This is a genomic window from Legionella anisa (assembly GCF_001467525.1).
Lineage (GTDB): Bacteria > Pseudomonadota > Gammaproteobacteria > Legionellales > Legionellaceae > Legionella > Legionella anisa.
The window spans coordinates 1-57,546 of the sequence record NZ_LNXS01000005.1 but is presented as its reverse complement, the minus strand read 5'-3'; the positions used below and the strand labels follow the sequence as shown (position 1 = coordinate 57,546).

Below are 57,546 nucleotides of genomic sequence, written 5' to 3'. Positions count from 1 at the left end.
CTTTCGTAACTTTGAAAATTACAGAACTCGTGTTAGGGTGCTGTGCTGTTAAATGTGAGTGCCCCCGTAATTGGGAAAGAGCCCTTAATTGGAAGTGCCCCCCGTAATTGGGAAAGAGCCAAATTGCGCTCTCGGGAGTTCACCGTAAGTGCTTGATTCTCATGGTGGCCAGAGGCAGAATCGAACTGCCGACACGAGGATTTTCAGTCCTCTGCTCTACCGACTGAGCTATCTGGCCCCGAGGGTTGCTATTAGACTCCGAGAAGCGTTTTGAGTCAAGTGTTGAATGCAATTTTTTTAAAAAAAAATTGTTTTTCATTTCAATGTGATTTATTTCCTGAATACTTATTTTATGTACTTTTTAAAATCATAGTGTTTTTTCTGAATAAGTTATTCATTTTCATCATGATTTTAGTATTTAATAATCTCTTTTTGGCTTCATTAGGGCCAAAATGGAATATTATTTTTCTATTGTGCTAAGTTTGTTTCAGGCTATTAGGAATGGAGAGAAAAAATAGAAAATTTTTGCATTTTATACATTATTCAGGGGACTTTGATTTTCAGAACTTAGAAATACGTCAATCACTTTCTGGATGCCGCACATAAAGATTGAGAGATGCATACGCAGGGGCCATAAAATTCAATATTTAATAATAAAACCTTTTTAAATTTTATGACCTACCTTCAGCGTGTTTTACGCAGGATTATTGCGTGCAATTTATATTCTTTTTACAACGTATTTTTCGATTTATTCAGGAGTGTAGCCTGTTGGTTTTTCAGAGCCTTCACCAAAAAAATATTTTTGCATTTCTTCTTTTAAAAACTCGCGAGCTTTAGCTTCCATTAAATTCAGGCGGTATTCATTGATGAGCATGGTTTGATGACTGAGCCACATATTCCAGGCTTGTTTTGATACATCATTATAAATCCGTTCGCCTAATGCGCCGGGGAAGGGTGGTTTTAATAAACCTTCAGCATCTTGGTTTAATTTACAGCAATGTACTATTCGGGTCATGTTTTTGCCTCTTATTTCTAACATCATAAACGCATAGTTTACGTGTTATTCGGCAATTTTGTAGTCAAAATTACTTTTATTTTTAGTCTGAACGGTATTTTGCCTGGGCTAACAAAATATGTTGGGAAAGAATTTGCTCCTGTTCATTTGTTAATCCGTTAAACTGTACTGCCGTGCGGTAATTATGCTCCGTTTGATATTGGCTATAGACTACAGTTCCTTCTACGATTATGGGAATCATTTTGGGTTTAGTATAGATTACCAATTTTATCAGGCTTTTTTCTTTAATAAGGTCGGGCGTTTTAAATGCCATTCCACCCAGACTAATATTGACCTTACGTAACTGAATTGTGTTCGTCATCAGCATTTGTCGTGATAAATAATCTATTTTTGCATTTAAAAGGTTAAGGTAATGGGCTATTGTTGGTTCTTTAAGGGCAATAACTTGGGTAAGTTCAGCCAGTTCATAATCAATTTCTTGAAAATAATGTGCTGCCTCAAGATATCGTTGTCCATTTTTTCCTAAAAGTTGATCCACAACTGCGCGATCAGGACACAGCTCCCCAGGTTCCATAATTCGGTAGTTAAAATAGATATGATCTTCTACCCGAAAATGTTGACGTCTCTCATGTATAGGCATAGTAGCTCCATTAACTGCATTTAGTGAACAAGTCACTTAGACTTATTATTTACATGATATTCCTATTTGTTCCTCTTGTTGTATCATGTCCAATATCGATGAATTAGGTGATGATTTTATTACCCACTCATCTTCTTCCTTCTCTTGTATTGTTTTAGTGATAACTATTGGCTCGGTTTGATTCAATCCTTTTTTCTGTATGCTTGCTGCTAGAAATTGACTCCAGGATGTGGAGGGCGTTTCTAATTGATGTATTACCTTTTTTGCAATACCAGATAGTTCCTGGCTTCTTTCTTGTGCTAGCAAGTAATTTGTTGCAGCACTTGCCTTGAGTATGCACTCATCCAAAAAGCTGATGAATTGTTGATCGGTGATTTTATCGTGTTTTATTGCTTCCAATACGACAGCATTAAATTCAGATACTCTATCAAGCTTTAAAGCAGCGATAAACGCATCATTTATTCTCATTGGGAACTTCAAGGGAGAAATCATTTTTTGCAATTGTTGTTGTGCATCAAAAAAGAATTTTTTAATAACGTGCATGCCAAAACCTCTATCATGAGATGTGATAATAAGCTCTCTAAGTCGTTCTTCAGTTTCAATGATGCATTTCAATTTTTCATCAGTAGAGGTCGTATCGCACTTCATCTTTTTACAATAATTTGTAATCGTATTCATAATATAGGTTCTATTTCCCATAGTATAAGCATCCTTGATTGCTGCCAAATCAGCTGGATCCAAATAGTTCGTAGTGGGTTCGAGGACTAATTGATGTTCAGGATGAAGTGTATCTTCTCGCAATGCTGCGAAGTGTACTTTACTTAAGGTTATCGTTTTGGTTGAGGTATTGGCGATTGAATCAGCTCCACTGCGTCGTTTAATAAAATCAAGCATGACTGCAGAAACTTTGTCACTAAACGTCAGTTGTATCAAGCCATTCCCGAGATCCTCTACTGTTTTAATTTTATTTTGCTGTCTGTGAGTCCAAGGATATTTAAAGGCGCGGCCATCATTACTAAATAATATGGGATTATGCAGGAGTTTTTCAAAAATTAAGGCTTGTCTGATTCCGAAAGAGTCGATGTCACCTGCTGTTTGTGGAAGTATATTATCAATTGCTTCAAGACGCTCTAATACTCTTGCTTGCAGTGTTTCTGCATCTTTTTCAAGAACCATTAGATCGCTTAACTCAGAGGTTAATTGACTTTGTTTTTCTGTACTTAGCGGTTTTTTAAATTGTCGTTTAATTCGGGATGTTTGTTGGTGATGTTGCCATGCAACGTGATTGGTATATTGGATAATTTTATCACCAATAGAGCGCAATTGCATGATGCTTTCAAATTTAGAATACATGGATGAATCTTCAATAATCGTGCGATTGCGCCCCAAACCGTGACGAGTATGCTTTCTAAGAAAATCACCAGGTATGAGACACAATCGTGAATCAAGAATAAATCGATCAGTATCTGTGAGCGATTGGTCAAAGACAAAAAGTGATTTTGCATTTCTTAGTGCCTTATTTTGGCAATTGCCCCCAATTGCATCGCTATCACTACATAGATAAAGTAATCCCAGTGCCTTGCCAAAATCTTCGATAAAGTAATCCGCTTGTATTCCTTCGCCTAGAGTTTTAATTGTTGAATAGTGGGTATAGGTTTTTCCTGCAAGCCATGCATAAAATGTTTTTCCTAAAGAAAATTCATTCAATAAACGTATCTCTTCAAAAGGGATGAATAATGCTGGATGTCCATTATGAGAAATTGTAGTTGCGGCAGCCGTATCTAATCCCATTAATCGGGAAATATTGAGTGCCATGGCTTCATGTTGAACTTCTTTAATATTGCCGTGTTTGGGTAATTTAATAATAGCTTGTGTACTGAGTTTATATTGTTCTCTTTCAGCATGGTACTTTTCGATACTCAGACCTTCCGCTCGCTCACATAAACAATGCAACTGTTTTTTTACACTCTCTAGGCTAATTAATGAGATTTTTTCTGTCACACCGCCTACGTTTTCTTGTAAGATGCAATAGGCGAGGGTTGATCCATTGTCTTGTGGGATATTAATTCGTTTTAATTCATTGATTTTATTGAGATCCAATAAGATATTTAGTCTTTTTTCTACGCTCTCCCTTTCTGAATCACTATTAGCTGCTCGTGCTATTTCTTCTTGTAGACGTTGAATCTGCGCGGTGACGTGTAATGAATTGGATGCATCAAAAGGTATGGCTTCTGGAAAGGTTTGTGTCAGTGCATACAGTTTTGTTCTGCTGTTAACGATTAAGTCATCTAACTGAGTATCACTATCTTGGGGTATGGTGGTCAGGCGTTCATAATAATCATCTTTGGGTAAGCGAATAATCTCATGTGCATTTAAAGTATATCGTATGCCTTCTTCTGCTTTTTTAAGATCAACCTTCTTTAGCAGAGGAGGAGAGCCTCCTTTTTCAAAAGTAGAAGCGTATTTAATGATGCCACAAAATTCCCGCCACTGGTCTGGATCTGTTTCCAGAGTCCCCAGGTCAAATAAACCCTTTTTATGGAGGTCAATGTGATCTAATAACTTATCAAGATCAGAATAAATCACCAGATTTTCATCCTTTAGCTCCACTGCAACAGGATTTTCACTTTGTTCTTTTAAAAAACGTTTAATAATCCTGTTTTTTTGCTCCAACTCCATTGGTTATGTCCTTATAAAACCAATTTGACCTGTTTATAAATATAGACAATTTTTATGCTTTTGGTCAAAAAGTACATTAGGGATTTCCGTATAATAATCAATGCGAATACAGATGAAAACTCTATATGATTGCAATCTTTTCGTAATGAATAATGACTTGCCTAAGTATATAAGCAAGTTTCCGAGATGACTTAAGCCGCTTGTTTGTCTCAAATCTTTAACCCATTCGAGACCATTTATTTCCAAGCTTTGTGAAATTTACTAGGGTCTGTTTACAGACCCTAAACTTAGTTAAATTTTATAACAAGAGATGGTTTTTCATCGTTTGAATGCTTTCGCACCATAACAGGAGAGAAAACTGGAGATTTGCATACATCAGGGATTGATAATGCTATTCCATCATTCCTCATCATATTAGTATGTGACGTCTTTGTTGTTTCGGAATCCTTTTTAGATTGTTGACTCTCACTTTTAATTTTATCAAATAGACGCATTATTTCATTGCCTTTGTTAAAAAAGAGGCCAAATTGTACCTTAATCTTATTTATTAATCAATCCTAAGAAGTGGGTAAATACAACATGGGCGTTAATAACCTCGTTAAGAGGGATGCATATAGAGCAAAAGAGACTACTATTATTAGTAGACCCTAAATTCCATCGCTACACGATAAAGGTACAGCCTTCCTATTCAATCGAAAGGCTCTTATACAGTTAATCTCAATAAATAAAAGATAAAATTTGCTTTGAAGGTTCAGATAGCCCTTTAATTTATTGAAAAGAGGGAGCAGTTATATTGTTATCTTCTTCTGGCAACTTAGATACTTCACTCTGAAGTTTATTTTCGAATTTTTGAAAATCATGACAGTAGTTTCTGCAAAGCTTTATTAAATTTTCACTATCTTCTTTTGTCATGTCAAGACTCTTTCGGTCATTCTTAATCGCTTCCGGAATATCCTGATAGGGCAGTGCAAAATACTTCGTCCAACCTTTGGCATCTAATAGAGCGGTTATTTTCGCCTCACAAGCTTTCATGACTTCTTCTTCATTACCAAGATATCCGCTCTGTTTTACGCCGCCCTTCTCGAGTTTTATGCGATCTTTAGCACCATTATAAATTTGGAAATCTCTTGTAATCGTAGCTATGGCATCTGATGGGGTAGATTTAGGAGGCTTGACTGTTCCTTTCTGTTTCTCAGTATGAAAAGCTTCCATCTTAGCGTATGAACCCTCTGCAACTTTGGTATCTTCAGGGATGATTTGAGTTGGTCCTTCTCTTTCGCCTACTACCTTTTTGTATATTCGATTAGCTAAATTAGTTAATATTTTTTAATCTACTCATTTTAATCTCTTTTTTACGTTACTATTATATGTGTAGACCATAGCAAATACCGACGTGTCGATTAATTGTCTATATTGAATTATTTTTACAAAAAATTTACAAATTATCTTCATTAATAGAAGAATAAGTAACCTTACGTGGGCTGATAATGTATCGATTTAAGAAAGAATTAGGTAAATTTAGAGGAGAAACACACAAGCACTTAGGTTCTTGATTGCTTTTGCATTGAAGAAAAAATAATTTGTTTGGAGCTCTTCCTTGACTCCATTGTTCTATTGTATTAGCTCAGTGGCTAAATGCTCTTGATTACTGATTACTCCCTCTTCTTCATGGGCCACTGGTATTTGTTTAAAAATCTCCTGAGCTTTAGGGTAATGCGATCTTTTCTCGCCTCTAAAGAGCGTACTGCCAACTCGACGTATGGATCTTGGCTTAACCTGGGGTGCGTCATCTTTGCCTCCCTTGGCTAGTTCTGCGAAAAATCTATAGTTTTCTGCAAGGTCAACGGACGTTTTTTTCTTATGCTGTGTTTTTTTATCGGTTTGAGAAGCAGTTTTTTGCTGCTTAGTGGGTGGTTCCTCTTCAGCAGGGGTTTCTTCATCAGTAGCTGTTTTAGTAGGGGGGGAGGCTTCTCCTGATTTTTTAGTACTGATATTTTTAACTATCATCGTCCCAGCTGAAAGGGATTTTTCATTCTCTTCTTCTGCACCTTTTTGGGGGATAGGGGCATTGGCGGCCGTCTCTGTTGAACTTTTCTGTTTTTCTAATACGTTAACCTCTTCTTCTTTTTCGCTATTTGAGTCACTATCGTTTAAAGCTCTTATCTCATCCAAATGTGCTTGAAAATAATCTTTGAAGTTATTTGCTTCGCTAATACCAATACTATCCAGAATTGTTGCAGGCAAAAACTCCATTTGAATAAAATGAGTTCGAAATTCTTGATCATTATAATTTAATGAAATCTCTATATTATCTATGGTAGTTACTCTATCTACTCTGAAAAAACCAAACGATAGGATATGAACTATTTGTCTCAACCAACTGGCAGAATCCCAATCTTTTGTTAAAAGTGCGGCTTCAATATTTTGGGAAATTTGGAAAAAATAACTTTTTGAATAGTTTTGATAACACATTATCGCTAATTTTTCAGCCATTCGACTGAGACGAGGTTCTTTATGTTCTCGCGCTGAAATGGCAGCAAAAACTATGTTTGCTTGTTCCAAAAAGTTTATGCCTTTGCGCTTATTGTTATGTAAGAGTTGATCAATTTCATTTAATTCGCGTTCAATCCCTAACTCTTTTGCTGGTAATTCCTTTTCAAGTTGCTTATAGAAATCATCGATATTATGAGTGAAATAGGGCAGTAATCTCTTGAATTGTTCTATTGTAAGCCTTTTTGCTTCCTCGTAACGGGTTAGCTCTTCAACGAGTATGGACAAGTTGATAATGGCATGATTTGGTTTTTCAAAATGAGCGAGAATGGCTCTATTTTTCTCATCGGATTCTTGGGGTATTTCACCCAGTTGGGATATGATTAGGAATTCTTTGAGTGCTTTGCCCATTTGGTAGGACATCAGTTGCTCTACGTCGATTTGAGTAGTAGACGCTTCATCTAGGTAGTCCTCACACTCTTCATCAAGACAAGCGAGATATTGAGGTGGAGCATAGCGTGGACTACTTCGTAGTGTACTGGCAAGTGGTTTTGGAGAACGTACGAATGTTTTTCGGTCACTAACCAGTAATTTATAGTTATGCACCAAAAAATTACTGAGTTTAATATCAGGATGATAGGCACCTGCTTCTTTGAGTTTGAGGCAAAAATCATTAATCTGATTGAAGTAATATTTTGTTATTGCTGCGATTTTTTGTTGTGGCTGACCTTTCAGGTTTTTTGCAATATCTAATAAACTTCCTTGATTGGCAAATTGACTTAAAACTACAGGTTTAAATTCAATAACTTTATGGTTTTCACTTTTGAATTGCATCATAAATAGAGCAACATCATTAACGAAGTATTTGGATACTGGATAAGAGTGAAGATCTTGTTCAAAGCTCAAATTATTTCGGTCTTCTACACGAAAAACAAGAGGTTTCCTCCAACCCTTTATTCTGATTATAAAGTTAAAATTATTACCCTGTTTTTTGCCTAAAACTTCTGTCTTATAGTCAGAGCTGCTTAAATCACTTTCACCTTTAATTGCCCTGATTTTTTCTTTGGCTAAACTTAGAATTTGAGCATGAATACCCAGATTCTTTTTTAGAATACTATCTTGTTCAGCCAACACACTAAGATGAGTGCTTATGGCCAAAAATCGTTCTTTTATTTCATCAAAAGGACTTGCGCTTTTTAATAATGCATCTCGTTCTTGCATTAATTGATAGATAGTTTTCCCTGCTATTTCTTCTTTTAATCCAGGTGATATGAGGGATGCAGGGACTTGCGCTGCTATAGCTTTTGCAAACTGAACCCCTTTAAAAAGGAACGAAGCATCAGGATCTATTCCATAAGTTTCTTGGTGCGTTCGCCAACTTTCAGGATCTCTTGCCGCAAGCCATTTAAACTCTCCCTCAAATATAGGTATTGAATTAATATGATAATTGATTTTCTGTAAATAGAATAAACGTTGGGCTATATCATCAGTAGGTATTTTATTAAATTCATGGATTTGGCGTATTAGCCTCCGGTGCTTTGCATTAATCGGTTTTACTGTTAATCCCATGCGTACTACTCCAACGTCAAAAATCAGAAAATAGGTCCTTGATATAACTTTAAAAGTTGACAATTATTTCACTACTGAGATTTCATTTCCTTAAGTTTGGGAAGCAAAATCAGGAGTGAGATTTTAAACACCATTAGCATCAGTAATATTAAAGATTGCGTAAAATTAAAACATAGGCCCATGTATCTTTCAAGAAGTGTCTTTGAATAAAAAGTGAATCATTGCACTGTTCAAATTATTTGCTTTTTTTAGCAAAGCTCACGAAGCCGTTTTGATTTGAGAAGACCGCTTGTAGATGATGTAATTACTATGAAAACTACTATCTTAAGTGGTCTGTTTTATGATTTAATATTTACTATTTCCAGCGTAAGAAAGGTTTATCATGACTTTTGTAGTAACAGAAAGTTGTATTAAGTGTAAGTACACTGATTGTGTTGAAGTATGTCCTGTTGATTGTTTTTATGAAGGGCCGAATTTTCTGGTGATTCACCCTGAGGAATGCATCGATTGCGCATTGTGTGAGCCGGAGTGTCCCGTCAATGCAATTGTTTCTGAAGATGATTTGACTTCTGGGCAGCAGCAGTTTAAAGAGTTAAATGCTGAGCTTGCTAAAACATGGCCCAATATCACTGCAAAAAAAGATGCTCCGCCTGATGCCAAAGATTGGGAAGAGGTTAAGGATAAACTTCAATATTTAGAAAAAGAGTGGTAGAAATCACGTCACTCGCTGAATCATGTCAGCGAATCCTTGGTGAGAAAGGGCGGCTTTCCACTGCCATTCCTGGATTTGTAGCACGAAAGCCACAGTCCGATTTGGCCGTGGCGATTGGTGAAGCAATCGAGGAAAAATCAATTTTAATCGCCGAAGCAGGTACAGGGACAGGCAAGACTTTTGCCTATTTACTTCCTTGTTTGTTAAGTGGAAAAAAAACACTGATTTCTACAGCAACCAAAACGTTACAAGATCAACTGTATCAAAAAGACTTGCCTACTTTAGTCAGAGCTTTAGGATTATCTGCACGCATACAAAATCTTAAAGGAAGATCTAACTATATTTGTCAATATCGTGTTGCATTACATTCTGAAGAAGGGCAATTTCAAAGCCCACAATGTGCTCATGAAGTGGCCCATGTGCGCAGTAAATTATCACAAATGAAAAATGGCGATCGGTCGGAGTTGCCTGAACTTAATGAAGACTCTCCGGTTTGGCCTTATGTTACATCAACAATAGATAATTGCTTAGGTATTGAATGTCCTGATCATGAAACATGCTTTCTACTCAAGGCACGCAAACGTGCGTTAGATGCGGATGTAGTCGTCATTAATCATCATCTATTTTTCGCTGATTCACGGTTGAAAGAAGAGGGATTTGGAGAGTTATTACCTGGTGTTGACGTGGTTATTTTTGATGAGGCGCATCAACTTGCTGAAACTGCAACTCATTTTAATGGTGAGCGAATTGGAACGCGTCAATTTCGTGATTTATTGGATGATCTCATTAAAGAATGGCCTGCTGTAGACCTTGCAAATCAACCTTTAAAAGCTTTAAGCCATAAAGCAGACAAGTTAATGGATGAGCTATTAAGTAGTTTGCCTGAAGTGGATGACCGATTTAGCTGGGAAGAAATAAAGCATAACAAATCCTTTATGCGTGTTTGGGTTGATTGGTTGACATTAAAAGACGAAGTCATGGCGTGTTTCAGCGAATTATCGCTTGCTGAATTTCCTGGACTTGCGCGCTGCAAAGAACGATTGATGGAGTTTGCCAGAGTTTTATTGTTATTTACTCAGGAAAGTAATCATAAAATACGTTGGCTAGAACGCTTTAAACATACTTTAGTTTTTCATGTTACTCCGTATGATGTAGCTGAAACGTTCAGTGGTTTACTCAATCGCCAGGAGTGTACTTATGTTTTTACTTCTGCAACCTTAACTATTGCAGACTCTTTTGATTGTTTTTGTAAGCCATTAGGATTGTATGAGGCAAAAACTTTATTATTGCCCAGTCCTTTTGATTATCGACAACAAGCATTACTGTATCTCCCTAGAGGTTTACCTGATCCCAAAGATTCTACTTATTATGAGTTATTAGTATCTCGAGCTATTCCTTTAATTGAAGCTTTAGGTGGGCGTTGCTTTTTTCTATTTACTAGCCATAAAGCGCTAAAACAAGTTGCTCAAATGATGGGCAGTATTTTAAACTATCCTTTATTGATTCAGGGAACCGAGGCAAAACCTATTTTACTTGAGCGTTTTAGGCAATTAGGTAATGCTGTTTTATTGGGAACTGCAACTTTTTGGGAAGGGGTGGATGTTAAAGGGGAAGCTCTTTCTTGTGTTATTATTGATAAATTGCCTTTTTCCAGTCCTGTTGACCCCGTAATTCGCGGTAGAATGGCTTATTTAAAAGAAAAAGGTTTATCGGGTTTTGATGAGTTATCTTTACCTGGGGCAGTGATTTCTTTAAAGCAAGGAGTAGGGCGTTTAATTCGGGATAACACGGATAAAGGTGTTTTAATGATTGCCGATCCCCGTCTAACCAGCAGAGATTATGGTGGACGTATCTTAGCCAGCTTGCCTCAGTTACCGAAAACTCGTGATGAGCACAAAGTGCTTCAATTTATTAGAGAATTAGAGCTGGATTATGAACCTGTTAGCGATTGATACATCTACAGAAATAGCCAGTTTGGCTTTGCTTACTGGAGAAGAGTTACTTTGTGAGGAACAAAGTAATCAAAAAACACATGCACAATTTATTTTACCTATGATTGAAAAGCTGATGGCAAATGCTGATTTACAAATGAGTCAGCTGGATGCCATAGTATTTGGTCGCGGACCAGGTAGTTTTACTGGATTGCGAATTGCATGCAGTATTGCAAAAGGTCTTGCCTATGCCAATGATTTGGCTTTAATTCCGGTAAGTAGCCTTGTTGCTATTGCTTGGTCAGTTCGTCAGCAGATGCAGAGGAAAAACCCACCTGTATTAGCCGTATTGGATGCGCGGATGCATGAGATGTATTGGGCTTATTTTGCTGAGAATCAATGGACAGCAGAGGAACATGTTACTCCAGTACATAAACTCAGCCTTCCTGAAGAGCAATCAGTAATTCTTGCAGGAGTAGGGATAGACTCATATTGGAATGATTTTACTCCAGAAGTTAAATCACAAATAAGTGATAAATTAACAGCATATCCTTCTGCAGCGGCTATGATTGAGTTTGCTCAGTTTTCTGCGCAAAAGCCTATTGAAGCAGCTGAAGCACAACCTGTATATGTACGAAATAAAGTGACTTAGGATCATAGGAGAATTTTGTGGATAAAAAACTATTGGAAATATTGGTATGTCCTTTATGTAAAGGGAAGTTATTGATAAAAAAACAAGAACTGATTTGTAAATTTGACCGGTTGGCATTTCCTATTCAGGATGATATTCCTGTGATGTTGGAACATGAGGCTCGAGTGATTTCATTGGAGGAAAAGGATAAGTTGTAACATTGTAGCCTGGGTACAGCGTAGCGAAACCCGGGTTTGAACGTTTTATTCGCATCCAAAATCCCGGGCTCTGCTGTGCTGCACCCAGGCTACACGTTATGATTTTGTAATGTATTTTTTACGCCAATACAGTAAAAATGCAGGGATCATCATGATTACAATTCCTATAGAGAAAACCAGACGAAAATGCGCGGCGCTGCCAAAATTCATAAATTCAACAGGTGGGATGAAGCCTACAATTAAAGTCATAGTGCATCCGAATAGGCCTAAAATACAGGTTATATAGTAGCCGGTTTTTTTCCCTGGTATCGCAAAAGGTCTCTTAAGATGCGCATATTTTCCTTTTAATTTCCAGGCTGCAATAAACATCAAAACATACATCATGATATAGAGTTCTGTACTTAAAGCTGTAAATAACCAATATATGGCATTAACACTTGGAAACAAGAGAAAACCACTACACAAAAAAGTAACCAAAATTGCTTGGGTGATTAAAATTCGCGAAGCAACGCCACGCTTGTTCAACTGGCTCATGTACTTTGGTAAGAAGTTATGGTTGGCGGCCATGAGCAAGCCTTTTGCGGGTGAGATAATCCAATTAATCATGCTGCCTAAACTTCCTAACAGGAGTAATGCGATAAGTAAAGGTAAGAGCCATTCCAGGTTGTATGCGTGGAAAAAGTTATTAAAGGCTTGGAGTACTCCGTCAATTAGACTGATTTTTTCTTTTGGTAGAACAAAAGCAATAGCCAAAGAACCAAAAATCATTGTGGTTAAAATAAGCAGCACTGAAAAAAACATAGCCCGAGGAAAATTGACTTGCGGGTTATGTACATTACGGACATGTACTGCTGCGAGCTCCATGCCTAGAAACGAAGTCATAATGGCAGTGAGCGATACCCAGGATTGGCTGTCTTTCCAGTGTGGCAGTAAATGCGACATGCTCAAATCTATTGCTATAGGGTTTCCTTTAATGACCCAAATCAGTGCAAGAATAATAATAAATCCCATAGGAAGTATCATTCCTAATATGGCGCAAAGACCTGCAAAATGGGCAGAGGCACGTAAACCTGATAAAGCGATTAGGGTTAATGACCAAAAGATAACGAGAATTACTGTAATCAAATAATACTTATTTTGAGCAAGTTCTGGGTTAATTAAATAAGCTAATACTCCGGCAATAAAGGATAAAATAGTTGGATACCAGACCAAGGTATTGATCCATTGTAGCCAAATCGTAAAGAAGGCTAAATTTTCGCCATACGCATGTTTGACCCAACTATAAATTCCACCTTCCTCGTCAGACCAGGTGGACGATAATTCTGCCGATACTAAAGCTACAGGAATTAAAAAAACAATTGCGGAAAAGATAAAGAAAAAAACTAATGAAGAGCCGAATAGAGCGGTTCCCGGTAAATTCCTAATGCTGTCAATTGCACCTGTAATCAATAAAACTAAGGCAAGTACGGATATTTTTTCAGAAGACCAATTGTTCATTAATTAAATAGACTTATTAAAAATGCCAGGCATTATATAGGAAGTTGGCGATGGACGTTACTGTTTATTTTATCACAAAGTGTTAACTTTGTTGCGTTTATGTAAAAAAATTACTGAGAAACACGAATTATGTATTCAGCTTAAATGTGCTAACGCATTTTTTACTGCATTGGTTATGACTGATTTTGATGGGTTCAGGATTATCCCCAGTGCTATTTAATCGCTAAAAATCTGCTAATAATCGTTTACAATTATGGTGTTACTGAATTTTCCAAAAGAGGTATTGTGTCATGTAAATCATGATTGATTTATTTGTTTCGGATTCGTAAAGAAAAATTTCTATTCTTAATTGATAATCAGATTGATCCTACTTATACAAAGTTATGTCTCTCTTTTTTCTTTATTAAATCCCCCTTTACAAACAGGAGATTGCAAAACAGCTTTGCTTCGATTTTCCCACTCGTCTGGAGTAAATAAATGCATGCTTAAGGCATGTAATCCCAGTTCAAACTCTTCTTTAAGCAGCTGATTTAACAATCGATGTCGTGCAATTCGCGATAGACCAATAAATCGCGAAGAGACCAAAGTAATTTTAAAATGTGTTTGTGCACCTTCAGGTACATGATGATTAGATGATTCATCCTCAACATTTAAAAATGCAGGATCTAATTCCTGATTTATTAATTCTTCAATACGTGTTTTACGTGACATACTAAACTCTTATTAATTTAAAATTCATAATAAAAAAGCCGCCCTTGAAGCGGCTTTTAAGAGAGATATAATTATATTCTGCAGTTGGCAGGTACGTATCGGTTGTTACCAGCATTATTTACAGCACAAGCCCAGGTAATTGGCGCAGTTGGTGGTGTTCCAGCAACAAGGGCAGCCCCGTTAGCTTGTGGCGTTAAAGTAATAACTACGTTTTGTGCAAGTGCTGTATAAGTAATTGTGATTACACCCGTAGCGGCAGTAACAACAACACTTTGCACATTAGCAGTAGGGTTTGCAAAACTCCAGCCCTGACTTAAGTCTGCATTACCTGTTGTTGCATTTTCAGAGACAGTTGTCTTTGCAGAAGAAGCAACACTTAACCCTTCTGTAACGCGGGCTCTGACGACGTAATCCTGATATGCCGGGATAGCAATTGCGGCAAGAATACCAACTATTGCTACCACTATCATTAATTCAATTAAAGTAAAACCTTTTTGTTTCATTATCTGCTCCTAATAATTTGGTACCACGACATATAGACAAATAGAATATCCTTTATCAAAAAGTTAAAACTTAAATTCGGCTAAAACAACGATACAGCCTGCCATGGTAAAAAAAGGAAGTCCTGAGGTCCTCTCTCTCTTTCCCTTATATTATTGTAGCAGATGAATAGAAGGGTTGCCTAACGTATAAAACGGACTAACCTGATTATTTAATCAGACAAATTTTTTATTCTTTTCAAAAGGTATGATTTCTTTTATCACAATGGAACTGTTTGAAGAAACTCTAGATACAAGCCTGGGTGCAGCGCAGCGGAACCCGGGATTAAGAGGTTTTATTCATATCAAGAATCTCCGGTTTCCGCTGCGCTACACCCAGGCTACAAAGCTAAGTTTCACCCAGCCACAGTTATGACTATTTAAGCACTTTAGGTACAAGTTGATTTTTTAAACGAACATAATCAGGCAATCCATTCATGTAATCAGGGTAAGCTTCACCTTGAATCAGGGGTAATAAATACTGCTTACAGGCAGCAGTAATACCCATTCCATCCGCAGAAATGTATTCCGCAGGCATCGCCTTTTCCTGATTGGCAACATCGGCTAATGGGACATGTCCAATAGACCATTGATAAGGTTCATCTTGCTCGCGAATGATAATAGGCATGATGGCATTATGACCTTTTATGGCATATTCTACCGCTGCCTTACCCAAAGCATAAGCTTGATCCAAATCTACTCTTGATGCGATATGGCGAGCGGCACGTTGTAAATAATCTGCAACTGCCCAATGGTATTTATAATTCAATTCAGTTTTGATTAACTGCGCAATAATTGGTGCAACACCACCTAATTGGGCATGACCAAATGCATCACGAATTCCCGCTTCACTTAAAAATTTACCTTCTGTAGTGCGAATACCTTCTGAAACCACAACAACGCAATAACCATAAGTTTTAACGCATTCATCAACTTTGCTCAGAAACTTTGTTTGTTGAAAAGGAACTTCAGGGAATAAAATAATATGGGGTGGTTCATCCGGTTGTTGACTGGCTAGGCCGCTTGCAGCAGCAATCCACCCAGCATGGCGTCCCATTACTTCAAGGATAAAGACTTTTGTCGATGATGCAGCCATTGAAGCAACATCAAAACCTGCTTCTTTGGTGGAAATAGCGATATATTTAGCCACTGAACCGAATCCTGGGCAGGCATCCGTAAAGGGCAGATCATTATCTACTGTTTTGGGTATTCCAATACATGTAATTGGGTAACCCATTTTGGCACCTAATTGCGATACTTTATGTGCCGTATCTTGAGAGTCACCACCGCCATTATAGAAAAAATAACCTATATTATGTGCTTTAAACACCTCAATTAGACGCTCATATTCATCATCATCATTTTTGAGTTTGTACCGGCATGAACCAAAGGCTCCGGAAGGAGTTTGCAGTAATTTGGCAATATCTGCATCACTTTCAAGCGAAGTATCAATAAGTTCTTCATTTAAAGCGCCAATAATTCCATTCTTGGCGGCATATACTTTACCAATGTGTTGCGGATATAACTTGGCGGTTTGAATCACAGCACAAGCTGAAGCATTAATTACAGCGGTTACACCACCTGATTGAGCATATATTGCATTTTTTATAGTCATTCTTTCTCCTGGTTAGGTTACTGCTCTTCTTCATCATTTTTTGCAAAGAATAGGAGTAGAGACTGTTGCCATTTCTACTATCTTGGCCAAACCATCCTGCTTTTCTGCATTCCGATGCTCACATGGTGTATGTGCTGGGTTTTGGCACTCGAAAATCAGGCCATTTTGCTCAAGCTAGTGAAATATAAACAACCCCTAGTTAATTCTTATTTTCTGATTTTCGTACTCATTAATTACTGCATCAATACTTTGAATTAACTCTGCAAAAGGGGTGGCTAATTCTTCAATTGAAGCAGCATTTACAGCCAGTTTTTCTACATGGACTACTTTTTTCTGTAACGTGGGTACACCGGAAAAACAACATGCCCCATGAAGTTTATGTGCTGCTTCTCCTAATTTTTTAATGTTTTTGTCGTGCATTAATTGAATGAATTCTTCCCGATTTTTATGGAGCTCTTCGACAAATCGTGCAAGAAATTCTTCTGCAAGCGCTTGATTTCCCGATACTTTTTGTATGCATAATTGCCAATCGATTGCAGCATGTTTTGCTTTATCTGTAATACGAAGAATTTGTGTAAGTAATTGTTTTTCATCTATAGGCTTTTGTAAGCAATAGTCCACACCTGCTTTTTTCAGATCAATACTATTTACATCACTGCCATTCGCACTAATTAAAACTATGGGGGTATGACGGTTCAGTTGCGATTTTTGACGAATGAGTCGAGCTGCTTCTAAGCCATTTATTTTCGGCATTTGTAAGTCAAGTAAAATCAAGTCATATTTCTTGTCATTGCACGCAGATACAGCCATCTCCCCATCATCAACTGAGGTCATGTTTGCATGAGTACCTAATAAAGAGTTCAGAAGCATTTTATTAATGGGGTTGTCTTCGGCAATAAGCAAATCTGGATGCATAAAACGTAATTGCTCCCTTAAGCTATCCAATTCATGATTGACTGGTTTTTCAATATTTTCCAGACTAGTAAGTGATTCAATAACGTCTTGGAGTTTTTGAATACTAATGGGTTTATATAAAAAGCCTTGACCACCAATCGCGGTGTAATCATTAATAAGCCATTTGGAAATCAATACATAAGGAAAATAATTATGTTCTGAGATAATTTTAGCGATTTTTTGCTCGTAGCCCTTATTAATATTGAGAAAAGCAATTTTACAGTCTTTGTTGTTCTCTAGGGCTTTTTCAAGGTGATTCAACGAATTTACAGGGACGCATTGTATTCCCCAATAACCTAAACCATTACACAGAGCTTCCAGGTGCAGTGAATTATCGTCAAAGCACAGCATCTTGAAATGGGCGAAGGGGTGTATTTGGTTTTTTTCTATTTCATAAGCAACCAGCTTTTCGACTTTGACATGAGCAGTAAAGCTAGAGCCTTTATTGAGTTCACTTGTAAATGTAATCCGAACATGCATTTCTTCACAGAGTTTTTTGCAAATAACTAAACCGAGGCCTGAACCACCATAACGTCGCGTAATGCTTGTATCCGCTTGGTTAAATGCTGTAAACAATTTACTTTGATCTTCGGGAGAAATACCCAAACCGGTATCAGTAATTGTGATGCATAAAGTGTAATCTTTATCTGTTTCCTGTTCTACTTTGGTGCGAACCAACACATAACCATGATCTGTAAATTTAACGGCGTTGGTCACCAAGTTGGTGATAAATTGTTTTATTCTGAAGGGATCTCCCAAGATAATTTTGGGCACATTAATATCGGTTATGGGGATTAAATCAATTCCTTTTTTATGTGCATTCGGTGCGGCGAGTGTAAGAACTTCATCAATGCAATGACGAATATTTAATGGGATGCAATCTAGGTGAAGTTTTCCAGCATCGATTTTGGAAAAATCGAGAATGTCGTTAATTATTCCTAATAAATCTTGAGCTGATGTTTTTATCGTTTTTACATAATCCAATTGCAATGGATCAAGTTTGCTTTCCAGTAAAACATTAGTAAAGCCAATTACTCCGTTCATTGGTGTACGGATTTCATGGCTCATATTGGCAATAAATTCTGATTTTTGTCGACTTTTTTCTTCTATTTTTTTCTTCTCGAGTGAAAGCTCGATATTTTTTTCTTCTAACAGCTCAAGACTTTGCTGCAAATCCTCTGTGGCAACTTCAATATGCTGATTCAAATCACGAACTGTTTCGAGGTGTTTTTTTTGTAAATGGGCACAACCTTGTTCAATAATACCTAGTTCACCTGGGCTTGTTGTTTTTATTTCCGTTTCGAATTCATTTCGCAAAATTTGTTTCATACTTCTACGTAAACGAGAAATGGGTAAATAAATCCGCTTAGAGAGAAAATAGTGGATGGTTAATCCCATAAGCAAGCCAAATAGAGTAATAAAAATCGTTACTATGAGCATTTGATAGCGCTTTATGATCATAGATCGCGTATCAATATCTATGGATAACCAACCTAAAATATCATCTGCACGAGTAGCCATGGGACTTAGTAGGTTCTTAAAGGATGAATTGGAGTAAAGATTAAATTTAGGAATAGTAACTGGTGCGATGAAATTAATAGTGAACGGATTAATTTGCTTACTTTCAATGTAATCCCCTGTAAATTTAGGTGGATTAAATGGTTTATTCAGCGAGTGTTTCCCACCACGATATGCTAGTAATTGTCCATCACTACTGTAAAAGGCAAGAGCTATTACTTCTGGGTTAATTGTAGAAGCATTGATTAATCCTTGTAAAGTACGATCATCGCGTCGGAGCATGGCGTATTGAGCTGCAGGAAGCAATTGACGGATATAGGCTTCCCCCAAACGCGACATATGTTGTTTTAGGTCATTGCCGAATAGTCCATTATAAAAAATAGCGAGAAGCAGGGCGACTAAAAAGGCTGGGATTAGGGTAGTAATTCTCAGTTGATACTTAATACCAATGCTTTTCAAAATAACTCACCAAGTAGTTCGGGTAATATTTTTATTTTAGCCTGTGTGCAGCGCTGTGTAACCTGCTATGATTTGTACAATAGACGTCTCCGGAAACTCTATTCTAAAGGAGAATTAAATCGTCGCTCCGGTGCTCGAATCCTCATGTGACTGTGTGTGCACCTCAGTTCAGCGCTCCGCATCTCATCGCATTTCGCTTTCTGTAGCGAGTTTCTGAAGAAGTCTAAATATTCAAATGTCTTGCTTCACCCAGGCTGGAAAGTCAGTTATTATAGCCCGATTATTTTATTCCTTACAATGTGGAAGAGATTATGACAGTTAGAACCCGATTTGCACCAAGCCCAACTGGATTTTTACATGTAGGTGGAGTAAGAACGGCTTTATTTTCATGGCTTTATGCAAAGCGCCATCAGGGTGAATTTATTTTGCGCATAGAGGACACTGATCAGGAGCGCTCAACTCAAGAATCGGTACGAGCTATTCTGGATGGCATGGCTTGGCTAGGCATGGATTATGATGAAGGTCCATTTTATCAAACCGAGCGTTACGAGCGCTACAAGCAAGTGGCACAGCAATTTCTAGATGAGGGTAAGGCTTATCGTTGTGAATGCAGTAAAGAACGTCTGGAGGCTTTGCGCACAGAACAATTAGCTGCTAAAGAAAAACCTCGGTATGATGGTTACTGTCGCGATAAAAATCTGCCTTTATCCGATAAGCCTTTTGTAATTCGTTTTAAGAATCCTGAACAAGGAACTGTAACGTTTCACGATGAAGTATATGGGGAAATCCATGTGGCAAATAGCGAGTTGGATGATTTGATTCTGGTACGCTCTGATGGTCATCCAACCTATAATTTTGCTGTGGTTATCGATGACATGGATATGAAAATTACTCATGTAATTCGTGGTGATGATCACATTAATAATACACCAAGACAAATTAATCTGTTTCAGGCACTTAAAGCCCCTATTCCAATATTTGCTCATTTACCTATGATCTTAGGAGAAGACGGTAAACGCTTGTCAAAAAGACACGGTGCAGTGAGTGTGTTGCAATTTAAAGAGTTAGGTGTTTTGCCGCACGCTTTGCTAAATTATTTAGTACGCTTAGGCTGGTCTTATGGTGACCAAGAGATCTTTAGCATCAGTGAGATGATTGAATGCTTTGATTTAAAGAATGTAAGTCGAGGCGTTTCAAGTTTTAACTATGAAAAATTGTATTGGTTAAATCAACATTATCAAAAAAATGATCCAGTCGAGGCGGTGGCTGAGTCTTTGCGTTGGCACTTTGAAGAGGCTGGTATTGATATCTCTAAAGGACCAAAATTAACTGATTTAGTTGCCATTCAAGCTGAGCGATGTAAAACTTTGACTGAAATGTGTCAAATGAGTCTGTACTTTTTTACTGATTCGATTGAGTACGATGAAGCTGCAGTAAAAAAACATCTGCGCCCCGTTATTTTAGAGCCATTGACTGCGCTTTATGAATGTTTGCAAACGGTAAAATCCTGGGAAAAAGATCATTTACAAGAATGCATTAATGATGTCAGTGCACAATTTGATATTAATATGGGAAAAATAGCACAACCGTTACGAGTAGCTGTAACAGGTTCTAGTATGTCGCCGTCTATCGATATGACATTGACTTTATTGGGAAGAGAACGGGTGTTAACTCGCCTTCAAAATGCCTTGGAGCAATTGAAAATCAGGGCTCAAGCAAGTAATTGATAAGTACTACCCTCAAGGCTGCAGGTTGATGTATATGTGACCTGCAGACTCTGTATGTTAGAAAAGTATTGCGTCATCCGCCAGGTTCTAGACAAGGCGCGCAAGTAAAGTGAGGTGAAGGAGTGTGCTCAAATACATGACTGAGCCGAACGAGCTTGCAACGATGTATAGAACTTAGGGGGGCTATATCATGTACTGTTGAACCGACAAAATATTTTTTATGAAACAAAGGATGATACTTATGAAATTAAAATCACAATTCTTTGGATTAGCCTTAAGCGTTTTTTTGGCTTCACCAATACTTTATGCCGGTTCTGATATTTCTTCTGAACTCACGAATCAATTGCAAAAAGAGATCGATGCCTATTATAAAAAGTACAGTAAAAAAGAAAAATTTACTGCGATTGCTGCTTCCGTCCTGATTCCTCAGAATCAAGTGAATGATAAAAAAGAAGTCAAAACGGTTGTGCACGGCACTATGGGGTATCCTCCTTTATCCCAACCCATTACCCCAAATAATTTATTTGATATTGGCAGTATTACCAAATCCTTTACTGCCTTAATTCTTTTGCAATTGCAGACTGAAGATAAATTGACTTTAGACGATCCTTTGGGTAAATGGTTGCCACAATATCCTAATTGGAAAAATGTCACTTTAAGACAATTATTGAATATGACAAGTGGTATACCGAATTATTCTGAAGATGATGAGTTTTCCAAAGAGATGGAGTCACATTTAGATAAAGTTTGGACCGATGAGGAGCTGCTTAAATACGCTCATCCTGAAAAGCCGCTTAAAAAGAAAAAAGGAAATCTTTTTGAATATTCTAATTCCAATTATATTCTTGCTGCATTGGTAATAGAAAAAATTACCAATGATACTTTTGTTAACCAATTAAAATTGCGAATTATTAATTCAAAAAATGGATTGCATAATTCATTTTATCTTGCCGGACCCGATGGTCAATCTGTAGGAAAAGCGATTGAAGATCGGAGGGTACATGGATATTTATATGATGAGGAAAAAAATAAATTAATTGATACACTGACCAATGACTTATCTTGGGCCGCTGCTGCTGGTGCAATTGTTGCTACACCCGAAGATGTAGTCCATTGGGTGCAATTGCTCTATCGTGGAACTTTAATTAAGCCGGATTTTAGAGAGCGAATTTTAGCTGAATTAGAATCTGTTGTATCTATGAAAACAGGGCAGCCAATTCCTGAAGTGACTAAAGATGATCCTTATGGGTTTGGATTGGGTGTGGGTTATCTTTATGATACAGATCTCAAGCAAAGTTTTTGGATTTATAAAGGAAGCACTTTAGGGTTTCGTGTAATGTATTTTTGGCAACCTTGCAATAATGTTACTACAGTGGTTGCTTTAAATAGTAAAGGAGGGGAAGGAAATCCGGATTCTAAATTAGGCGATAAGATCATAGAAGCAAACCAAAATTTATACAAAGTAATTTTGAAAAATTATCCTGAATTGCAGTGTATTTCGTGATCCTATGTTTCGCTTCTTCCTTTTTGGAGGAAGAGGCTTCATCCAAGCTTTTCAAAAAAATTACAGTGAAATTAACATTATCACATTGTAGTATGCATATAATTCATGTGATACAATTCGACACTTTGAGTTATTGACAAGCATGTCAAATGAGAATCAATCACCTGAATCTGACTATCAACCACCGGAATCCCTGACAGTTAATAAAAAAACAGATCATTTTTTTATGTCAATTAATAAAAAAAAGGGACATTCTTTTATAATGTTGGGAGTATATGATCAAAATAAAGCCCGTCATGTACTTTGTCGCGTTGGCAAAGTTGCAGACAATGTTGAAGTGGATGAGAATGGGGAGCCAACTTATCCTGCCCAACTGAAGTTTCTTTGCAATGCTCTTTTTTTTGCTAGTAAAGCATTTTTAAGAGATGAGGGAGTTTCGCGAAAAAAAAGAGGTAATGCTCCAATTACATATCAGGCTTATGATATCTCCTATGAGCAATACATAGAATTTGTGAGAATATTAGAATCTTTGCAAGGTCATGATAGATATAAATGCTATAAACCAAATTCTGATTTAACCGATGAGGATTTTGCAATGAGCAGGGATGAAGTCACATTGACACTCACTGATGCAAAAAAATTATCCTCAGTAGATGTAAGTAAACTAAATACAGATCTTATTGAGTTGAATGTAGGTAATACATGCAGGCACTCAGCAATAGCTCTTATTGAAGAAGTCCAACACGCTCCAGCTTCTTCTTTGGTTTCATCGAGTTTTTTAATGAATTTACCCTATGAAACAGTATTGGAATATGGCCATCCCAGTGAAAATATACCGTTTTATGTCCTTCCACCTCCTCCAGCAGCTTTTCATGAATCAGATATGACAAAAGAAAAGATAATCATAAAGTTATACTCACGAATGGAAAATATGCTACTCCTCGAGACCAACTCTCAATATACTCAAGATAAGTTTTTGAAATTAAAAGAATTGTATTTGAATATTGTAGGGCCACAAAACGATTTAACTCTCGATGCATTATTAGCAAGCATCCATACCTGGAAAGAGAATAAGGATAATAAGAACGTATTAAACGTTTTAAGAAAAGAATATTTCTGGGACTCTCTCTTTTTCATCAAAAGACAATCGGCTACTATGAATTTACTTGCAGAAGTGGAAGATGATCTTGCTAGCGAAATCAAAAATAGGAACATTGGATAGTGGGTGCTAATTTTTAGCAGTGTTCAATCGCGTACAAAAAGCATATTATAAGTAGTTTTGAGTTTTTCTAAATATAGCTTAACTATGAATCAAAGGAGTGGATATGAAGCTTTATTACACTAAATCAGCGTGTTCATTAGCTGTACGTATTGTTCTTAATGAGTTAGGGCTTGATTTTCAAGATGAAGAAGTCGATTTGAAAGCAAAAAAAACACACTCAGATGAAAATTATTTAGCGATTAATCCTAAAGGGGCAGTTCCTGCGCTTCATCTTGATAATGGACATCTGCTGACTGAAAATCAGGTTATTTTGCAATATTTAGCAGATACCACTCCAGGGCAAAAGCTTTTGTCGCCAGTAGGTGATTTAAGAAGATATCATACTCTGGAATGGCTCAATTACGTTGCCACTGAATTACATAAAACTGTAGGCATATTTTTCCACCCTAATCTTAATGAGGAAACAAAAAGTATTTTTACGTCCGTAATTAGTGCTCGATTGAAATATGTTAATGAGCATCTTGCGAATGGGCCCTATCTGATGGGTAAGGATTTTACCCTGCCCGATGCTTATTTGTTTGTCATATTAAGATGGACCTATTATTTTAAAATGGATCTTTCAGCTTATAAACATTTAGAACGATTTATGAGCCTTGCTGCAGAGCGTCCGGCGATTGTGACTTCGTTGCAACAGGAAAAACTATAATAAGTCTTATTCCCACTATTAAGAACGTTCGTATTGAATCCATCCATATGCATTCGAATTCGAGCGTTCCCAGAATTTTTTGCTCCGGGATAAGGTAATTACACACTGTAATTATTTGGGGAGGAAAATTATGCCTATAAAAGCTACTTTTCAAGGTGGAATAGATCTTAATTTCTCTCCACAACGTCAATTTGAACCAATTGATGGCGTAGATCCGGAGAAGCAGGCACCAATTATTGCGCGCAATGCAGTACGACTTTTAATGATGGGATGGACGGAGCAATGGACTGAGTTTTTAACTACTACAGTAGCCCATGCTATTTTTGTACAACGTGATCATGAATTATTAAGAGAATTACGTTTTGCTTTCCAACAAGGTTTTTTAGAGCTTTTTGAGCAACTAAAAGGGAAAAAATTAACTGACGCGCAACAAGAGCAAGTTAATCTTTACTTGAGTAATTGTTTAACTTTACTTCCTTATAGCGATTTAACTCCTTATGAATCCATAAAAATCCCTCAATGCATTGATGGGCATTGGGAGTTAGTTGAATATCAGGTTAAGCCAATTGAATTAACAGAACGATCAGGATGGAAGAGCTATTTTATCCATGATAAAGATCGTGTTTTTGTTTATGGACTTGAGCCAATTTTTAATAAAAAAGCAGAGTCGCATTTAATTTTTATGGGAACAACCTATCCTGCAGGGCAGGGTTTTTTACCTCAAATTAATACTGATTCTAAGGGGTTTACAACAGTTGGTGAATCGCTTTATCAAATGGGCCGAAAAAGAATTCATGAATGGCTAAGCGCTCAGAAAAATAAAATACATGTATGTGGAGTAAGCCTGGGAGGATCGTTAAGCTTATTACTCGCTATTGATAAAGGAAGGTATACACTTTCACGCGTTGACGCATTAAATCCGGCAGGTCTTCATGATGCCTGGTTTAAAAGAAGATATGATTATTGGGACAAGTTGACTGAGAAACCCGAAGTTGTTGTGCAAAAACAAGGAAATGATCCCGTTTCGGCTTTTGGGATTTGGAAGGATGATTGGTATATTATTCAGGTAACCCCGCCAAAAGACAAACAAGGACCTAATAGTTTTTGTGACCATTTTTTAAATTATGCTGGTTTTGCAGATACGATCTTTACTTACATTGAGGCAGAACTGGATAATGCCAAACGAAAAGCACGTAATTTTTGGCTTTATACTCTGGGTAGAAGCTTAGTTTATAGTCTTTTTTTACTGCCGTATACTTATGCAGTCCGACCTTCGATGTATTTTCTTATAAAAAACTGGATGATTGCTATACCCGTATTGGAAATCTTTGTTGGTACATGCCTGGCCTTTGTCGGTATCTTACCGGCACTTGCCTTTCTGAGCATTGCTGGAGGTTTGTTTGCAAGTGCTCTTATATTCTTCTATGGTTTTTCCGATAAAAAAAGCTCAAAAGCTTCTTCTGTTCAAGAGGAACTTATAGAAAAAGAAAAGCTTGCGCAAATGCATAATCCTTTGCTTTCTCGAAATCCAACTATGGATATATATCATGATGATAATGCGGTACATATTGATTTGACTTATCAACAAATACATACCTATTATCATGTAATGCGTTGTCTTGTAAAAGAAAAGCAATTTCTACCGGATGCAGAAAAGAAATGCAAACACGTAAATGAGATTTCTAAAAAAATGTTACTCGAAGAGAGTTCAGATTCTCAAAAGGCTGATGTTGCAGTGCCTTTCAGAGTTACTCGAGCAAAAGCAGCTCATATTCGGCATACTTTGACTTTGGTAGAGCGATTAGGAATTGAAAACGCGAATCTAAAACCGAATTTGGAAAAATGCTATGCTGAATATTATATTGGCAAACACATGTAGTTAAATTGATTAACTGTTCACTCTTGCAATAATTTAGTAGGTTGGGTCATTTTTGACCCAACAATTTAAATATCTTTACCATTACATCAAAGACACCAATGATGTTGGACGTGTGAATGAAATTTTAAAATCATCAATATAATGAGTGCTTATGAGCTGAATTTGTTGGGTCGAACGACCCAACCTACTTGCTTGATACTTGCTATAGCATTTTGGTTTTTAAAAGCATTAAAAACGAAAAATCAGATGGGCAGCGACTGAGTAGAGAAAAGGATAATATGCGTCTGCTGGGTTAAGCTGCGATTCTCCATAGCCAGCAGTAAAAGCCCCAGCAATTTCACCCATTATTCTCTCTGTAAAATTATAATTTACTCCTACACTAAAAGTAGGTCCTGGGCGCCAATTATCAACAACGATATCTTTACGATGCACACCTGCCACTCCCGCACCAGAAAAAATTTTCATCTGGGAATGAGGAATAGGAACCATGAGTTTTCCCATCAACGTTAGGACTTCAGTTTGAGATGTTAAAGTCTCTAAGCCATCATGATCGAAACTGAATAAACTTATAGGATCGAAATTAACATTTGCTTCAGGAAAGTGCGTGTAATTCATTTCAATTGCGAAGAAGTTAGTAAATTCAAATCCTGCTAAAACACCCCATATACTTCCACCTTCTTCGACCTTTATTGGTGTCGAGAGCATCAGAGCAACATTCTGATTTTCTCGAGTGGGAACTAAACCTTTCCAGGTGGTTGAGCCGTAACCACCAATTGCGCCTACATAAAAAGGGTGCTGTGGTAGACTACTATTATCTGCCAAACAACACGTTGTAGAAAGAAATAAGAATGAGAATAAAAATAATTTTGATTTTTTATTATGCACAATAATTACTCTACCAAGATTGCTTTAATCATTAGAATTTTTGTTGGGCCGAAGCCCAGCTTAGTCAAATTTTTTGATTTTTTATAACTTAATAAAATTATTGACAGGATTTACGAGTGGAACTACATATTCTGCCGCGAGAATCCATTCCTCCAAGGCGATAACAATTCCAATTATCAAGACAATCTTGTTTTGTAGTATAGGGTTGAGCCGCACATGCTTTATCCAATGAACCATATACACTTACCATACGAGCATAAAGCATATTCATATCTTGGCACATACCAGCAGGTAAACCAGAGGAAGTACAATAACACGTTGCAACTACCTTAAATGAGGCACAAAAATTTAAATCATTAGTAGGAACAGCATTACCACAAGGGTTACCATATGAAAAAACAGAGAAACTCAGTAAACACATTAAACCTGCAAAAAATCCTCGTATCATTTTTAACATCCTCTATTTTATTTAGACCCGAAATTTTATTCAGGCTACTCTATCAGAAAATTAATCTGGCTGCAAAAGGCATTGACATGAATATGTGATTTTAAATTGAGTAAACAGACTTTAATTTTAAGTGAAGGATTACAGCTTGGGCAGGAGTCTATCCAACCATTTAGGGAGATACCAAACCCAAGATTTAAAGATAGCCATTGTTGCGGGAACTAAAAAGCTTCGTATTAAAAAGGCATCTACGAAAATAGCAACTGCGATGCCAAGGCCAAATGCTTTGACCATTAATACATCGGCGATCAAAAAAGCACAGCAAATCACGATGACAATCAGTGCAGCGCTCGTAATAATACGACTACTCTTTTCAATACCAAAAATAATACTCTTGTTGTTATCTTTGGTTAACTGATGTGCCTCTTTAATTCGGGTCAATAAAAATACTTCATAGTCCATTGAAAAACCAAAAAGAGCGCAAAATATGATGACTAATAAACTAATATCGAGCATTCCTTGGGGCTGGAAGTTAAGAATTTCAGAGAAATATCCTTCTTGGAATATAAAAACTAAGGCTCCATATGCAGCGCATAAGCTTAATAATGTCATTACAATTGCTTTTAATGGCAAAAATAGAGATCTCAATAAGAAGAGGAGTATCAGATAAGAAAATACCATTATCCATAGTATGGCATAAGGTAGATAATGATAAATGCTATAAAGCACGTCAATATTACTCGCAGCTACTCCAGTAACCTGTACTTTTAATCCCGAGCCTAATTTTATTTTATGTAACTCATTAACAAGTTTTTTGGTTTGTTCGGAATCAACAGGATATTTGCTAATTACATTAATGATGGCCATATGCTTGGTGGTCGTTGTTTTAAGCAATTGTTTCACGCTCGGATCGAGTAGTTTTTTATCTAAATGATAAAGAGTGTAATACTGTCCCTTTTTTAGATCCGACTTACTGCTGATGATGCCGTTGACCTCTTTGACCCGTGGATTGCGTTTTAGTTTTTGGACTAAATTATATATTTTAGAAAGATTATGACGTGACAAAATTGATGAAGACGGCGACTCAATAACCAGTATTATAGGATTTAATTGTTCAATCTGAAATTTCTTTGCATACGTATCGTAGAATGCTCGATTTTCTGATTTTTCTGGGAAAATGCGATAATCTGAAATACCATACTTTGATGAAAACAAAGGATAACCCAGTACTAATAAAAAAATAAGAATGGGGAAGAAAAAGAGATAGGGGTGACGAACTACTCGCTCTGCAAGCCAGCGCCAACAACTGGAATGATTTTTGTTCCTAAATAAGCGTACTGATAGCAAATTAATTTTTGATTTCAAGACGGCAAGAATTGCTGGTAAAAATATAGTTGATACGAGTACCGCAAAAAAAACGGCAGCTAAACCACCGACTGCAACTGAAAAAAGAATATTAACCGGAAATAAAAATAATGCGCTGAGACTCACAAAAACTGCTAAACCACTAAAAAAAATTGCTTTGCCTGCGGTTTCTTGTGTTGTTGCTATCGCTTCTTCAATATTTAATCCATTCTTTAATTCATCCCTAAATCGACTAATAAAAAATAATGAATAATCCAAGCAAAGACACAGGCCGAGTAATAAGGCAATGTTGATAGTAAAAATAGAAAGGGTAAACAGATGTCCTAAAAAGTAGAGTGTAGTTAGGATAATTATGGCGCATCCGCCTCCTAAAATAATGGGGAGTGTAGCTGCAATTACCGATCCAAATACAAGAATTAAGGTGATAATCGCTACTGGGGCTGCAATCATATCCGCTTTAAAAAGGTCTGTTTGTGTCTGTTTATTAACACTTTGTACAAAAAGCGGTTCCCCGCCAATTTTCATTGTCATGCGTGAGGGTTTTTTTATTGATTCTGTAAGTTGTTTTAATAAGTCATCACTAAGCTGTTTATTGGTTTTGATGATCAGCACTACATAAGCGGTATGTTTATCCTTGGAAATTTGATGTTTGTCGTCAGGGTAAATAATTTCGTGTTTAATTGGAAAATCTTCTAAATCGGATAATGATTTTTTAATTTTTTTCTTAAATTGATCCTGGGTCGCTAAAAGCTTATTGCTATGATACATAATAAGAAATTTATTCTTATCGTTATATCCCAATTTTTTATTCATATAATTTTCAGCGTAGGCACTTGATGAACTTTCATCAATAAATCCAGTTGTTTTAAATGGATCAATAATATGTGGTAAAAAGGGGATGCAGAGTAATATAGCAAGCAACCATAAGCCTATAATTGGCCAACGAAGCTTATTTATAAATCTTCCTAATCGATACGACAGTGCCTTTTTTTGCATTTTTATCGTCGGAACTCCAAATTCCAGGAACCCATAAAAATAATGACTCTTTAATTATATTAGTATAAATTAGTCAGTATGTGTAAATTAATGAGTGAAAAGCTGTTAGTGCATCAATATCAAGATTTAATAACCCTTTTTTATAATTGCTTCGGTGAAGAATTTAATACCAGGTTGGTTAAAGGCGATAATGAGCCTATCTACATACCTGCTGGTGAACAGCATCCTTACAACGCTTTATATTTTGCTCATGGCTTTTTTAGCAGCGCTTTACATGAATGTTCCCACTGGCTCATTGCTGGAGAAGAGCGTAGAAAGCAAGTCGACTTTGGGTATTGGTATATGCCTGATGGACGTACTGTAGAACAACAGGCATTGTTTCAACACGTTGAAGTAAAGCCGCAAGCAATAGAATGGATTCTTTCAAAGGCTGCTGGGCATAAATTTTATATCAGTATCGACAACTTAAATGGTATGGAATCAGATACTCTTGTTTTTAAACAAGCGGTATATAAGCAGGTAATGCATTATTGTAAACATGGATTATCACAACGTGCGCAAAAATTTCGTGATGCTTTATGCTCCTTTTATGGGCAACCAACTCTTTTAAGAATCGAGGATTTTTCTTTTGACGAGTTATGATTTCGGTATCGATCTTGTAGCCTGGGTGCAGCGCAGCGGAACCCGGGTTCCGCTGCGCTGCACCCAGGCTACAATGCATCCAAACAATGTGACAGATCCCGGTGGTCCGACTTTCACCCACGCGTTCATTAAATGTCTTTTGGCATCAATGATGCAATACCACACCTAAAGTCCAGTCTAGATTTTGTTGTGAAGGAATATAGCTCACCGGTTGATTTACTGTTAAACCATAGCCTTCTACCATCAACGCATAATAAAAAGCGGGTAAGAGGCAATAGGACTCGATGTATTCATTGTCTGGGAATTGAGAGCTGAGATTTTCCCATTGTTGATGACAAATTAGACCATTTGCTTGTTGCAGCAAGTCTTGAATGGTCAATTGGTTGTTTTGAAACTGGAACGGTTTGCTCTCTACAAGATTTGGAAAACCACCAATGGCGTACCACGAATTAATGTGACTGGCAGAAAGATCAGGCTGTACTTCATTACTGACTTTGTGCATTTTAATTAAAGGGGTTACCTCTTGTTCACAGGTTAATGCATCACCCTGTCCATAACTGCCATCAGAAAGAGGGTAACCATCTGAAAAGCAGGAGGCTGTATCCAGAAGTTGGTGAGCCATTTCATTTTGTCCAAGACCCAGGAAACTGTGAACAGATAAATTGATATGGCGCCCGTAGAGATCCAATTCAACTTGCGTCCCTTTATTATCCGTTTTGTTTCGTATTGGGAAAACAATTTGTACTGATGCACCACCAATATCCATGACACCTACTGCTTCATTGGAAGATGATTTGAGTGCCCCTATATGATAATTTACCGCAAGCCAGTCATATAAAGCTTCATCATGTCCCGTAATGGTTTTTGCGTCTACTAATTGCCATTCAGATTTCTGATGAAACCACTTTTGTACTTCCTGATAATAAATTTTTTGTTTGGTTTGCGGCACAAGACGCATACCTGCAGTTGCATAAAAATAAACAGGTATATGTTGAGTAGGGGCTCCTGAGAAAAGCGTTGTCAGGTATGCATAAACAGTATTTTGATTTGCTTCAATCATTGAGAATCCAGGCTTGACCTTTTTAGACCATATTTCTGTGATACGAGAAGCTGTGTTTGTTTCATCAAGATCGTAAGCAAAAACATGAAGTCGGGATCCCGTACTTCCTGCATCAACAACAGCGATACATTGATGTTCAGTACACGAAGTAGAGTCAGCATAAATATTAGTGGTTACTGCATAAAAACACGAAATAAAGAGAAAAAGACGAAGCATGGTTTACAGTCTCAATTGTTAGGCAATAAATAATACATCATGTATCTTTTATTTTCAATATGATATTATGCGTAAAAAATGATACACTATTTTTTCTTTTATGTAGGTTAACTTTACCTTCATGCTTCAAGCGGGGATTAAGAACCTAACCTGCTTTTTTATTTAAGTCAGTTTTTTCAGGCAGTATTATCATGATGATAAATCAAGAGTATCGCGGTTCTATCTATGCTATTTTATCTGGATTTCTTTACGGGTTTATTGGCTACTTTGGTTTAAGCGCAATGAATGACAATTTATCTGCGAGCTCTATGTTGTTTTGGCGCTTTTTAATTTCCAGCATGATTATTTTAATAATTATGTTGCCAAAAATTAAAAAAACCAACGATTCGTATAAAAATATGTTCCTCGCTTTTTTAACAGGCGCTTTCTTTTATGGTATATCAACCTGGCTTTACTTTTTAGCCTCTTATTACATAGGTTCTGGATTGGCGATGGTTATCTTTTTTACCTATCCGGTACTCATTATGTTGCTCAATTTTTTCTTTTACGAACACTCAATACCACCGGTTTATTATTTAGCTATTTTAGTGATTTTAATGGGAATGACGCTCATGGTGGACTTGGATGCATTGTCTTTTAACCTATGGGGTATTTTACTGGGCATTGCTTCTGCTTTTTTTTATGCGTGCTATGTAATAGGCAGTAAAAAGAATGAGCTCTCTCCAAATATGTCTACCTTTATGGTTTGTTTGGGGTGTATGGTAACCAGTTTATTAGTTTCTTTTTTTAGTCACTCTTTTGCCATCCCATCCACAATGGACGCTTGGTATCATTTATTTGGAATCTCTGTTATTGCAACTGTTGCTCCCATAGTTTTGTTGCTGTACAGCTTAAAATACATCAGTTCAGAAAAAGCCTCTATTTTATCCGTTTTAGAGCCAGTATTTGTGGTAATTTTTGGTGTATTGCTGTTAGGTGAAAAATTGAACTTCTGGGGCGCGGTAGGTATTGTATTGGTATTAACAGGCGCGCTTATTACTTTATTTAGCCATAAAATCAATCTGGGCCAATTGAAGTTTCAGCTCGTGCGTAGTGAAGATGCGGGGTAACTGTTCTCAGAATGTATCAGAACTGTAGCCTGGGTGCAGCGCAGCGAAACCCGGGTTTCGCTGCGCTGCACCCAGGCTACAATGCTTTTCAAACAATGTGAAAGATTTTCCCGTGACCTTGTTACTATTGTTAATACCAACTTCCGTTACAACCGCCACAGCCCCCACAATCAGTAGCACAAGTCCCACAACAGGGATTACCACCACAATTGCCCAGCAAGGCAGTTGAGCACACCAACATTACAGCCAGTATTATTTTTTTCATTACCTGTCCTTATTATGGTATGTATATTAACTATACTCTATGTTTTTGAATTTAACCAATTTATACGTAATTTTTTGTAACCGTTCACGGCCATTGATGAATGACCTCCCATAGAATGTAACCCACATTAGCTTAGCGTAATGCGGATAATTTGTTCCCTATTTCTCGTATTACGCTACTCTTGGTCACTAAACTTTAGTCTTCTGCAATGTATATCCATTGCAATTTCCATAAATTATAAATAAATATTTGATTTTGTGTAGTATTTAAATAAGCATCAAGGGATTGATGAGGTAGGTGACGATTATTAGCAACGTAGCTTAGCAAATCATGAGAAACGCCAGTTACATCCCATTCGCAGCCATTAATATAAAAATGATAGTCAAATTGTTCCTCTGAGTTTTGATAGGCAAAACGGCATGTTGCATCTCTGGTCAGATCTAATCCTGCTTTTATTTCTTTGATAAAATGTGATAAATCAATGAGCTCATTTTCTTCTAAGGGCAATGGTAACTGCATTTCTGCTTGTTGATCCAGCCGTGTTGCAAAGCATCCAAACCAGGATTTGATTATTTTATCGTCACTGATTAATTGTTGTAACAGTTTTTGTGCCATTTGCCAGGCAGGGCGAGTGATTTCAGAGGTATTGTGTAGATGAGACCAATCAGGGTCTTGATATAATGTTTTGAATGTTCCTTTTTCCGCTAAATAATCACCAAGACTCTCCAATAATTCTTGTCCTTGATAGCTACGATAGCCAAAAGAGTAGGTCATGCACTCTTCGGAAAGTGAAATACCGTAATGCCCTACATGCGGTGGAAGATATAACATATCTCCTTCTTCAAGAGTCAAATGTTCTTCGACATCAAATTGTTCCATGATACGAAGTTCAAGATCTTGGATGTAATTCTCATTAGTGCATCCCTTAGTAGTAAGTGACCATTGTCGTCGTCCCTGAGCCTGATATAAAAAAACATCATAATTATCATAATGAGGTCCGACGCTGCCGTGGAGCACGGCATAGCTAATCATAATGTCATCAATCCGCCACTGTGGAATGAAATCAAAATGATCGAGCAAATCATATACCTCAGGAATTAATCTATCCACGCCTTGTACGAGCACGGTCCAATGGGTTGGGGGTAGGTGATTAAAGTCATGTTCAGAAAAGGGTCCGCGCTTTAAATGCCAATAGGGTTTTTCATGGGGTGTTTCAAAGACAAGACGACTTTCAACCTCCTCTTCAAGTGCAAGCCCTGCCAATTCATCAGGAGATAATGGATTAGTGAAATCTGGAATGGCATTGCGAATCACTAGAGGTTTTTTTTGCCAATACTCACTGAGAAAGGTCTTTAAAGAAATGTGCTGAAAATTGATCATGTGTTATTAATACTCCCAAAAAACATCTGATTATTGCACCTAGGTTATTAATTTTTAACTCGATTGCAGAATGCGTTCCAACTCGCCTTTTGCTTGCCGTGAGAAATTGATTAGGTCGCTTTCTTTTTCAAAAAAATCAAACGATTGAATTAATGTCTCTTCGTCATGTTTTCGGAATGCTGTTGTCTTGTTCTGAATGTCCTCATGCTTATAACCCAGGAATTTCATAATTTCCTTGGTCATACTCAAAGAGGAGTCAAACAATTCTCTAATGAAATAATCAACGCCTACTCGATATAATTCATAAGCATGGCGACGGTTACGAGCCCGAACAAAAATTTTTAGGTGGGGGAAATGTTGTTTTGCTAGTTTGACGATCTTTAGATTTGCATCTGGATTTCCAACAGCAACGATGAGGAGTTTGGCATGTTCAGCACCAGCACTTTTTAACAAATCCAATCGACTGGCATCTCCAAAATAGCCAACATAACCAAATTTTCTGAGTAACTCAATTTGTTCTGCATTTTTTTCCAATACCGTAATTTTTATATTTTCACCATTAAGCAAACGTCCAATAATTTGCCCAAAACGTCCATAACCTGCAAGAATAATCCCATTTTTTTCATTGATGGAGTCATATTCACGTTCAGGTAAGAAGCTCATAAATTTGGGTATGATAAAACGTTTATAGAGAAGGATTAAAAAGGGAGTGGCAAGCATGGACAGTCCAACTACAAGAGTAAAAAAAGCTTCGTATTCTGGATTGATTACTTTAATTTTGCCAGCATATTCAAAGAGAACAAAGGCAAATTCACTCCCCTGGGATAAAGCAAAAGCAAAACCTACGGCTTGCAGTTTGCTTAAGTCAAACAAGAATCCTAGAAAATACAAAACAACTGCTTTAAGCGTAATTAAGGCAAATACCGTGATGAGAATCAGCATTGTTTTCTCAGAGAAAAGAGAGAAATTCATTGTCATTCCCACAGAAATAAAAAATAATCCAAGCAAGATCCCTTTAAAAGGTTGAATGTCTGCATCAACTGCATGCTTGTACTGAGAGTTGGCTAATACAACACCCGCAATAAATGCGCCTAAGGCGGGAGATACGCCTATAGATTCCATTAATAAAGTAACACCAACGACCAAAGCAAGAGAAAAAGCGGTAAATACTTCACGTAAATTGGTTTTGGCAATAATTAAAAAGAAATGTCTGGATAAATAATGACCAATTAAAATAACGGATCCAATAACGCCGGCAACAAAAATAGCATATAACCATCTTGGTAGTTGCATAAAGAATGTCGCCTCATGGAGATTAAGTTGTATGTTTCCATGTTGTGCGAGTAATGGGATAATAATTAATATTGGAATTACCGCAATATCTTGAAATAACAATACAGCAAACGAAGTTTCTCCTTCTGCTGTTTTGAGCAGGTTTTTTTCCTGGAGCATTTGCAATACAAGAGCTGTTGAGGAAAGCGACAGAGCCATACTTACTGTCAAAGTAGGACGCCAATCAAAACCGATCATAAGCCCAATTGCCATTAAGACACTTGTAGTGAAGAGGACTTGCGCACCACCTAAGCCTACAATGAGTTTGCGAAGCCTCCATAACATGGCTGGTTCCAGCTCCAAACCAATGAGAAATAACATCATAATCACGCCAAACTCACCAAAATCCATAATTTGTTGGGTGTTTCCTATCAGCTTTAATCCAAATGGACCAATAAGAATACCAACTAAGAGGTAGCCCAGCACAGATCCCAGTTTGAAACGGCTCGCAATAGGAACCATAATGCAGGCTGAAGCAAGAAAGATGAAAATATTAAGTAATACATGACCATTCATAATTTAACTCTAATTGTTATTTTGCATGACAATTTTTAAATTTTTTACCACTTCCACAAGGGCAGGGCGCGTTACGTGCGATTTTGGGTTTGCTGATTTTATTTAATTTTTCTTTGTGCACTCCATCAACATAGAACCAACGACCATTTTCTTTATGGAACTCACTTAATTCATGAATCTTTTTTATTTGGTTTTGCTCGGAAAAACGAGCCGTAAATTCAACAAAGCCTTTATCGGGACCAGATATACTTGTGTGCATTACTTCTAAATCAATCCAGGTCACACTTTTAGCCCATTGTTCCGCTTCTATTTCATTAAAGCCTGTTAACGCTTTGCCTTTCATTGTATTTTTGATGTAATCAATTTTGCCTCTACTGTACGCAGTATATCTTGATCGCATCAATTGCTCAGGAGTTTCTGGTAGTTGCTTGTTGTCGATGAATAACCCGCAACACAATTCATATGTATTTTGTGATCCACAAGGACAAGATGACATGATATGATCCGACTAAAAGTAAAAATTGGATTTTTGGATTATATGCGATATAGCCTTAAATTTTTACTGAATTACACATTATTTAGGGTAAAATAATGAATTCTTATCTATTTACACAAAACATAGAGCAAATTGATCATCAAAAAAGTATCAATCTACTGGAGTCTGGCAAGGTTTTATTTTTCCCGGAATATTCTTTCACTGAGGTAGACTCGCTTTTGCTGTCTGAAAATGTGTTGGATGGCAGTCGTAAAAATGTAAGTTATGATATTCGTAACAAAAAATTAAGTGCCTTTAAAAAAGATATTAACAGTTTGGATTCCAAGCTTAGACATATGATGCATGGTTATGCAGAATTTGCGCATCAATTAATTCAAACAGTTCTACCTGCTTATGTACCCCATTTACAATGGGGAAGAACGAGCTTCAGGCCAGCACAAATTAATGGGCGTATTTCCTCAAAACGCAAAGACGATACCCGACTGCATGTCGATTCTTTTTCGGCAAGCCCGGTACATGGATTAAGAATTTTACGTGTTTTTTGTAATATTAATCCACATAATGAACCGCGAGTTTGGAATCTTGGTGAGCCATTTACCGATGTTCTTAATCGCTTTGCACCTAAAATTGCTCCTTACAGTAAAATAAAAGCAAAAATGTTGAAATGGGTTAAAGCAACAAAAACGTTGCGTTCGCCTTATGATCATTACATGTTGCATTTACATGATATGATGAAGTTGGATGATGTTTACCAGGCAAATGTTGAAAAGATGCAAATGGATTTTCCTGCCAAGAGTACATGGATAGTTTTTACCGATCATGTATCGCATGCGGCGTTGAGCGGTCAACATTTACTTGAGCAAACGTTTTATCTTCCTGTCGATAAAATGGTAGCACCAGATTATTCACCCTTAAATCAGTGGAAAAAAATTAGACCTGAGTTGAGCTCTTGTCATTAGAGCTCTATTTATAATTTGAATAGAGGTTAACTATTAAATATCGTGAATAGGGGAGTTGCTTATTCTGTTTATAAGTAGGATAAAACGTAATCGATCAGGAGCATGGGTTTATCTGTACCTAAACAGGAATGAACTATTTATTTAAACACGGTGCCTTAAAAACTTTTCAAGCCCTTTAGATGTCAAAGGTTCACTGAAAAAATACCCTTGGACTTTGTCACAGTGCTGTTGTTTTAAAAAATCCAATTGTTTTTGATTTTCTACACCTTCAGCAAGAACTTTAAAATTAAAACTACGAGCCATAGAAATAATTGCTTTTATAATTACTTCATCACTACGTGAAGCAGATATATTTTGTATAAAAGACTGATCTATCTTTAAACAATCAATATGCAGTTGTTTCAGATAATTGATACTGGAATTTCCTGTTCCAAAATCATCTAAAGCGATCAGAATGCCAAGTTGTTTGAGTTGATTGAGTGCTTGTACAATATCTCTATGCGTTATCACCACATTTTCAGAAATTTCAAATTCTATATATTGGGGATCAACTGAATGTTCTTTTAAAATTTTTTCTATAGTATAAATAAAATTGGGTTGTTGTAATTGACGGTTGGTGATATTAATAGCCACCCGGATGTATGGCAGTCCTTTTTTATGCCAAGACTTTATTTGCTGGCACACTTCGCTGATAATCCATTCGCCTATAGGGATAATTAATCCACTTTCTTCTGCTAAAGGAATAAAATCCATAGGAAGTAATAATCCTCTTTCGGGATGATTCCAACGAATTAATGCTTCTACAGAGTGCAATTCTTTCTTATCAATATTAAATTGGGGCTGATACAGTAAAAAAAACTCTTTATTTTTAATGGCGTTGTGTAAATCAGATTCGAGTTTAAAACATTGATCCGAATATTCATGTAATTGAGAAGCATAAAAAGCATACTGATTTCCCCCACGTTCTTTAGCTTGATACATTGCTAAATCAGCGTTTTTCAATAAATCTCCGGGGATCTTTCCATCTTGAGGATAAATACTAATTCCTATGGCAGTAGTAATTATTATATCGCGATTTGCTATTTTGAATGACTCTCTCATTGAATCTAAAATTTTACTTGCAATACTCTCAATACACTCATTTTTTGATATATGACAAACCATGACAAATTCATCACCACCAATTCTGGCCAAGGTATCTTCTTTACGAATTAAAGTAGACCATCTGTGTCCAACTAAACTCAATAACTGATCACCAACCTCATGCGACAAACTGTCATTGATTAATTTAAATCGATCCAAATCGAAATATAGAAGGACAAATTGCTTTTTATGTTTTTTCGCATAATCAATACTGGCTTGTATTCTATCGATTAACAAAGCTCGATTGGGTAGTTGGGTCAATGGATCATGCAGGGCTTGGTACTTAAGTTGTTTCTCAAGATTTGCCTGTTCTGTAATATCACGAAAACTCCATACTCGACCAATAGTTTTCTCATTCAGCCGGTGTGGAAGAGTATAACATTCCAGTATTTTACCGTTCTTAAACGTTATAATCTCCCTGCTGATTTCATCAATATTTTTTTTAAGGCGATTAATATCAGCTAAATACTCCCTGGGTTCAATGATCTGACCAAGCATATAGCACAAAAGGATACTCCCATCATTAACCTCTAACATTGATTCCGGGATATTCCACATGGAAATAAACTTTGAATTACAATCAATGAGCTTGTTATTCAAATCAATTACTAAAATTCCATCAGCGGATGATTCAAATGTAGACCTTAAAAGTGATAATGATTGTTGCAAGGACTCCGTGCGTTCCTTTACAGTTTTCTGTAGTATCTTCTCATGATGCTTGGAATCATTAGCTAAAATCCATTTCCTTGTTAACGCACAGGCCAGTTGTCTTACTGCAACCACATCAAAAGGTTTTTTCAAGATAAGATAATTATCTCCCATTCCTAATTTTTTTACAGTGTACTCCCAACTGTAATCAGAATATGCAGTACAAATCACTACTTGAATATCCGGATCGATCTCCCACATGTGTTTGATTGTTTCAATACCATCCCAGCCTGGGGGCATTCTAATATCGACAAATGCCAAGGCATAATGTATGCCTTTTCTAAGGTCTTCTTGAATTTTTTGAATTGCTTCTTGGCCTTGACATGCAGTATTAAAAATAAATTTAGGTAAAAAACACTTAATCTCAGGACTACATGATTCCATAAAAGAAGACTCATCATCAAATAATTGTTTATCTAAGTAACTCAACTCTGACAGAGTATTTGAAGAGGTCAAAACTTTAATAAAATCCTGATGTATTGAAGGATTATCATCAATAATCATAATATTCAGTGGTATATCACTCATCAGGCGCTCTCCATATTCATTTAAAACTGTCAGTAATCGGCAAGGTTAAGGTAAATTGCGCTCCGTGTCCCTTACCCTCACTTTTGGCTAAAAGGGAACCTCCCATTTCGCGAGCGGATAAAGCCGAACTATGCAAACCAAAGCCATGGCCATTTTTTTTTGTAGTAAACCCGAAAGCAAAAATACGATGTAAATTATCCTTATTAATGCCAATGCCATTATCTTCGATAATGACTTGCACTGAATTTTTTGCTGTTTTTTGTACAATCAATTTGATCTCTTTTATAGAGGAAATTGTGTGTTCTAGAACTGATTCCTTGGCATTTTGAATTAGATTAATTAATATTTGCAGCAGCTTAGATTTATCGACGCTAACCAAAGGCGCAGGTTTAAACTCTTTTGTAATTTTAATACCTGTTTTTTTTGAAGAACTCAGCGAGATATTTAAGGCAGTATCGATCAATTCTGGAAGATAGATTTTTTCATTCACACTTGATAATCCGCTAATCGATTTTTGCGTATTTACGATTTGATTTATATGGTGCAAATCATTCTGCAGATTTTCAACTTCAATATTATTTTTTTCATTTTCTTCCAAGATTACTTTTGTCAGTGTGATCAGATATTCGGGAATAATTTTACCTTTGGGATCATGGGTTAAAAAATTAGCTAAATCCATTTGATGTTTTTCCATCATCTCCATTATTTTCAATAACTTATTATAATAATCTTGTTGGAAACTATTTTTTAATAAAGCAATTGAGACAGTGGAACTGTTTAATATATTTCCAATGTTGTGCAAAATGGTTGTTGCTACTTCAGCCATCCCGGCACGACGCGCAGCAGACGATATTTGTTGATTTAACTCTTTAATTTTTTCTTCAGTAATTTTACTTTTATGAATATCAATAACAATACCTGCAAGCTGTTTATCATTATTTTGACATTGACCAATTATTCGATACCAGTGATACTTTCCATCAGGGTCTCTTACACGTACCTCACATTCATAATCAATATGCTCGTTTAACGCGCGATCCACCTTCTGGGATAACTCAAACCTATCTTGTTCATGAACTAATTCCAGAAACTCTTTAAGTGAAGGCGGTCTATTAATCGCATTTAAGTGGAAGAGATTAAATAATTCATTAGACCAGATTGTATGCCCTGTGTTGCCATCAAAAGACCAATATCCTAATCCTGCGATGTGTTGCGCAAACTCAAGCTTTTCATTCAAACTCATCATTTCACGAGAAGAAATTCTCATGGATCGTTCATGTAAATAACGCTCTTGATCCGCTTCAAAATATGCATTATTAACACGCTGTATAAAATCTTTCCATTGCTCCTCGGTTTCTGGTTTTTTATTTTGAGCAATGTATGAATGTTCAAGTTGTCGTTTTAATAATTTGTGAATTTCCATGTTATCTTACTTTAAGCATTAAGTTTTCATGCCTCATAAATAGTTGTAATCGTCATAGTTTGGTTATGTAATTCGCAATTTCCTATAGAAAAAGGGGATAATTCCCCATATGAGTAAAAACCTACTTGAGTTGAACCAGCCGGCAAAGCGGACATAGTCGATTCGATTTCTTCTTCCGTTCGCTCACCCAAAAGCAGTCTTCTACCCACACAACTGATATCAATAGCCAAAACAGGTCCTAATTTTTCTAAGCTATCGCGTAGCATCAATTTATTTGCGAGTAAACCCGCCTCATTAGCACTATCAATTAATCGATCAAAATTCGCTCGCATCAATTGCGCATGCCATCCCATTGGAATATCTCCCGCAAACACCAGGGATTGCTCCTTCTCATCAATTGCTAGAATAGTACGAACCAATTGAACATTATCAGGAGCGCCAGGGTTATTAATAGCCAATGGATAAAGCAATCCAGAGGAAGGTAACTCAGAGGCTTTTTCACCTAAATATTCTTTATAAAGTTGTAATGCGGGTTGATAATCAAGCTCATATAACACATTCGATTCTGAGCGAGTAATTCGACGAACGGGACCAAAAATATCCCATCCTCCCTTAGAGGCATGACCAATATGAATATCAGAACCATAAAATCCTACCGCAACGACGTAGTGATCAAGGATTCTATTATTTAAAATAGTCCATGTTTTTTTGAAGTTACTACCATCACCAGCTAAACCACCAGTCATTATCAGTTGGGCGGTGTTATTGGTTGAGTTTAGGCCTTTTACTAATTCAGAACCATTTACATTAAGTCCGTCAGACAGAATAAAAATACTGTGTAGATTGTCTGCTTTTAACTGTTCAGAGATTAGCTTGCCTGTATTTTGGGATTCTTTGCTGTGGTTTACTTCAGCCTTTGCGATTTTTAGTGATGTTTTTGCGAATTTAACTACTGCAACTGAAATACTGTGGTCAAAAAGATGATTATCTAAAATTTCACCAGCAGTAGAGCAACCGATAATTTGGGATTGCGAGTAAAAGTTAGCCAATTGAATGATTGGTTCTTGAAAATCCAGAAATTCTGGGGCTGCAAAAATAAGAACCAAAGTACGCTCTGAATCAAGATCAGGAAATTCTTTCAAGCTCCATCCTTTATTCTTAAGGAATTGAAAAGTCTTGATTTCCATATATCTCTCCTGGGTCAAACTCGTTGAACAGTACGGTGAAAAACATTGTTTTATTAGTATAGTGTTATTTTTTGGTTTTTTCTTAGCCAGTTTGGCATTTGATTGTCCCATTGGCGAGCTAAAATTATTTTTTTAGCTCGAAGATAATCAGATTTCATTACGTCTTTTAAAGAATGTTGAAGATTAGTTTAGTAGATTAAATTAATTGACATCCACTTCCTCTCTCTTTAGTATGAGTAAAAATAAAACGAGATGAGAAATATATTGACTTATGATCGAGTTGTTCTCGCTCTGAAGTAACAGCATGCTTATAAAAGCTATTTTATTTTGACCAGCTTTTATAAGCGAAAATTGATGGAGTAAGTTTTATGCTGTATTTAATTGGCGAAGAAGAAGTAAATTACATTTTTGGTGGACGAACCTTCAATGAAATCACTCATAGAGCAATCAAAACTTATAAAAAGCGTCCGGGTTTTTTTACTCCGTATAAAAATGGCTATGAATTTGTAGGAGAATTAATCGCTCCTGGTGTATATCCTTTGGCGGGTATTGTTACCGCTGGATTTTCTGCATTTGCTTCAATTGTTTCGGCTGTTGTTTGTATTGGAGCTTTGCTTGTTGCTGCTGGGAGTGCATTATTTAGTGCTTCAGAACTTCGAGATGATGCGCTTTACTTTGCTGGTTCTGCATTGTACTTTTCCGGTATTGCTCTTTTAACCGCTGCAATGAGTGCTCTATTGGGGATTATTAGTTTTCCTCACAGCGTACTTTCTGTTGTTACCCGTTCTGTTGCCACGGTAATTGATGCAGGCACAGTTTCTGATGCTGAGACATTGCACAACGAGGCAGTCGTTGATATGGATGAGGATGAGTATGCTTTCCGATGCATTTAGTTATAACTATTTGAATTCCATTATTCATCGAACGTTGAATTTACTTTCTTGAATTAAGTGAGGGTAAAATCCAGAAATCTTTTTTTCTGATTGGTTTCTTCTCGTTCTAAATAATGCATTAACATGTTTAATTCAATTTTTACGCGTTTGATTTTTTCTTTTAATTTATTTTCTATATCCTGATAATTTTTAAGATCCAAAATAAGTGCTTCTTTTTTTTCTTGTTGCTGTGTTATGAAGTTCAGTCTATTAATCTCAATTGTTGGATTAATGGTAAGAGAACCGGGGGTAGTTTGATTGATTCGTTCTTCAATCTGTTGAATTTGCTGTTCGAATTCTTGCTTTTTACGCAGCACTGTATGTACATTCAAATTAAGCTCATTAAGCTGTTCATTTAATTTACTCATCAGAGTGGTTAGTGACTTATTCATTGTGAAAAAAACTTCTGTTTTCCATTTATTTCAAGTATTTATAAATTTAGCCTGGATGAATCAATAAGAGATTGTATTTTTGTCATGGTTGTCATTTAAAATACAACCTTGATTAAATCAAACTTATAAGACTAAAACAACTGGAGAATAAAAAAATGAAAGAAACAGACCCTTTTTGAGTTAAAAAAAGATATTAATGTTGTTAGAATACCCAACAATGCGTGCTGCTGTTTTATAAAAAGGTTTACTCAATGAAAGAGATCACTCTAACCGCTATCTTTGAAGGAACAATCTACAGTATTGAAGAGCGACAAACCCATTTGCATCGGGTGTTGCAGGAAGATTGTGATGGGGTACGTATCACTTCTGCTGAGGAGATTAACCAGCATCAAGATGTTACCCATTTTAAAATGGGTTTTAATGGATGTGGCGTTGATTATGGCGTAAAGGGACTTTTATTTGGGGCAGGTGTAGAAGAACAAAGTGATCAGGTTGTCGCGGTAGTCAAAAAGCTAATTCACGACGGGTATAAAGTAAAGTTAAATGGTATTGGTTTAAGTCGTGGTGGAATTGCGGCAATTTTAGCGGCGATTAAATTAGCTCATATTGACCCATTTCATTTGGAAACGAATTTACTTCTTTTGGATCCTGTGCCTGGTAATTTATTCTATATTCCCTTTTTGGATTTTTTCAAACATACATTAACGAATCGCACACTTGATTTGTCTCACTCTAAAAATTTAAATTACGTTGAGACACTCTATCCGTATCTCGAAGTCGGTGATGACACTGGCGACCGATTGGATCAGGTTCTTGCCAGTTTTCATATACCTATAAGGCCGACTTATCCAAAACATTGTCAAGTTAGAGAAGAGGTAGTTTTAGGAGCACATTTAAAAGCTTTTCAAGATCTTGATAAAGAGCAGGATACTGCCCAAATAAAGTACTATGGAGTTGATGTAATTCCCGTAATCAGGAAATTGAGTAGAGCAATTATGTATCAGTTTCTGAGTCGAGTAGGAAGCTTGGCAAAGGTGGGAGAGAACGTTGCGCAAACTGAGATTATCACGGAATTTGAGCGAGAACGAGAGAAATGGACGGGTATTCTCGCTGGAATTATTAGGAATATTATTCCAAAAAATAGAAAATTACATTCTCAGGATGATTCTAAGATTACGGTTACGAATTCAGCAAAATATCTTAATAAAACGCATCGTGAACTCATTGATATGGAGTCTCAGGATCCCGAAGAGTTATGCTTAAAAGTAGAGCCAGAACGAACTTATTTTAAAAAAGAAAAAACGCCTTTAACAAAAGAAGTTTTATTGAGTTTGGTTAAAGTTATCGAAAATAATATGACTGACACAAGCAAGCAAGGTAGGAAGGGAATATTATTAAGTAACATTCAAAAAGGTTTGGAAAAAGATGCGTCTTTTAGTGAAGAACAATTGAGTTTTATACTTAGGGACATTCTCACAATTGTGTTGCAGCGTGACCGATACAGCTATAGTTTTTATGGTACCACAACTTCTGGTTTAGCCTTAGTTAAGGCATTTAATCAATCTGAGTTTCGTGCAATTCAAGAGCTAATACAATTTGAAGGTAAACCCGTTGAATATTCTGATTTAAGCGCTTATGTTTTGGGTAGAAATGATTCGGCTCATTTTAATAGTCAAGCTAAAGAATCAAATCTTGATCACATAACGGAACATGAACTCGGAGAAGATGGATACAGGATGTTAATTTAGACCACTGATCTTTTTTGAAGCAGCTAATCGATTGCTTCGTTATGGCAACGGAATTAAAGGAATAGAGGAAATGGAACTTCGTTTCTATGAAGATAAAAGATACATTAATGTTTTTTCAAAAAATAGATTCATTCTTTTAGTTACAGTAAGGTCATAGTCATGTTTCACTGGTTAAAGGAGTGGCGGTACGAACGCATTGTACGTCATTCGCTGATAAGGGATGAAGAGTGGAATGAAGTATTTCAAAATTTACCTTTGCTGCAACGCCTGAATGAACAAGAAAAAATAAGGCTTAAGCGATTAGCTATTTTATTTCTTTATTATAAATCGCTAGAGGGAGTTGGCGAGCTGCAAATAACAACTTCCATGCAATTAAATATCGCTTTGCAGGCATGTCTTCCTATTCTGAATCTTGGATTCGATTGGTATGATGGTTGGGTTTCAGTCGTAATATATCCTGGAGCATACTCACATGAGAGTAAGGAAATCGATGAGTTTGGGGTAGAACATTTGGGACGATCACATTTAAGCGGAGAATCATGGCAACGCGGACCAGTCATTATCTCTTGGGACGATGCATTACATCATGGTGGTGTGAATGGGCGTAATGTGGTGATTCATGAGTTTGCCCATAAATTGGATATGAAAAACGGTGGAGCGAATGGATTTCCACCTCTCCATAAAGGAATGTCTGCTCAACATTGGACTGAGGTTTTTAACAAGGGCTATAATGACTTGCTAATCCGGATTCAACGAGATGATTCTATTCCAATCGATCCTTATGCTAGTACATCTCCAGCTGAATTTTTTGCTGTATTTTCTGAGTTATTTTTTGAAAAACCCGAAATAATCAGAACCTATTATCCTGAGATTTGTGATTTACTCGTTAAATTTTATCGTCAGGATCCACTGAAGATTTCGTAGCCTGGGTGCACCCAGGCTACGGTGTTTCTTACCAGCTAAAAGTATATCGTGTTTCTTTGGAGCTCCACCCATCTGTAATGTGTACTTCAAGCTGTTTTTCAGAGACTAGATTAAATTCAATTAACGAACCCCAATAAGGATTATGGAATTCAAAAACTTGCTTGGTCTGTCCAGTCGTTAACTTGCAAGAAACTTGTCGCGGTTCTGGAGCTCCAAGACCGTCACCATAACCCAAATCCAATTGGGTAGATCCTTGTGAGCGACCTAAAGAGGTTACTTCATTCAGCCAATTACACTCAATTTTAGCTGATTGAGGATATTGATTTTTGAGTTTTAAACAACTTCTATGTATACTGGTGCACGGTTTTGCAAAACTCGTTCCAGCAATTAAACCCATCAAAAGAAAAGTGTAAAATTTAGTCATTATTATGCCTAATCAGTTTGGGTGAGATTTTTTTAACATCATTATTAAATTGTTGTCAATGGTTTTAATCAAAATAGTCATTTATTGAAAAACCAAAAAATGAGCATAATGATGAGGCTAATTAGGATGCATGTAGTGATAGGGAAATAAAAAGTAAAGTTATTTTTCTGAATTATGATATCACCTGGCAATTTACCCAAGCCGATTTTTTTTATAAACGGCCAAAATATACCAGTTATTAGTAAAATAATGCCTGTGATAATTAGAATTTTCTGGATCATATTTTTTTATTCATGATTCGCAATAGATTGTATAATATTAACAAGGAAAAAGAATGAAACAACAAATTTCAATGTATGCTGCTTCAATACCCGTTTTTAAACAAATGCTTACCTCGCTCAATGCAATTTTAGAAAAAACGCAGGTTCATATTGATCATAATAAAATGAATCCTGAGACATTCTTACAAGCAAGCCTTTTTCCGAATATGTTTCATTTCACACGTCAGGTACAAATTGCAGCCGATTTTGCTAAAAGTGTGCCTGCTCGTTTGGCGGGTATGGAAGTCCCAGTTTTTGAAGATAATGAAACAACTTTTCTTGAGCTTCGTGGCCGCATTGAAAAAACACTACTCTTTCTTTCTAATATTCATCCAGAAGATGTTAACGGTAGCGAAGAAAATGAAATTATTCTTCGTCCAGGGACTCCGAAAGAGCGAAAACTTATTGGACAAACCTATCTTTTGCATTATGGGTTACCGCAATTTTTCTTTCATATCACTACAGCTTATGACATCTTAAGAAGTTTAGGAGTTGATATTGGTAAAGCAGATTACATGGGGACTTTTTAGCATTATGACCCGGGTTTCGCTTTGCTGAACCCGGGAAATTTATTATCGCACACATTTCACAGCGCTTACTAATAGACTAAAACTCCTGAATTTTGAACTTCATGTTCATCATGTACGGCTGAGGGAGTAACCACATCTCTTTTTGCTGGAATCCCCGCTTCTTCACTAACTAAACTTGCTTCATAATGTAACAGCTCACTTGTTTTGAAGAAGCGCCGTGTTTGATAACGGGTTTTTTGGACTTCTTCTTTTTCAATTTTCTCAATAACCGGATCAGTTTCCAAAAGCTCTTTCTCTATTCCAGCGACGTATTGTTCGGATGCTTCATCGAGATAAGATGCAAGATCCTGTTTAATTTGGATTAGCAATTCTTGTATAAGTTCAGTTCTCTTGCCATCCAACCCTACATTATGGTCACTTAATGCATCCATACGCTCCGTTTCTTCTTCTCGAATGGAAGATAAAGTTTCTCTAAGCTCTTCAAGTTGACTGTGAAAGGAGAGCACATCTCTTTGTCGAAGAAAAATTGTACCCCTTAACTTAAGGCCCTCTACATAGTTACAATCCTTTTCTTTCATCCGTTTCTCTGCTGCAGTAATGATTTCTTCAGTATCTGATATTTCTTTTTGTTTGAGGCGAATTCGTTCATTAGCATCCTGTATCCTTACTTTAATTTTATCAAGATCACTTTGGATGCTTGATTGCTCATTAATAGAAGCAGTAATACTTAGATCCGGGTCTTTACCCAAAATTGTATTGAGTCGACTTTGATCCACAGGGTTTAGTTTCCAATTCCAATGCTTCAGCTCATCGACATGTTCCAATTTTTGTCGAATTAAGTCGGGGAGTTCGCTGCGATCAATATCTAAATTCCAATCAAGAGTTAAAAGCCCTTTTAATCTAAATAATTTCTCAAATGCAGGACGTTTTCGTACAGGAAGGATTTCAATTACTTGTACATTAGCTAACTTGAGAAGAGCCTCTTTATTTTCCTCAAGAGTTGCGCGAAGTTTTCTGAGTTCACTTCGTTCTGCTTCTACTCGGGTCAGGAAGGAGGATTGATATCCAGTAAATCCTTCTTGCAATGGCGCATCTTCAACTTGTAGTTCGATATAGGATTGCATGCCATCACTACCACTTTGAATGCGTACCTGTTTTGGATTTACCTTCAACAAGGTGGCAAATTGGTTCTGCTTTTGTGCAAATAGGCTTTCTTGTACGTCTTGATTCAGTCCATCGGGTTTATCCAATTCCTCTATTGAGCGTAAAAGGTGCTTTTTAAGAGCATTAAGTTGGCTTAAATAGGGATGATATGCTTTATACGAGCTAAAACGTACGGTCGCTTCATATAATTCCTGCACAATATGACTTGGATTGTTTTTGCTTTGACGGCTTATTTCGAGTAGTGTTTTTTTCATATGCTCCCAAATAGGATCATAAGTATTGAAAAAATAAGGCGAGGCATTTGTTAACACCCTACGGAATGCGGTAAGTTGGTGCTCTGAAACGACTTTATCATGACATTTTTGCCTAAAGTCAAGATCACAAGAGGGTGCATTATTTAATGAATCAATGGCATCTAGCGCATCATTAATCACAGTTCGAGGCGATGAGTGACTGATTGAAAACAGATACTTATCTTTTAAAATGACCCTATGACGTTGTAGTGCGGTATAGAGCGCCTGTATTTTTTCTTTGTCCTCAGGTGAGTTGATTAAATCCTCAGCCAAGGAATAAATCTTCAAGGCAGCTTTTTTGGCTGCAGTTCGCTCAAAAAGTGCGTGGAGGGGAACTGGATTTTTATGTACCCAAGCAAATTCATTGAGTAAATGTTGGGCCAGTTTTTGCATAATTTCTTCGCTGTATGACTTTTGTAAGTCATTCAAGCTTGGATCTTCTGGTAAGCCTAAGTTTCGATATAGAGTAGAAAAAGTAAGAACTAAGCCTTGCATTTTAAATTGTTCAACGAGCGAAAACTTTGTTAAGTCAGCACAATGCTCTTGAATCCAGGGCTTCATCTGAGCTAATAATTCCGTAATTTCTTTGCTACCGGCTTTCATCAATTTTTCTTGATAAGATTGAATAATACCTTTAGCCACTTCTTTTTTTTCTTCGCCGCGCAAAACCTTATTTTTTTGTTCGATTAACTTTTTAATTACTTTGATAACTATTTCAGGTACATAGGCAGGGTTTTTGGATGTTCGTTCAGGGAAAAATTTTTCAATAGCATTGGGACAAATAGAACAAAAATCTCCAATCAAATGAGGTAAGATTTGCTTGCTTTGTGCTAATTCTAAATCACTTTTTTCTTGGCCCGAGGGCTTTGTATACTCTAAAACTGCCCCTGCTTTGTCAGCAATCACTGTTTCAAGGTTTTGGTGCATCAGTGCTTTTATTCCAGCGGTAAAGGGTTTGCCTTTTTGTTGTAACTTTACTTGAATATTTAATTCTTGAACAAACTCTAATTGCTTTAAGTACTTAAGTCTTAGGGATTGTTCAGTACTCATATGAGCCGCTTTTTCTGCCTTGGCTGCCCATTTTTCTTCTCGAGCAGACTCCCAAAGTTTGCATGCAGCCTTTTTAAACTGGGAAATACTTTCATTAAGTGAACTTTCAGTTACATTGGGATCTTGTGAGCGAGCCAGTTCATTCAAAAGTATTTCACGCCATTGATAGAGATCAAATTGTAATTGGGGATCATCAGGATAGATCTCAAGAAGTAAACCTTCCCAGGCTTCAATTTGCTGCATGAGGACTTGCTGTGCTTCATCGATGCTCTGGGTATATATTCTGTCAACTGTTGCCTGTAATTGGATTTTCTCTCTTACTACTTCGACGGTATGTTCATTAATACGTTGCCGAGTCCAAGGAAAAGCATAATAAAAAAACTTATTGAGTAAATCTTCAGGTGGTTTTACTTGATAAATTGGTAACCATTCACCGGGTTTTCCATTACGTGCAGTACGACCAGGAATTTGAGTGGTCATTCTCTCTGTATCAAGATAAGTTTGTACTACAAATAAGCCCTTGGGATGATCGGTCTTGATGTCTATTCCCTTTGCAAGCATTGCTGTGCCTACGGTTATGGTATTGACTTGACCTGCTTGCTTAATGAGCTTATCCAGTTGACTAGGGGTCTCCTTACCGGTAAGAATCTGAATTTTAAACCCTTGTTCCTCATAGATCTTTAAACTATTACCAATTGTTTGTGCTTCACTAAAATCTTCATTAATAATAAGGATAGGTTGAGTTTGAGTGGGGCTCCATTTTTCAATGGCATTTTTTCTTTCAGCAAGTAAATGTTCATATTCCTCATAGGTTTGAATCTCTTCATCAGGATCAATCTTCATCATAGTTGGTGTAATAGGGCGTTTGATTTTGTCAAATGTCTCATGTATTGCTTTGATGGTTTGTTCACGATTTAAGGTAAAAATCGGATCATGATCGATGCGTTTGTCTCCAGCATGAGGTGCAATGCTGAGCGCCTGGGTTCCCACTGAGGTAGCTAAACTTTCTAACTCGCGTTTGTCTCCAGGAGTTGCTGAAATTCCAAGCAGACGTCCTAAGGTCTTTTGAAAAAATTTAATTAACCCTTGTGCCGATTGACTGGCAAGTACGGAAGGGACTGGATCAATAAAAATATATTGAGCTTGATCTTTGTGTTCTGCTTGTAATCGGGCCTGTAACGCCTGTTGTACTGCTTCAGTAAAAATTGAACCTGATTTAGGTGTACTGCGAATTAAAGGAACACAAGCAATTTTTTTAATAATTTCCTGACCTGATTCATCCTTTTCTTTAATCGGTTGCATTATGAAATCTTTGTCTTCAACCTGCTTTTCGGCGATGCAGCTGGCATGAAGCCATTGTTTCAGTTGTGTATTACTTGATGCCATCAAATAATTTTGTTTTTCAACATCACCGTTAAATTGTTCATTGATTTGCTTATTGAGAAATAATCGGAATTGATCCAGATCTTCATCCTCATCCCAAATTTTACGAGATGAATCAACATTGCGATATGCTGGCAAATTGATGAATTGGTAGGCCAGCGGATAAATCCATTGGGCAGGATTATTCGCCTGGGTTGCTTCAGCTTCTGCAACTAATTTATAAAGTGTTAATTGATCTAAAAGTGCATCATCACATTCATCTAGAACAATATGGACTGGACCATCCGTTTTAATTATTTTTTCCATTCCGGATAGTTTGGCAGCTAAATGAAAACTAGCCATATCCTCAACTGTGGAGCAGTTGATTCCATTAGGTTTAAAGGCTTTAATTGGGGTATCACCTTGAATGAGTGCTGAAGGGATTTCCAAAAAATTAAAAAATGGTTCACAACTGTTCTCATAATCCCGAGCCAGAAGTGTTGGATTGGCTGTCCATTGAACAACTGTGCCCCCTTGTGCCCACTGCAGAACAGAAAGCATGGGCGTATTAATACTTTTTCCTTCTCCAGTTTTGATGCGCATTAATAAATTGGATGTTGGATCTTCTAGTGCGAGCAAAAGGATGAGCATTTGTGTGGTATTTGGAAATATACCCGTAGTTCGGAAATAGATTTCTCTTAAATAAGCTAAAAGCTTCAGATGGGTTACTTCTCTTTGTTCGGGACTTATAGATTTTGAGCGTAATTGTTGAAGCAATGTGCTCGCATTTTCTTTTAAATCTTGGCGTGAGGAGGCGGTTAATTTTTTTAGATCTGTAAAATCTCCAGGCTTTAGTGGGTCCGTGTAGCCTAATGTTTCAATAAAAGTTAATTGTCGTGCAAGTTTCATTTGCAATGCATGAGGAAAATCGGTTTCATGCAGCAAATCACGCAAATTTTCTAGGGCATATTTGATTCGATCGGTTGCAAAATGATTGGCTAAGTCTCTTTTTTCTCCATTTTTAGCAAAAGGATTGGTGTCGAAACTGGCGCAATATTCATGAAGCTTTTCAGAGCCATGCGCGAGTAAGGCTGAGTTAAGGCTTTGTGCATTAGGGTAGGGCGGTGTATTAAATAATTTATGTACTCGATTGATATCATCGATGGAGCGACGTCCCAAACCTTTAGTAACTTCCAGCAATGCAGCAAGTTTTACCGTGGAGTCTTTTTTATTCCTAGCTAAGCCAGTTAAAATCGCAGCAATTTTGAGCCTATGCTCAAGATCGACTTGATCCAATTGTTGAAGAATTTGAGCATAGTATTCCAGCTTGGAATTATCCTGAGATGCTTTATTAAGTAATGCAATGCAAAGCTCAGTTTGCTCTGGATTATGAGTTAAGAATAATTGAGTCTGTTGGACTAGTTCTTGAATGAGTTCCGATTTCGTGCCTTGTAACCCTAAGATTTGAATAATTTGCTTGATAATTAATGACTTGGTTTCTTCAGGGAGAGCTGATTTTTTAAATTCGTTTAATGCAGCAAGCGGGAAAGGAGTTGTACTTTTCAAATTATGAGCCATGCTCATTTTGAAGAACATAATTTGGGTATCTGGCTCAAGGTTTTCTATTTTAAACAGCTCAACTAAGCCATTGACTGCTCGCTCAATCGCAGCAGTATCTGCATTAGGGCACTCTTCTAAAGCTTGGGTTGTCAGCTTTAGATAAAAATCCAGGTTTTGCGAGCTTTTTTTGATTAGCTGATCAACGAGAGTTTGTTTTTGCTTATAATTCAGACGAGCTAGAGCTCCTGTGTTAAGTTGTTTGTAGATTTTATTGAATTGTTGAGGATGTTGGTCTCGAAGATCGATGAGCAGGTTGAGATAATCTGCGATTGACTTAATTTTGTCTTTATAGCTTTCTAACGCTTGGTCAGCAGCAGCACGTTCGTTAATTAAAGCAGCTTCTTCAAGAACACTTTTTTCAAATTCAAGATCCTGTGTATTCAGCTGTTGTAATGTTTTTTTCAATGCAGGCAATACTTTCTTCTGAATCAGCTCTTCTTTGAAAAAGAACGTTAAAGAGTGTGTTTCATTAAAAGCTGCCATCCACGAAAGACAGGTATTAAAATCTAAATCTTTGACAATGAGTTTATTCTCAGGATTATCAAAAAAGGCTTTCATTGGCGGTACAATGAGTTTGTTATGAACGGGAGCCAAAATAGTAGCTAAGGCTGATCCTGTAGTCTGATCCGTTTCTTTTCTTTTTCCAGTGAGCAAGAAACTTAAAATATATTCCCCTTTAGTTTCTCCGACGATGCGATACATTCCATCAAGTAAAAGGGGCTTTTGTTGTTCAAAAAATTTAAGTTTTGCAATAACTTCAGTGAATTTGGGATTGGGCTTCTGTAATAGCTGTACCAACTCTTCTACTGCATCAAAAAGTGGCATTAATTCTCGATCGAGTTGCTCACGTAATGCTTTAGGCACTAAGAAACTTTGTAGATTTTCTTGAAGTGTACTTTTTAATTTTTTTACATTAAATACAGCACTTCTTTTTTTAATTGCATCGACTAAAGCATCAACAATTAAATCATCGAGCTTGGAAATATCACCATTTCCAAGTACGCAGCCCGGGAAAGGGTTTATTTCAATGATGAGTGCCTTTAACCAGGTTTCTTGTTTTTCTAATGTTTTACATTCATCAGGAATAGTTTCTACTGAATTTGCAAGCCTATCCAGTAGCACTTGAATTTGTTCTATTTTAGGTAATGCTTGTGATTTTGAGAGATTGATTTGGCTTAAAGTACTTAATACGACGCGCTGAAAAACTTCGCCTTTTTTATTTTGTACGTTTTGAATTGCTAATAATAAATTATCAATATTCTCTTGAGTTAAATTGGGTTCATTAAGTTTTGCGAGTAATTTAATAACTTCTGGAGTTAAGGCTTGGCGATTTTTTTCTAGTATTGCTACAAAAGATGCACTAACTGACAAAGCGAACTGTGGAGCAGGATCTGTTTTTTGAATACGCTCTTGTAGTGTATTGAGTAGTTCAAATCCTTCATTTTCCATACATGAAACAAGCGGGCTAATAAAATCTTCTTTAAATTTTTTATCGGGAAATGCAGTTTTGAACTCAATACATTGATTGATTAATGCATTGATTTGTGCCAATGAAGGGCAGGGTTTGAATTTAAAACATCGTGAAAATGCGAGCAGTAAATCACTTCGATCATTTGGATCCAACTTTTGCAGTGAATGAATACAACTTTTTAAAGTTTCTTTCCATTGTTTGGGATTTAGGACAGCCTTATCTGCAAAAGCACATGTTAAAATAAAAGCGAGCTGATTTCTTTGAACTGCGGGCCAAGAAACGAGCTTCCCAATTTCAAGAAGCTGAGTCTGGATGTCCTCTAATCTGATTTCAGCCTTCCAATGCTGCCCCATATATCGGAACAACCAAGGTTGAAGTTCAAGATGTTCGTTATTGATTTGTTGATAAATGAGATTGGGATCCGTAATGGTGTCTTCAGGATTTTCAATTTTCATACACGCAGCAACGTGTTTAAATTGCTCCGAAGTAGGTTTTTGTAGCATGGCATAATGCACGCCTGTTGGTCCCCAATTGAGTTCTGCCAAAGAAAGACACTGCTCCTGTGGATTTTTAGCCTGTTCTATAACATCCAACACCCGATTTAAGGTAATAAGCAAATGCCCTTGGTGGTTAATCGGGCACGGATTGGATAAAGTCAGATTTTTTTCTGCAATTCGGGGAAGGAAAATTTGAGTATAGGCATCAAAAAAAGTATTAAAATCAAAGCTGTTTTTGTTATATTTAAGATGGTTAACAACCAGTTTGTCCCACCATTCTCTTTGTTCTGCTGGAAGCTGGATTAATTTTTGAAGATTTTTAATTCCGTGAACGCTCAATAATGAATTTTGAACTTCAGGGTTTTTGAGAAACTCAAGATTGATTTTTTTATTCAAACACGCATTAAGCAGTCTCACTAATAAAGCAGTATGTGATTCACCTCCAAGTAAATATTGCTTGCAAAGTAATGGAATGATGAATTCGTCATGCTGTTGCGTAGAGATTGCCGGCTCAGTTGATCTATATAATTGAAGTAATAACGTTTTGACTTCATTTTCATATTTGGGAAGCTGACCAAACAATATATTTTTTTGATCAGTTGAGTACTTAGTTTCCAAAAGGATGGAAAGTGCTCGTCGAGAAAGATTAGTAAATAGCGTTGTAGCTTCTTCAATCGATGGTAATGTTAAGGAGTCGAGTTTTTTGAGTACAGGGGCTAACGCAGAAGGGAGCCTTCTTGGGGCCTCAGTATAACAAAGCGTTTTTTTGTCTTTGCTAATATAAAATCCTTTGGGAAGATTCTTGGGAATAACCCCATCTCTAAATGCATAAGCATGTTCTTTTATAATGGGGATGACTGATGATTGTAGTTTTTCGATACCTAAGGCCCTGAGTTGCGCGACCAATTCAGGAAAATCAGGCAATTCAATAGGAACTTGATTAAGATCAGGACTTTCTATAAGTTCACTCTGTTCAATATGAATTTCTTTTTGAATGTTTGGTGGTTTAGGTAAATGAATACTTCTTTGAATTTGGATACGTGCACGAACAGCGGTCGACTTGGAATTCAGCGCATACTTCAATGGGTTAATTTTTGGTTCGTTGGATGTACTTTTAAGCAGCATTTCAGCTGTTTTATTTAAGACAGCCCGACGTGCAAGTAGCGCGAGTCGATTAGATGTCTGTTGGTTTTCTGGAATTTTAAAAATAAAGAGACGCTTACGATCGTCGTTAATAAAGTTGCATAGGCTATCGATATCTTTTTCAGTAAATTGCTGTGAATCAAGTTCAATTTCTAATGGAGTGTAGTTTATTTCAGTTTCGTATGAAGTAATTAGATTTTCTAGTAAGGATTGGAGGTACTTGTTTTGTGAATATTTGGGCACAGCAAAACTCCTAGAATCAAAAGAAATAAAAATAATACACCGCTATTATTAACAGGAAATTAAGCATTAAAAATACAATGAAAGAAATTTTATTTCGTTCATGGTGAAACGTATTATAATAGAAAAAAAAGAATATATACAATACGATATGTAAATAAATTATTCATTCAATTATTTTTTCAGAGGTTTGCAGCAACAATAATTCGCTTTTTTATTCTGTCTTTGTGCTAACCACCTGTATTGATTTTCTGTAAATCTAACGGTTGAAAAACTTATTTCTCACCATTTTCAGTTACAAAACAAACTTCTTAAGGAAAAGTGCAAAATTTACTTGACAGATCTTGGGTGGCTCATTAAACTGCGAACCTAAATTTTGGGGTTATAGCTCAGCTGGGAGAGCGCTTGCATGGCATGCAAGAGGTCGGCGGTTCGATCCCGCCTAGCTCCACCATCAACATCTTTGATGTTGATGGAAAAACGTTCAAGGTCCCCATCGTCTAGCGGCCTAGGACACTGCCCTTTCACGGCGGTAACAGGGGTTCGAACCCCCTTGGGGACGCCA

The 57,546-nt window shown here is 36.8% G+C and carries 41 protein-coding genes and 3 tRNA genes; 18 read left to right on the top strand and 26 right to left on the bottom strand.

Going from position 1 to position 57,546, the window contains the following annotated elements:
* Nucleotides 1-162: 162 nt before the first annotated feature.
* From Lani_RS02730 to legK7, 6 genes are all read right to left on the bottom strand, one after another.
* Nucleotides 163-238, bottom strand: a tRNA-Phe gene (locus Lani_RS02730).
* A 510-nt stretch (nucleotides 239-748) separates the two neighbouring features.
* Nucleotides 749-1,015, bottom strand: coding sequence for an oxidative damage protection protein (locus Lani_RS02720; RefSeq protein ID WP_019231970.1), 267 nt, complete (start codon nucleotides 1,013-1,015; stop codon nucleotides 749-751).
* A gap of 82 nt (nucleotides 1,016-1,097) precedes the next feature.
* Entirely contained in the window at nucleotides 1,098-1,655 is a 558-nt protein-coding gene (locus Lani_RS02715; RefSeq protein WP_019231971.1) for a PilZ domain-containing protein, read from the bottom strand.
* Nucleotides 1,656-1,700: 45 nt separating this feature from the next.
* Nucleotides 1,701-4,334 (bottom strand): hypothetical protein, encoded by a 2,634-nt coding sequence (locus tag Lani_RS02710; RefSeq protein ID WP_019231972.1) that lies wholly within the window; start codon nucleotides 4,332-4,334, stop codon nucleotides 1,701-1,703.
* Between the two features lie 768 nt (nucleotides 4,335-5,102).
* A complete protein-coding gene (locus Lani_RS02700) occupies nucleotides 5,103-5,546 on the bottom strand; it encodes a hypothetical protein (protein WP_019231974.1) in 444 nt (147 codons plus the stop codon).
* A gap of 399 nt (nucleotides 5,547-5,945) precedes the next feature.
* Complete coding sequence (legK7, locus tag Lani_RS02695) at nucleotides 5,946-8,393, bottom strand: LegK7 family Dot/Icm T4SS effector kinase (protein ID WP_019231975.1); 2,448 nt, start codon at nucleotides 8,391-8,393, stop codon at nucleotides 5,946-5,948.
* Nucleotides 8,394-8,775: 382 nt separating this feature from the next.
* On the opposite strand from legK7, the gene fdxA reads away from it, so the two are divergent.
* The 4 genes from fdxA to Lani_RS02675 are packed head-to-tail and all read left to right on the top strand — an operon-like array spanning nucleotide 8,776 to nucleotide 11,885.
* The gene (gene fdxA, locus Lani_RS02690) at nucleotides 8,776-9,105 is read left to right on the top strand and encodes a ferredoxin FdxA (protein ID WP_019231976.1); all 330 of its coding nucleotides are present in this window, start codon (nucleotides 8,776-8,778) and stop codon (nucleotides 9,103-9,105) included.
* On the top strand, nucleotides 9,099-11,057 hold the full coding sequence (locus Lani_RS02685) for a DNA repair helicase YoaA (protein ID WP_019231977.1): 1,959 nt from the start codon (nucleotides 9,099-9,101) through the stop codon (nucleotides 11,055-11,057). Before fdxA ends, Lani_RS02685 begins: the two co-directional genes overlap by 7 nt.
* Entirely contained in the window at nucleotides 11,038-11,688 is a 651-nt protein-coding gene (gene tsaB / locus Lani_RS02680) for a tRNA (adenosine(37)-N6)-threonylcarbamoyltransferase complex dimerization subunit type 1 TsaB (RefSeq protein ID WP_019231978.1), read from the top strand. Before Lani_RS02685 ends, tsaB begins: the two co-directional genes overlap by 20 nt.
* A 17-nt stretch (nucleotides 11,689-11,705) precedes the next feature.
* A complete protein-coding gene (locus Lani_RS02675) occupies nucleotides 11,706-11,885 on the top strand; it encodes a Trm112 family protein (protein WP_019231979.1) in 180 nt (59 codons plus the stop codon).
* Between the two features lie 96 nt (nucleotides 11,886-11,981).
* Here Lani_RS02675 and Lani_RS02670 read toward each other — a convergent pair whose 3' ends face one another.
* The 5 genes from Lani_RS02670 to letS form a co-directional block, all read right to left on the bottom strand.
* A complete protein-coding gene (locus Lani_RS02670) occupies nucleotides 11,982-13,382 on the bottom strand; it encodes an APC family permease (RefSeq protein ID WP_019231980.1) in 1,401 nt (466 codons plus the stop codon).
* A gap of 381 nt (nucleotides 13,383-13,763) precedes the next feature.
* Complete coding sequence (locus Lani_RS02665; RefSeq protein WP_019231981.1) at nucleotides 13,764-14,093, bottom strand: BolA family protein; 330 nt, start codon at nucleotides 14,091-14,093, stop codon at nucleotides 13,764-13,766.
* 71 nt (nucleotides 14,094-14,164) lie between these two features.
* Complete coding sequence (locus Lani_RS02660; protein WP_019231982.1) at nucleotides 14,165-14,596, bottom strand: pilin; 432 nt, start codon at nucleotides 14,594-14,596, stop codon at nucleotides 14,165-14,167.
* Nucleotides 14,597-15,008: 412 nt separating this feature from the next.
* Nucleotides 15,009-16,247 (bottom strand): 6-phosphofructokinase, encoded by a 1,239-nt coding sequence (locus Lani_RS02655; RefSeq protein WP_019231983.1) that lies wholly within the window; start codon nucleotides 16,245-16,247, stop codon nucleotides 15,009-15,011.
* A 195-nt stretch (nucleotides 16,248-16,442) separates the two neighbouring features.
* Nucleotides 16,443-19,181, bottom strand: a complete 2,739-nt coding sequence (gene letS, locus Lani_RS02650) for a two-component system sensor histidine kinase LetS (protein WP_156415157.1) — start codon at nucleotides 19,179-19,181, stop codon at nucleotides 16,443-16,445.
* Between the two features lie 308 nt (nucleotides 19,182-19,489).
* On the opposite strand from letS, the gene gltX reads away from it, so the two are divergent.
* The 5 genes from gltX (at nucleotide 19,490) to Lani_RS02625 (ending at nucleotide 26,216) form a co-directional block, all read left to right on the top strand.
* The gene (gene gltX, locus Lani_RS02645) at nucleotides 19,490-20,905 is read left to right on the top strand and encodes a glutamate--tRNA ligase (RefSeq protein ID WP_019231985.1); all 1,416 of its coding nucleotides are present in this window, start codon (nucleotides 19,490-19,492) and stop codon (nucleotides 20,903-20,905) included.
* Between the two features lie 241 nt (nucleotides 20,906-21,146).
* Nucleotides 21,147-22,409, top strand: a complete 1,263-nt coding sequence (locus Lani_RS02640; RefSeq protein WP_019231986.1) for a serine hydrolase domain-containing protein — start codon at nucleotides 21,147-21,149, stop codon at nucleotides 22,407-22,409.
* Nucleotides 22,410-22,551: 142 nt separating this feature from the next.
* Nucleotides 22,552-23,631, top strand: a complete 1,080-nt coding sequence (locus tag Lani_RS02635) for a hypothetical protein (protein WP_019231987.1) — start codon at nucleotides 22,552-22,554, stop codon at nucleotides 23,629-23,631.
* A 103-nt stretch (nucleotides 23,632-23,734) separates the two neighbouring features.
* Nucleotides 23,735-24,337: a glutathione transferase GstA gene (gstA, locus tag Lani_RS02630; RefSeq protein ID WP_019231988.1), complete on the top strand. Its 603-nt coding sequence runs from the start codon at nucleotides 23,735-23,737 to the stop codon at nucleotides 24,335-24,337.
* A gap of 130 nt (nucleotides 24,338-24,467) precedes the next feature.
* Complete coding sequence (locus Lani_RS02625) at nucleotides 24,468-26,216, top strand: hypothetical protein (RefSeq protein ID WP_019231989.1); 1,749 nt, start codon at nucleotides 24,468-24,470, stop codon at nucleotides 26,214-26,216.
* 228 nt (nucleotides 26,217-26,444) lie between these two features.
* Here Lani_RS02625 and Lani_RS02620 read toward each other — a convergent pair whose 3' ends face one another.
* The 3 genes from Lani_RS02620 to Lani_RS02610 all read right to left on the bottom strand — a co-directional run bounded on the left by Lani_RS02620 (nucleotide 26,445) and on the right by Lani_RS02610 (nucleotide 29,907).
* On the bottom strand, nucleotides 26,445-27,101 hold the full coding sequence (locus tag Lani_RS02620) for a hypothetical protein (protein WP_019231990.1): 657 nt from the start codon (nucleotides 27,099-27,101) through the stop codon (nucleotides 26,445-26,447).
* Between the two features lie 97 nt (nucleotides 27,102-27,198).
* Nucleotides 27,199-27,549, bottom strand: a complete 351-nt coding sequence (locus Lani_RS02615; RefSeq protein ID WP_019231991.1) for a hypothetical protein — start codon at nucleotides 27,547-27,549, stop codon at nucleotides 27,199-27,201.
* 138 nt (nucleotides 27,550-27,687) lie between these two features.
* Entirely contained in the window at nucleotides 27,688-29,907 is a 2,220-nt protein-coding gene (locus tag Lani_RS02610; RefSeq protein WP_019231992.1) for an MMPL family transporter, read from the bottom strand.
* Nucleotides 29,908-30,015: 108 nt separating this feature from the next.
* Between Lani_RS02610 and Lani_RS02605 the strand changes: the two genes are divergently transcribed.
* Nucleotides 30,016-30,549 carry an elongation factor P hydroxylase gene (locus Lani_RS02605; protein WP_040521869.1) on the top strand — a complete coding sequence of 178 codons (534 nt, stop codon included), beginning with the start codon at nucleotides 30,016-30,018 and terminating at the stop codon, nucleotides 30,547-30,549.
* Between the two features lie 145 nt (nucleotides 30,550-30,694).
* On the opposite strand, the gene Lani_RS02600 is transcribed toward Lani_RS02605, so the two are convergent.
* Entirely contained in the window at nucleotides 30,695-31,825 is a 1,131-nt protein-coding gene (locus Lani_RS02600) for an acetate and sugar kinases/Hsc70/actin family protein (RefSeq protein WP_019231994.1), read from the bottom strand.
* A gap of 194 nt (nucleotides 31,826-32,019) precedes the next feature.
* Between Lani_RS02600 and Lani_RS02595 the strand changes: the two genes are divergently transcribed.
* Nucleotides 32,020-32,934, top strand: a complete 915-nt coding sequence (locus Lani_RS02595) for a DMT family transporter (protein WP_192814474.1) — start codon at nucleotides 32,020-32,022, stop codon at nucleotides 32,932-32,934.
* Nucleotides 32,935-33,064: 130 nt separating this feature from the next.
* Here the strand turns inward: Lani_RS02595 and Lani_RS21020 are convergent, their stop codons facing one another.
* The 4 genes from Lani_RS21020 to Lani_RS02580 form a co-directional block, all read right to left on the bottom strand.
* Nucleotides 33,065-33,199: a hypothetical protein gene (locus Lani_RS21020; protein WP_263291233.1), complete on the bottom strand. Its 135-nt coding sequence runs from the start codon at nucleotides 33,197-33,199 to the stop codon at nucleotides 33,065-33,067.
* Between the two features lie 195 nt (nucleotides 33,200-33,394).
* On the bottom strand, nucleotides 33,395-34,579 hold the full coding sequence (locus tag Lani_RS02590) for a JmjC domain-containing protein (RefSeq protein ID WP_019231996.1): 1,185 nt from the start codon (nucleotides 34,577-34,579) through the stop codon (nucleotides 33,395-33,397).
* Nucleotides 34,580-34,633: 54 nt separating this feature from the next.
* The gene (locus tag Lani_RS02585; RefSeq protein ID WP_019231997.1) at nucleotides 34,634-36,427 is read right to left on the bottom strand and encodes a monovalent cation:proton antiporter-2 (CPA2) family protein; all 1,794 of its coding nucleotides are present in this window, start codon (nucleotides 36,425-36,427) and stop codon (nucleotides 34,634-34,636) included.
* Nucleotides 36,428-36,443: 16 nt separating this feature from the next.
* A complete protein-coding gene (locus Lani_RS02580; protein ID WP_019231998.1) occupies nucleotides 36,444-36,923 on the bottom strand; it encodes a YchJ family protein in 480 nt (159 codons plus the stop codon).
* A gap of 95 nt (nucleotides 36,924-37,018) precedes the next feature.
* On the opposite strand from Lani_RS02580, the gene Lani_RS02575 reads away from it, so the two are divergent.
* Complete coding sequence (locus tag Lani_RS02575; RefSeq protein ID WP_019231999.1) at nucleotides 37,019-37,882, top strand: Kdo hydroxylase KdoO; 864 nt, start codon at nucleotides 37,019-37,021, stop codon at nucleotides 37,880-37,882.
* Between the two features lie 141 nt (nucleotides 37,883-38,023).
* Here Lani_RS02575 and Lani_RS02570 read toward each other — a convergent pair whose 3' ends face one another.
* Genes Lani_RS02570 through Lani_RS02560 form a run of 3 tightly spaced genes read right to left on the bottom strand, consistent with a single transcriptional unit; the run spans nucleotide 38,024 to nucleotide 42,871 of the window.
* Entirely contained in the window at nucleotides 38,024-40,261 is a 2,238-nt protein-coding gene (locus tag Lani_RS02570; protein ID WP_019232000.1) for an EAL domain-containing protein, read from the bottom strand.
* 16 nt (nucleotides 40,262-40,277) lie between these two features.
* A complete protein-coding gene (locus Lani_RS02565) occupies nucleotides 40,278-41,684 on the bottom strand; it encodes an ATP-binding protein (protein ID WP_019232001.1) in 1,407 nt (468 codons plus the stop codon).
* Nucleotides 41,685-41,710: 26 nt separating this feature from the next.
* On the bottom strand, nucleotides 41,711-42,871 hold the full coding sequence (locus tag Lani_RS02560; RefSeq protein WP_019232002.1) for an FIST signal transduction protein: 1,161 nt from the start codon (nucleotides 42,869-42,871) through the stop codon (nucleotides 41,711-41,713).
* A gap of 368 nt (nucleotides 42,872-43,239) precedes the next feature.
* On the opposite strand from Lani_RS02560, the gene Lani_RS02555 reads away from it, so the two are divergent.
* On the top strand, nucleotides 43,240-43,764 hold the full coding sequence (locus tag Lani_RS02555; RefSeq protein ID WP_019232004.1) for a hypothetical protein: 525 nt from the start codon (nucleotides 43,240-43,242) through the stop codon (nucleotides 43,762-43,764).
* 53 nt (nucleotides 43,765-43,817) lie between these two features.
* Here Lani_RS02555 and Lani_RS02550 read toward each other — a convergent pair whose 3' ends face one another.
* A complete protein-coding gene (locus Lani_RS02550) occupies nucleotides 43,818-44,195 on the bottom strand; it encodes a hypothetical protein (RefSeq protein ID WP_058388385.1) in 378 nt (125 codons plus the stop codon).
* Nucleotides 44,196-44,446: 251 nt separating this feature from the next.
* Between Lani_RS02550 and Lani_RS02545 the strand changes: the two genes are divergently transcribed.
* Together Lani_RS02545 and Lani_RS02540 are read left to right on the top strand one after the other, a co-directional pair.
* Nucleotides 44,447-45,943, top strand: coding sequence for a hypothetical protein (locus tag Lani_RS02545; RefSeq protein ID WP_019232007.1), 1,497 nt, complete (start codon nucleotides 44,447-44,449; stop codon nucleotides 45,941-45,943).
* A gap of 159 nt (nucleotides 45,944-46,102) precedes the next feature.
* Entirely contained in the window at nucleotides 46,103-46,867 is a 765-nt protein-coding gene (locus tag Lani_RS02540) for a M90 family metallopeptidase (RefSeq protein ID WP_019232008.1), read from the top strand.
* A 28-nt stretch (nucleotides 46,868-46,895) separates the two neighbouring features.
* Here the strand turns inward: Lani_RS02540 and Lani_RS02535 are convergent, their stop codons facing one another.
* Nucleotides 46,896-47,291, bottom strand: coding sequence for a hypothetical protein (locus tag Lani_RS02535; protein ID WP_019232009.1), 396 nt, complete (start codon nucleotides 47,289-47,291; stop codon nucleotides 46,896-46,898).
* 77 nt (nucleotides 47,292-47,368) lie between these two features.
* Nucleotides 47,369-47,572: a DUF2905 domain-containing protein gene (locus tag Lani_RS02530; protein ID WP_019232010.1), complete on the bottom strand. Its 204-nt coding sequence runs from the start codon at nucleotides 47,570-47,572 to the stop codon at nucleotides 47,369-47,371.
* Between the two features lie 53 nt (nucleotides 47,573-47,625).
* Here Lani_RS02530 and Lani_RS02525 point away from each other — a divergent pair, with 53 nt between their 5' ends.
* Entirely contained in the window at nucleotides 47,626-48,141 is a 516-nt protein-coding gene (locus tag Lani_RS02525) for a DUF1993 domain-containing protein (protein ID WP_019232011.1), read from the top strand.
* Nucleotides 48,142-48,209: 68 nt separating this feature from the next.
* Here Lani_RS02525 and Lani_RS02520 read toward each other — a convergent pair whose 3' ends face one another.
* A complete protein-coding gene (locus Lani_RS02520; protein ID WP_065233471.1) occupies nucleotides 48,210-56,984 on the bottom strand; it encodes a hypothetical protein in 8,775 nt (2,924 codons plus the stop codon).
* Nucleotides 56,985-57,359: 375 nt separating this feature from the next.
* On the opposite strand from Lani_RS02520, the gene Lani_RS02515 reads away from it, so the two are divergent.
* Both Lani_RS02515 and Lani_RS02510 read left to right on the top strand, forming a co-directional pair.
* A tRNA-Ala gene (locus Lani_RS02515) sits at nucleotides 57,360-57,435 on the top strand.
* Nucleotides 57,436-57,470: 35 nt separating this feature from the next.
* Nucleotides 57,471-57,546: transfer RNA gene (locus tag Lani_RS02510), tRNA-Glu, on the top strand.

Bases quoted from the DNA above. Each gene is read 5' to 3' on its own strand.
- Lani_RS02655 (WP_019231983.1), bottom strand. From the start codon at position 16,247: ATGACTATAAAAAATGCAATATATGCTCAATCAGGTGGTGTAACCGCT.
- Lani_RS02530 (WP_019232010.1), bottom strand. From the start codon at position 47,572: ATGATCCAGAAAATTCTAATTATCACAGGCATTATTTTACTAATAACT.
- Lani_RS02640 (WP_019231986.1), top strand. From the start codon at position 21,147: ATGAAATTAAAATCACAATTCTTTGGATTAGCCTTAAGCGTTTTTTTG.
- Lani_RS02525 (WP_019232011.1), top strand. From the start codon at position 47,626: ATGAAACAACAAATTTCAATGTATGCTGCTTCAATACCCGTTTTTAAA.
- Lani_RS02595 (WP_192814474.1), top strand. From the start codon at position 32,020: ATGATAAATCAAGAGTATCGCGGTTCTATCTATGCTATTTTATCTGGA.
- Lani_RS02550 (WP_058388385.1), bottom strand. From the start codon at position 44,195: ATGAATAAGTCACTAACCACTCTGATGAGTAAATTAAATGAACAGCTT.
- Lani_RS02545 (WP_019232007.1), top strand. From the start codon at position 44,447: ATGAAAGAGATCACTCTAACCGCTATCTTTGAAGGAACAATCTACAGT.
- Lani_RS02580 (WP_019231998.1), bottom strand. From the start codon at position 36,923: ATGTCATCTTGTCCTTGTGGATCACAAAATACATATGAATTGTGTTGC.
- Lani_RS02635 (WP_019231987.1), top strand. From the start codon at position 22,552: ATGTCAAATGAGAATCAATCACCTGAATCTGACTATCAACCACCGGAA.
- gltX (WP_019231985.1), top strand. From the start codon at position 19,490: ATGACAGTTAGAACCCGATTTGCACCAAGCCCAACTGGATTTTTACAT.
- Lani_RS02660 (WP_019231982.1), bottom strand. From the start codon at position 14,596: ATGAAACAAAAAGGTTTTACTTTAATTGAATTAATGATAGTGGTAGCA.
- Lani_RS02710 (WP_019231972.1), bottom strand. From the start codon at position 4,334: ATGGAGTTGGAGCAAAAAAACAGGATTATTAAACGTTTTTTAAAAGAA.
- Lani_RS02565 (WP_019232001.1), bottom strand. From the start codon at position 41,684: ATGGAAATTCACAAATTATTAAAACGACAACTTGAACATTCATACATT.
- legK7 (WP_019231975.1), bottom strand. From the start codon at position 8,393: ATGGGATTAACAGTAAAACCGATTAATGCAAAGCACCGGAGGCTAATA.
- Lani_RS02560 (WP_019232002.1), bottom strand. From the start codon at position 42,871: ATGGAAATCAAGACTTTTCAATTCCTTAAGAATAAAGGATGGAGCTTG.
- Lani_RS02610 (WP_019231992.1), bottom strand. From the start codon at position 29,907: ATGCAAAAAAAGGCACTGTCGTATCGATTAGGAAGATTTATAAATAAG.
- Lani_RS02575 (WP_019231999.1), top strand. From the start codon at position 37,019: ATGAATTCTTATCTATTTACACAAAACATAGAGCAAATTGATCATCAA.
- Lani_RS02625 (WP_019231989.1), top strand. From the start codon at position 24,468: ATGCCTATAAAAGCTACTTTTCAAGGTGGAATAGATCTTAATTTCTCT.
- Lani_RS02585 (WP_019231997.1), bottom strand. From the start codon at position 36,427: ATGAATGGTCATGTATTACTTAATATTTTCATCTTTCTTGCTTCAGCC.
- Lani_RS02665 (WP_019231981.1), bottom strand. From the start codon at position 14,093: ATGTCACGTAAAACACGTATTGAAGAATTAATAAATCAGGAATTAGAT.
- fdxA (WP_019231976.1), top strand. From the start codon at position 8,776: ATGACTTTTGTAGTAACAGAAAGTTGTATTAAGTGTAAGTACACTGAT.
- tsaB (WP_019231978.1), top strand. From the start codon at position 11,038: ATGAACCTGTTAGCGATTGATACATCTACAGAAATAGCCAGTTTGGCT.
- Lani_RS02715 (WP_019231971.1), bottom strand. From the start codon at position 1,655: ATGCCTATACATGAGAGACGTCAACATTTTCGGGTAGAAGATCATATC.
- Lani_RS02535 (WP_019232009.1), bottom strand. From the start codon at position 47,291: ATGACTAAATTTTACACTTTTCTTTTGATGGGTTTAATTGCTGGAACG.
- Lani_RS02600 (WP_019231994.1), bottom strand. From the start codon at position 31,825: ATGCTTCGTCTTTTTCTCTTTATTTCGTGTTTTTATGCAGTAACCACT.
- Lani_RS02555 (WP_019232004.1), top strand. From the start codon at position 43,240: ATGCTGTATTTAATTGGCGAAGAAGAAGTAAATTACATTTTTGGTGGA.
- Lani_RS02700 (WP_019231974.1), bottom strand. From the start codon at position 5,546: ATGGAAGCTTTTCATACTGAGAAACAGAAAGGAACAGTCAAGCCTCCT.
- Lani_RS02670 (WP_019231980.1), bottom strand. From the start codon at position 13,382: ATGAACAATTGGTCTTCTGAAAAAATATCCGTACTTGCCTTAGTTTTA.
- Lani_RS02540 (WP_019232008.1), top strand. From the start codon at position 46,103: ATGTTTCACTGGTTAAAGGAGTGGCGGTACGAACGCATTGTACGTCAT.
- Lani_RS02615 (WP_019231991.1), bottom strand. From the start codon at position 27,549: ATGATACGAGGATTTTTTGCAGGTTTAATGTGTTTACTGAGTTTCTCT.
- Lani_RS02570 (WP_019232000.1), bottom strand. From the start codon at position 40,261: ATGAGTGATATACCACTGAATATTATGATTATTGATGATAATCCTTCA.
- Lani_RS02720 (WP_019231970.1), bottom strand. From the start codon at position 1,015: ATGACCCGAATAGTACATTGCTGTAAATTAAACCAAGATGCTGAAGGT.
- Lani_RS21020 (WP_263291233.1), bottom strand. From the start codon at position 33,199: ATGAAAAAAATAATACTGGCTGTAATGTTGGTGTGCTCAACTGCCTTG.
- Lani_RS02590 (WP_019231996.1), bottom strand. From the start codon at position 34,579: ATGATCAATTTTCAGCACATTTCTTTAAAGACCTTTCTCAGTGAGTAT.
- gstA (WP_019231988.1), top strand. From the start codon at position 23,735: ATGAAGCTTTATTACACTAAATCAGCGTGTTCATTAGCTGTACGTATT.